Origin of the sequence: Streptomyces sp. G45, from assembly GCF_049542095.1 — a bacterium.
Lineage (GTDB): Bacteria > Actinomycetota > Actinomycetes > Streptomycetales > Streptomycetaceae > Streptomyces.
Genome location: NZ_JBMUZU010000001.1, coordinates 8,869,159 through 8,926,426, shown reverse-complemented (window position 1 = coordinate 8,926,426; position 57,268 = coordinate 8,869,159). Strand labels below are relative to the sequence as shown.

Sequence of the window (57,268 nt, the reverse complement as noted above, 5' to 3'; positions counted from 1 at the left end):
GGGCACGCGCCCCGGCGACGCGCGGCCCGGCGGCACGCCGAAGGCCGTGGGAGCCGTCTGGGCGCTGCTCGCCCTCAACACGCTGGGCTCGGCCGGGGCGAAGACCGTGGTGCCGCTGCCGCGCTCCCTCATCCAGATGGCCACGATGGGCGCGCTGGTCGCGGCGTTCGCGCTGGCCCTCGCGCTCAACCTCCAGCTGCGCATCCGGCCGAGCGCCTTCGTGTTCCTGCTCACCCTGCTGCTGGTGCCGAGCGTGATCGCCAGCGCGGACCTGGAGGGCGGGTTCGGCGCGCTGTTCCGCTGCGCCCGGTTCGGGCTCTTCGTGGGCACGCTGTGGCTGCTGAGCCGCTGGTGGAACGGCGGCCTGACGTTCGTCCGCTACCACATCCGGATGTACTTCGCGGTGCTCGCGCTCGTGGCCGCGGGCCTGGTCGTCGCGCCGGGCACGGCCAGGCCCGAGTACTACGGCGGGCGTCTCGTCGGCGCGCTGTGGCCGCTGACGCCGCCGCAGATCGGGCAGTACGCCGCGGTGATCATCGGCCTGACGGTGCTGCTCCTGCTGGGCCGCCGGACCACCGGGGGCGGCGCGGCGCTCGTCATCGTGCCGTCGGTGGTCCTGCTCGCGCTGACCCACACCCGCACGGCCACGCTCGGGCTGCTCATCGGGCTCGTCCTCGCGATCGGCTCGCTCTTCCTGACGAGCGCCGCCGCCCGCCGCTTCTTCGCCTGGACGGTGCTCACCGCCACGGTGGCCGCGGTGGTGTTCGCCTCCGCGGTGCGGGCGTGGTTCCTGCGCGGGCAGAGCCAGGAGAACTTCTCCAACCTCACCGGCCGGGCCAAGGTCTGGGACGCCCTGCTCGGGGCGCCCCGCTCGGCCGGGGAGAAGGTGTTCGGCACGGGCCTCGGCGACAAGTCCTTCGGCGGGCTGCCGATCGACAACAGCTGGCTGGCCGTCTACCACGAGCAGGGCCTGACCGGTATCGCCCTGGTGGCGGCGATGCTGCTCGCGCTCGGCGGCGTCGCGCTGCTGCGGCCGCCGTCGCTGCCGAGGGCCTGCGCGATCTTCCTGATCGGCTACTGCGCGATCTCGTCGTACACCGAGGCCGGGCTCGGCGACGCCTCGCCGTACCTGCTGCACCTGGCGCTGGCCGCCTCGCTGCTCGCGGCGCCCGCCGCGACCCCGCACGCGGCGGACACCGCGGCCACGCCCCCGTCGACGGCCGAGGCCCCTCGACGACGTATCCCGCGATGGGCCCGGAGGTGACCTGACAGATGCACGTCCTTGTGGTGCACAACCGCTACTCCTCGAAGCAGCCGAGCGGGGAGAACAGAGTCGTCGAGGAGGAGGTGGAGCTGTTGCGCTCGGCCGGGCACCGGGTCGAGCTGTTCGAGCGGCGCAGCGACACCATCGCCTCCCGGTCGCTGCTGGGCAAGGCCGCGGTGCCGCTCCTCGTGCCGTGGAACCCGAAGGTCCGCTCGGAGCTGGCGGCCCTGCTGCGCGCCGAGCGCCCCGACGTGGTGCATGTGCACAACGTGTTCCCGCTGCTTTCGCCCGCGGTGCTCGCCGCCTGCGCCGACGTCGGCGTGCCCGTCGTCGCCACGCTGCACAACTACACCCAGGTCTGCCCGCCGGGGACGCTGCACCGGGACGGCAGGGCGTGCACCGAGTGCGTCGGCTCGTCGGTGCCGCTGCCCGCCGTCCGGCACGGCTGCTACCGCGACTCGCGGCTCGCGACGGTGCCGCTCGCGGTGAGCATGGCGGTCAACCGGCGGCGGTGGTGGACGGGCGTGGAGCGGTTCTTCTGCATCTCCGCGGCGCAGCGCGACGTCCTGGTGCGCTCCGGGATGCCCGCCGAGCGGCTCGCGGTGAAGCACAACTTCGTGCCGGACCCGGGCCTTCGCCGGGACGGCCCGGGTGAGCACGTGCTGTTCCTCGGACGGCTCGCGGAGGCCAAGGGCGTGGCGCTGCTCATGGCCGCGTGGGACCGGCTCGCGGACGCCGGTGGCGTGGGCGTGCCGCTGGTGCTCGCCGGTGCGGGGCCGCTGGAGGCGGAGGTGCGCGCCTGGGCGGCGGGCCGCGACGATGTGCGCTACGTCGGCCTGCTGGACCTGGCGGAGTGCCGCAAGGCCGTGGCGCGGTCGGTCGCCATGGTGACCCCGTCAGTGGCCCTGGAGACGTTCGGCCTGGTGGTCGTGGAGGCGATGGCGACGGGGGTTCCGGCCGTCGCCGCCGCTCACGGCGCCTTCGTGGAGATCGTCGAGGACGGCGTGACCGGGCTGCTGCACCAGCCGGGGGATCCCGGCTCGCTCGCGTCGTGCCTGCGCCAGGTGACGGCCGAGCGGGACCGGAACGAGGAGATGGGCCGGGCGGCCCGGCGCCGTTACGAGCGGGACTTCAGTCCGGCCGTCGGCCTGCGCCGCCTGGAGGAGGGGTACCGCGCCGCGATCGCGGGGCGGACCGGCGGCGGGGCCCTCCCGTCGCCGACAGGGAACACGAGCACTGGCTCGCGGTGGGGACTCGCGCGAGCGGGATGGGGGCAGGACATGACACGATGCCGACTCTGCGGCTCACCGGCGCTGGAGAGCGTCGTCGACCTGGGGGCGACACCGCCGTGCGAGAGCTTTCTCGCCGCGGACCAGCTGGACGAGCCGGAACCCGCGTACCCGCTGCACCTGCGGGTGTGCACCGACTGCTGGCTGGCACAGATCCCCGCGCTGATCACCCCGGAGGAGACGTTCAAGGAGTACGCGTACTTCTCGTCGTTCTCGACGTCCTGGGTGGAGCACGCGCGCACGTTCGTCGCCGACGCCGTGCGGCGCGCGGAGCTCGGCCCGGACGCCTTCGTGGTGGAGGTCGCCAGCAACGACGGCTATCTGCTCAGGCACGTGGTGGACCGGGGGATCCGCTGCCTGGGCATCGAGCCGTCGGTGAACGTCGGCGCGGCGGCGCGGGAGGCGGGCGTGCCCACGCTCACCGAGTTCCTGAGCCCCGACACCGGCGCGTCCGTGCGCGCCGAGCACGGCCCCGCGGACCTGGTCGTGGCCAACAACGTGTACGCGCACATCCCCGACGTGGTCGGCTTCACCCGGGGCCTGCGCGCCCTGGTGGCCGACGACGGCTGGGTCTCCATCGAGGTGCAGCACCTGCTGACGCTGATCGAGGACAACCAGTACGACACGATCTACCACGAGCACTTCCAGTACTACACGGTCGCCTCCGCGATCCGGGCGCTCGCCAGCGGCGGACTGGCTCTGGTGGACGTCGAGCTGCTGCCCACGCACGGCGGCTCCATCCGGCTGTGGGCCCGCCCCGCCGAGGCGGCCGGTGAGCCGACGCGGCGCGTCGCCGAGGTCCTCGACCGCGAGAAGGCCGCCGGGCTCGGGGAGCTGTCCGGGTACGCCGAGTTCTCCGCCCGGGTGGCGAAGGTGCGCCGGGACCTGCTGAGGTTCCTCATCGAGGCGGCCGAGCGCGGTGAGACGGTGGTCGGCTACGGCGCCCCGGGCAAGGGCAACACCCTGCTCAACCACTGCGGTGTCCGCCCCGACCTGCTCGCGTACACCGTGGACCGCAACCCCTACAAGCACGGCCGGTTCACCCCGGGCACCCGCATCCCGATCCTGCCGCCCGAGCGGATCGCCGCCGACAAGCCGGACTACGTCCTGGTCCTGCCGTGGAACCTGCGCGCGGAGCTGGTCGAGCAGCTGTCGTACGTGCACGAGTGGGGCGGCCGCCTTGTCTTTCCCATTCCGGAACTGAGCATTGTCGAGGTCAACTCATGAAGGTCGTTCTGTTCTGCGGCGGTTACGGGATGCGGATGCGCAGCGGCGCCGCGGACGACGTGCCCAAGCCGATGGCGATGGTCGGCCCGCGACCGCTGATCTGGCACGTGATGCGCTACTACGCGCACTTCGGGCACACGGAGTTCATCCTGTGCCTGGGGTACGGGGCGCACCACATCAAGGACTTCTTCCTGAACTACGAGGAGACGGCGTCCAACGACTTCGTGCTGCGGGGCGGGCGGGCCGAACTCCTCTCCACGGACATCGCCGACTGGACGATCACGTTCGCGCAGACCGGCATCGAGTCGCCGATCGGGGAGCGCCTGCGCCGGGTGCGCCACCACCTGGACGGCGACGAGATGTTCCTCGCCAACTACGCCGACGTCCTCACCGACGCCCCGCTGCCGGAGATGATCGACTCCTTCGCCCAGCGCGACGCGGGGGCGTCGATGATGGTGGTGCCGCCGCAGTCCTCCTTCCACTGCGTGGAGCTGGGCGAGGACAATCTGGTGGGCGGGATCACCGCGGTGAGCGAGCTTCCGCTGTGGGAGAACGGCGGCTACTTCGTGCTCCGCCAGGAGGTCTTCGACCACATACCCGAAGGCGGCGACCTGGTCGCCGACGGCTGCGCCCAACTGGCCAAGCGGGGCCGCCTGGTGGCGCACCGCCACCGCGGCTTCTGGAAGCCGACCGACACGGTGAAGGAGCGGGCCGCGCTGGACGCCGCGTACGCGCGCGGCGACCGGCCGTGGGCCGTGTGGGAGCGGGACGGCGTGCGCGCCGACGCCGGGGTGAGGTCCGCGTGATCCGGCTCGGCCCCGGGCGCCTGACGCGGATCGCCGCGGTGGGCGCGCACTGCGACGACATCGCCATCGGCGCCGGCGGCACCCTGCTCACGCTGTGCCGGGCCTGGCCCGGCGTCCGCGTCGACGCGCTGGTGCTGTCCGGCGGCGGCAGCGAGCGCGAGCAGGAGGAGCGGGCCGCGCTCGCCGCCTTCTGCCCGGGCGCCGACCTGCGCCTGACGGTGCTGAAGCTGCCCGACGGCAGGCTGCCCGCGCACTGGGAGGAGGCCAAGTCCGCCGTCGAGGAGCTGCGCCAGCGCACCGACCCGGACCTGCTGCTCGCCCCCCGCACCGACGACGCGCACCAGGACCACCGCGGTCTGGCACGACTGATCCCCACCGCGTTCCGCGACCACCTGGTGCTCGGCTACGAGATCGTCAAGTGGGACGGCGACCTGGGGCGGCCGACCGCGTACCAGCCGCTCGCGCCCGAGACCGCCGAGGACAAGGTGCGGCTGCTCCAGGAGCACTACGCCTCGCAGCGGCACCGGCCCTGGTACGACCGGGAGGCCTTCCTGGGCCTGGCCCGGATCCGCGGCATCGAATGCCACGCCCGCTATGCCGAGGCGTTCGCCACCACCAAACTCACTCTGACTCTGGGGACTGAACCTTGCGCGTGCTGCTGACCGGACACCAGGGCTACCTGGGCACCGTGATGGCCCCGGTCCTCGCGGCCGCCGGGCACGAGGTCGTCGGCCTCGACTCGGGCCTGTTCGCCGACTGCGTCCTCGGCCCGGCGCCCGCCGACCCCGCAGGGCACCGGGTGGACCTGCGGGACGTGACCGCCGAGCACGTGGCCGGGGTGGACGCCGTGATCCACCTGGCCGCGCTGTCCAACGACCCCCTGGGCTCGCTGGCGCCGCAGCTCACCTACGACATCAACCACCACGCCTCCGTGCGCCTGGCGAAGCTGGCCCGCGACGCCGGGGTGCGGCGCTTCCTGTACGCGTCGACGTGCTCGGTGTACGGCGCCGCCGGTGGCGACGAGCTGGTGGGCGAGGACGCCCCGCTGCGGCCGGTGACGCCGTACGCGGAGTCCAAGGTGCGGGTCGAGGACGACCTGCGCGCGCTGGCCGACGACGACTTCAGCCCGGTGTACCTGCGCAACGCCACCGCGTTCGGCTACTCGCCCCGGCTGCGCGCCGACATCGTGCTGAACAACCTGGTGGGGCACGCGCTGCTGTCCGGCGAGGTGCTCGTGCTGTCCGACGGCACGCCGTGGCGCCCGCTGGTGCACGCCGCCGACATCGCCCGGGCCTTCACGGCCGCGCTGGCCGCGCCGCGCGAGGCGGTGCACGACCGGGCGTTCAACATCGGCAGCGAGACCAACAACGTCACGGTCGCCGAGATCGCCGAGCAGGTCGCCGAGGCGGTGTCCGGCGCGAAGGTGGTCATCACCGGGGAGTCCGGCGCCGATCCGCGGTCGTACCGGGTGGACTTCTCCCGGTTCCGCGCCGCGGTCCCCGGCTTCGACTGCGAGTGGACGGTGAAGCGGGGCGCGCTCGAACTCGCCGGCGCCTACCGCGCGCACGGGCTGACCCGGGAGGACTTCGAGCGGCGCTTCACCCGCCTCGCCGTGCTGCGCGCGGCGTCCGAGGCCGGGTCCGTCGACGACACCCTGCGGCGGCGCCGATGACCGCGACCGATCCCGGCGGGGAGATGTTCGCCCTGGTGGAGCGGATGTACCCGCTGTGCCGCAGCATCACCGGGGACGGCGTCCGCGCCACCCTGGAGATCGTCGGCGAGTACCTGCCGCTTGAAGTGCACGAGGTGCCGACCGGGACGCAGGTGCTCGACTGGACGGTGCCCAAGGAGTGGAACATCCGGGACGCCTACATCGCCGACTCCGACGGCAACCGGGTCGTCGACTTCGCCGCGTCCAACCTGCACGTGCTCGGCTACAGCGTGCCGGTGGCTGCGACGCTGCCGCTGGCGGAGCTGCGCGAGCACCTGTACACGCTGCCGGACCGGCCGAGTTGGGTGCCGTACCGCACCAGCTACTACCAGCCGCGGTGGGGGTTCTGCCTGGCGCAGGAGACCCTGGACGCGCTGCCGGACGGCGACTACGAGGTGCGGGTGGACTCCACGCTCGCCGACGGCCACCTCACCTACGCCGAGCACGTGGTCCCCGGGCAGGTCACCGACGAGGTGATCGTCTCCTGCCACGTCTGCCACCCGTCGCTCGCCAACGACAACCTGGCCGGGGTCGCGGTGGCGACGTTCCTGGCCCGGGCGCTGGCGGAGCGGACGCCGTACTACACCTACCGGTTCCTGTTCGCGCCCGGCACCATCGGGGCGATCACCTGGCTGGCGCGCAACGCCGAGCGCGTGGAGCGGGTGAAGCACGGCCTGGTGCTCGCCTGCGCGGGCGACTCCGGGCAGCTGACGTACAAGCAGAGCAGGCGCGGCGACGCGGAGATCGACCAGGTGCTGCGGCATGTCCTGACCGCCTCCGAACGCCCGCACCGGATCGTGGAGTTCACCCCGTACGGCTACGACGAGCGGCAGTTCTGCTCGCCGGGGTTCAACCTCGGCGTGGGCTCGCTCACCCGCACCCCGTACGCGGGGTACCCCGAGTACCACACGTCGGCGGACAACCTGGACTTCGTCTCGCCCGAGGCGATGGTGGACACGCTCGCCGTCTGCCGGGAGGCGTTCGCCGTCCTGGACCGCAACCGGCGCTACGTCAACCTCAGCCCGTACGGCGAACCGCAGTTGGGGCGGCGCGGCCTGTACGCGTCGCTCGGCGGGCGCAGCGACGCGCAGCAGGCGCAGATGGCCATGCTGTGGGTGCTCAGCCTGTCCGACGGGGAGCACAGCCTGCTCGACGTCGCCGAGCGGTCCGGGCTGCCGTTCGACACCGTCGCCGCCGCGGCCGGTGCGCTGGCCACGGCCGAGCTGATCAAGGCGTGACGCCGATGACCAGCGGGCGCGAGGACGCGACGGCCCCCGGCGCCGGGGCCGCGCCCGCCGGGTCCACCGCCAAGCGGGCCATCGTCGGCCGCCTGTCCTGGGGCCTGGTCGACCAGGCGGTGTGCAGCATGACCAACTTCGTGCTGGGCGTGTATGTGGCGCGCTCCCTGGGCCTGGCCGCGTTCGGCGTGTTCAGCCTGGCCTGGGTGACGTACGGCGTGGTCCTCGGCGTCTCCCGGGGCCTGGCCACCGACCCGCTGGTGGTGCGGTTCAGCGGTGTGCCGGTCGCGTCCTGGCGGGCGGCGGCGGCCCGCTCGACGGGCACCGCGCTCTGCGTGAGCGCCGCCATCGGGTCGGTGTGCCTGGTGGTCGGCCTCGCGGTGGGCGGCCGGGTGGGGCACGCGTTCGCCGCGCTCGGCGTCGCCCTGCCCGCGCTGCTGCTCCAGGACGCCTGGCGGTTCTCGTTCTTCGCCGCCGGTACCGGGCGCAAGGCCTGCGTCAACGACCTGCTGGGGGGCCTCGCGCTGGTGCCCGCCATGCTGGTGGCGGACCGCGTGGGCAGCGTGCCCGCCTTCCTCCTCGCCTGGGGGGCGGCCGCCGCGGTGGCCGCGGGGTACGGCTGCTTGCAGTCCGGCATCCGGCCCCGCGTGGCCGGGGCCCGCCAGTGGCTGCGCGACCACCGTGACCTCGGCTACCGGTATCTGGTGGAGAACGTCGGCGTCAGCGGCGCGGGCCAGTTGCGGGCGTACGGGCTCGGCGCGATCGTCGGGGTCGGCGCGGTGGGCGTGATCCGGGGCGCGGAGCTGCTGCTCGGCCCGTTCCTCGCCGTGCTGATGGGCCTGTCGCTGGTCACCGTCGCGGAGGCGGCCCGGGTGCTGCGGCAGGCCCCGCACCGGATGCGGCTGTTCTGCCTGCTGCTCGGCGGCGGCCAGGCCGTCGGCGCGCTGCTGTGGGGCGGGGCGCTGCTGCTGTTGCCGGACCGGGCCGGGGAGTTCGTGCTCGGCGACGTCTGGCACTCCGCGTCGGAGCTGATCGTTCCGGCCACTCTGGGCGTCGCGGGCGCCAGCCTCGGCGTGGGCGCGGCGTCCGGGCTGCGCGCGCTGGCCGCGGCCCGGCGCAGCCTGCGCTGCCAACTGATCGCCTCCACGCTCTATGTCGGCGGTGGGCTCGGCGGGGCGGCCGTGGCGGGCACGGTCGGCTCGGCCTGGGGCGTCGCCGCCGCGACGCTGAGCGGCTCGGCCGTGTGGTGGCTGCACCTGCGGTCCGCGCTGCGCGAGCACCATCCCAACCCCATCCGTGAAGTGAGGACGTCATGACCGCCCAACCCCGGCTGAGCATCGGCCTGCCCGTGTACAACGGCGAGGAGTACCTCGCCGAGGCGCTCGACGCCCTGCTCGGCCAGACGTACGAGGACTTCGAGCTGGTCATCTCGGACAACGCCTCGACCGACGGGACCCAGGACATCTGCCGCACGTACGCGGCGAAGGACTCCCGCATCCGCTACATCCGCCTGGCCCGGAACATCGGCGCCGCGCCGAACCACAACTACGTGTTCACCCAGTGCCGCGGCGAGCTGTTCAAGTGGGCCTCGCACGACGACCTGTACGCCCGTGACCTGCTGCGGCGCTGCGTGGAGGCGTTGGACGAGCGGCCCGAGGTGATCCTCGCGCACGCCGACCAGGCGGTCATCGACGGCGACGGCCAGGTGACGGTCCCCTACGAGTACACGCTGGAGACGGACTCGCCGCACGCGCCGACGCGGTTTCGCAGCATGCTGTTCGAGCCGGGCGGCGACGACTTCTACGGGGTGATGCGGGCCGATGTGCTGCGCCGGGTGAAGCCGCACGACAGCTACCACCACGCGGACCGCACGTTCGTCGCCGAGATCGGCCTGCACGGGCCGTTCCACCAGGTGCCGGAGCTGCTGTACTTCCGCCGCGACCACCCCACCCGCGCCGAGCGGGCGAACCCCTCCAAGCGGTCCCGGTGCGTCAACCTGGATCCGCGCAGGGCTGGCCCGCTGCACCCGACGCCCCGGCTGCTCGCCGAGTACGTGTGGGGGTTCGTCGCGGCGATCCGGCGGGCGCCGCTGTCCTCGGCGGACCGGCGCGCCTGCTACCGCCACCTGGCGGCGTGGATGGCGAGCCGGGCCCGGCCGGGCGCCGGTGAGCGGGTCGAGGACCGCGCCCCGGTGGACCCGGCGCTGCTCGCGGTGGACGTCGACGCGCTCGTCGCGGGCCGTGAGGGGCGGCGGGCGTGACGGGGGCGCCGCGCGTCGGGGTGTTCGGCCTGCTCGGCTCCGGCAACCTCGGCAACGACGGGTCGCTTGAGGCGGTGCTCGGCTATCTGCGCGCCGAGCATCCGCGGGCGGTCGTGGACGCGCTGTGCGGCGGCCCCGAGGTCGTCTCGGCCCGGTACGGGATTCCCGCGACGCGGCTGCACTGGTACCGCGGGGAGTACCGGACCGCGTCGCGTGCGGGCGCGGTCGCGGCGAAGGGGTTCGGCAAGCTCGTCGACGTCGTGCGCACCGCCGCCTGGGTGCGGCGGCACGACGTGGTGATCGTGCCGGGCATGGGGGTGCTGGAGGCCACGCTGCCGCTGCGGCCGTGGGGCTTTCCGTACTCGCTGTTCCTGCTGTGCGCGAGCGGCCGCCTGTTCGGCACCCGGGTGGCGCTCGTCAGCGTCGGCGCGGACCGGATCCGCGACCGGCCGACGCGGGCCCTGGTGCGCTGGGCGGCGCGCTGCGCCCGGTACCGCTCCTACCGGGACGTCCTGTCCCGTGACGCGATGCGGGCGATGGGCGTGGACACCTCGCGCGACGAGGTCTACCCGGACCTGGCGTTCGCCCTGCCGACGCCGCCCGCGAGCGCTCCCCCCGGCGCGCCGGGCCCGGTCTGCGTCGGCGTCATGGACTTCCACGGCGGCAACGACGACCGGGCGCGGGCCGCGGAGATCCACCGTCGCTACCTCGACGGGACGACCCGGTTCGTCCGGGCGCTCGTCGAGGACGGCAGGCCGGTGCGGCTGCTCACCGGCGACGCGTGCGACGCGCCGGTGGCCGCCGCGATCCGCGACGCGGTGGGCTCGCCGCTGGTGACCGCCGCGGACGCCACCTCGCTCGGCGATCTGATGAAGGAGCTGGCGGCCGCCGACGTGGCGGTGGCGACCCGCTACCACAACCTGATCTGCGCGCTGAAGGTCGGTACGCCGACGCTCGCGCTCAGCTACGCGGCCAAGAGCGAGGCGCTGATGGACCGGATGGGCCTCGGCGCGTACTGCCACCCGGCGCGGGAGGTCGACGCGGACCGGCTGCTCGCACAGTTCCGGGCGCTGGAGCAGCGCTCGGGGGACCTGCGGCGCACGCTCGCCGAGCGGAACCTGGCCGTCGCCCGGCAGCTGACCGACCAGTTCACCGCGTTGACCGCGTCCCTGTTCCCGACGTCTCCGACGTCCCACCACGCCCATGTGTATCGGGAGGCTCCATGAAAGCGACCGAAGTCCCGGAGATCTCCGGTGCGTACCTGTTCGAGCCGGTGCCGTACGCCGACGAGCGCGGGTTCTTCTGCCGCACCTTCGACGCCGATGTGGTCCGCTCGGTGGGCCTCGACCCGGCCGCCTTCGTCCAGGACAGCGTGTCCCGCTCGGTGCGGGGCGTGCTGCGCGGTCTGCACCTGCGCTCCGGCGCGGGCGAGGCGAAGCTGGTGCGGTGTTCGTACGGCAGGATCTTCGACGTCGTCGTGGACCTGCGGCCCGCCTCGCCGACGTATCTGCGCTGGGCGTTCTTCGAGCTGTCCGGTGACACGCAGGCGACGGTGTACGTCCCGGCGGGGTGCGCGCACGGCTTCCAGGCGCTGACCGAGACCGCCGACACCTCGTACCGGATCGACCGCCCGCACGATCCGTCCGAGGACGTGACGATCGCCTTCGACGACCCGCAGCTCGCCATTCCCTGGCCGCTGCCGGTCACGTCGATGTCCCCGAGGGACCGGGAGGCGCCGAGCCTCGCCGAGGTCCTCAAGCGCCGGGAGGGGTGAGGCCGCCCATGAACACCAGGGACAACAGGGACACCATGAACAACAGGGATACCAGCGACACCATGGACACCGAGGAGTTCGCGCTGCCCCGGTCGCGCGCGGCGAACGAGCGGCTGCACGCGCTCATTCCCGGCGGCGCGCACACCTACGCCAAGGGCGACGACCAGTACCCCGAGCACCTGGCCCCGGTCATCAGCCACGGCCGTGGCGCCCACGTGTGGGACGTCGACGGCAACCGCTACGTCGAGTACGGCTCGGGGCTGCGGTCGGTGAGCCTCGGGCACGCCCATCCGCGCGTCCTCGAGGCGGTGCGGCGTCAGCTGGACCGCGGCAGCAACTTCGTACGGCCGTCCCTGCTGGAGGCCGAGGCCGCGGAGCGCTTCCTGGCGACGGTGCCGACGGCCGAGATGGTGAAGTTCGCGAAGAACGGCTCCGACGCCACCACCGCCGCGGTGCGCCTGGCCCGCGCCGTCACGGGCCGCCCGCGGGTGGCGATCTGCGCGGACCACCCGTTCTTCTCCGTCGACGACTGGTTCATCGGCACGACGCCGATGTCCGCGGGCGTCCCGGAGGCGACCAACGAGCTGACCGTGGCGTTCCCGTACGGGGACCTGGCGGCCACGCGGGAGCTGCTGGACCGGTACGAGGGGGAGATCGCCTGTCTGATCCTGGAGCCCGCCACGCACAGCGAGCCGCCGCCCGGGTACCTCGAAGGGCTGCGCGAGCTGGCCCACCGGCACGGCTGCGTCCTGGTCTTCGACGAGATGATCACCGGTTTCCGCTGGTCCGAGGCGGGCGCGCAGGGCCTGTACGGCGTCGTCCCCGACCTGTCCACGTTCGGCAAGGCGCTGGGCAACGGGTTCGCGGTGTCCGCGCTCGCCGGGCGCCGCGAGCTGATGGAGCGGGGCGGCCTGCGCCACTCCGGTGACCGGGTGTTCCTGCTGTCGACGACGCACGGCGCGGAGACGCACGCGCTGGCCGCCGCGATGGCCGTGCAGACCACGTACGTCGAGGAGGGGGTGACCGCGCGGCTGCACGTCCTCGGCGAGAAGCTGGCCGCGGGGGTGCGCGAGGCCGCGGCCAGCATGGGCGTGGGCGAGCACGTGGTGGTCCGGGGCCGGGCCAGCAACCTGGTCTTCGCCACCCTCGACGAGCGGCGGCGGCCGTCGCAGCCCTACCGCACCCTGTTCCTGCGCCAGCTCCTCGCGGGCGGGGTGCTGGCCCCGTCGTTCGTGGTGAGCGCCGCGCTCAGCGACGCCGACATCGAGCACACCGTCGACGTGGTGGGTCAGGCCTGCGCGGTGTACCGCAAGGCGCTGGACTCCGGTGACCCCACCCCGTGGCTGGGCGGGCGGCCGGTGAAGCCGGTGTTCCGCCGCACGGTGTGAGGTGACGTGCCGTCAGCGGCGTGGCCGGGGACCGGCGTCGGCCGCCCGGTCGACCAGCCACGCCGTCGCCGGTACCACGGCCAGCGCGGTGCACCAGCCGCCGAGGACGTCGGTCGGGTAGTGGGCGCTCAGGGAGACCTGCGCCCAGCCCATGGCGGCACCGGCGGCCAGCGCCGCGCCGAGCGCCAGTGCCGTCCCGGCCGCCCTGCCGAGGCCGAGCCGCCCGGTCGCGAGCAGCGCCGTCACGAGGGCGAGCGTGGTGAGGAAGGCGGTGTGCCCGCTCGGATACGACAGGTTGCCCTCGCCGTGGATGGTGCGCCCCACCAGCGGCTTGACCAGCGTGGTCGTGCCGACGGCAGCGCCGCTCGCGGCCACGGCGAGCACCGCCGCGCGGGGGCCGCGCAGCAGCAGACAGGCCGTCGCGACGGCCACGACGAGCAGGGCCGCTCCGGCGGGCTCCCCCAGGAAGTCCACGGCCAGCGCGAGGCGCCGCCACGGCGGCCCGATGGCGTCCGCCGTGGGGTCGACGAACCATCGGTCCACCCTGCCGGGTGCGCTGTGGCCCGCGTACAGGATCCCGATGACGACGGTGGTCAGGGCGCCCAGGGCCGCGATCAGCGCGAGCGGTGGGCGTAACGCCGCGGGCAGCGCCGTGGGCGCCGTCCGTTCGACTTCCGTCGGCGCCGACTCCCCGCTCACGAGCCCCCCCTGGCATGTCTCGCTTGGCCCGTGTGGGGGCCGTCCGTGCGGCCCCGAACTCGCGTGCGTGTCCGTCGCCTTGGTCCCGGGCGCCGGACGCGGTCCCGGCCTGCCACCCTAGCCAACATCCGCTGACAGCACACCGCGTTCCCCCGCCGTGACGCGCGGCGGGGAACGCGGCACGCGGTTCGCACGGCGCCCGCTCCGTCACGTCCGCGCGGCGCCGGGCGCGGCGGCCTCCAGGTCCGCGAGGGAGCCCGACATGATCGTCCGTACGTGTGCGGTGATGTGCTCGGCGGGCCAGTCCCACCAGGCCAGCGCCAGCAGCCGGGCGACGTCGTCCTCGTCGTAGCGGGTGCGGATGAGGCGCGCCGGGTTGCCGCCGACGATCCCGTAGTCGGGTACGTCGCTGGTGACCACGGCGCCGGAGGCGACGATCGCGCCGTGGCCGATCCGCACGCCGGGCATGACGGTCGCGCCGTGGCCGAACCAGACGTCGTGGCCGACGACGGTGTCGCCCCGGTTGGGCAGGCCGGTGAGCAGGTCCATGTGCTCGGCCCAGGAGCCGCCCATGGTGGGGAAGGGGAAGGTGGAGGGGCCGTCCATCCGGTGGTTGGCGCCGTTCATGAGGAACCGCGTTCCCGTGCCCAGCGCGCAGAACTTGCCGATGACCAGCTTCTCCGGGCCGTAGTGGTAGAGGACGTTCCGCGTCTCGAACGCGGTCGCGTGGTCCGGGTCGTCGTAGTACGAGTACTCCCCCACCTCGATCAGCGGGGACGTGACCAGCGGCTTCAGCAGCACGACCCGGGGCTGCCCGGGCATGGGGTGGAGGATCGTCGGGTCTGCGGGTACGGGCATGGGACTGGTTCCTCGCGGTCGTGCGGATCGCTTCCAACGCAACGGCACGGCCCGTGCCGATCGTTCGGTCATCCTCCGCCCCCGCCCGCGCGCCTGTCAACGGCATGCCACGTGCCGTTAGAGTCGGGCCCATGGCGAACGAAACCCCGGCCCCCCGGCGCCGGGGCGCGGCACGCACCGAGGCCCTGCTACAGGCGACGCTCGACCTGGCCGCGGAGGTCGGGTACGCGGGCCTGAGCATCGAGGCCCTCGCACGCCGGGCCGGGGTCGGCAAGCACACGATCTACCGGCGGTGGCCGAACAAGGCGGCGCTGCTCCTCGACGCGCTCAACCGCGCCTGGCTGACGGACCTGGACTACCGCGACACCGGCGACCTCCGCTCCGACCTGCGCGAGCAGTTCCTGCGCTCCTTGGCGGCGCTGGCCGACCCGCCGATCGGTCAGGTCTACCGCGCCGTCATCGCCGAGGCCCAGTCCGACCCGGCGCTGCGGGCCACCCTGCACGAGCGGTTCCTGCGCACCGCCGAGCAGAGCACCCTCGAACGCGTCATCCGCGCCCAGCGCGCGGGCGAGCTGCGGGCGGACGCCGACCTGACGTTCGCGGCGGAGGTGCTGTGCGGGGCGCTGTACTACCGGCACCTGCTGACGCCGTTCCCGGTGGACGAACGCGCGGTCGACGGGCTGCTGGACATGTTCATGGACGCGTACGCCGCGCGCTGACCGGGGGCGGCCAGGGCCGACCGGCGCGCGGGCCGTTCGGTCACGCCTGAGGAAGCCCGGCGCGCGCCGCGGAGTTGGCGCGGCGCGCCCCGATGACCAGCAGGGCGCAGGCCACCGCGAAGACGGGCCAGGGCGTGAAGGGCAGCACCACGGCGTCCAGCAGGGTCCAGACCCCGAGCGTCCAGCCGATGAACGCCGGTGGGGTGATGCCGCGCCGCTCCAGCCACAGCACCGTCAGGCCCACCAGGATCAGCGGCACGCCAAAGCTGTCCAGACTCAGGAAGTACGCGCTGCCCGCGGGGCTCATATCGGCGAGGTCCTCGTTCCACAGGCCGCCGCTGAACCACGTGTCGGCGTGGCGCGCGGCCTTCTCCACGGTCAGGGCGCCGATCGAGTGGGCGATTCCGCCCAGCGTGATGATCCAGCCAGCCCACTTGATCATCCGAGGTCTCCGTTCGTGACGTGCGTGGTCGTGATGTACGCGGTTCCGGTACCCGTGTTTCGCTACCACGGTTTCGATACTGCGGTTTCGATACTCTCGTTCCGTATAATGCAGGCATGGCAGGCACGAAGCAACGGGGCGGGCGCCCCCGGGACAGTCGCGTGGATCACAAGATCCTCCAGACCACCCGCGAGCTGATCGACGAAGTCGGCTACCAGGACCTGACGGTCGACCAGGTCGCGGCCCGCGCCGGGGTGGGCAAGGCGGCGATCTACCGCCGTTACGCGTCCAAGGCGGAGATGGCGTTCGTCGCCACCGTGCACGAGCAGCGGATGCCGCCGTTCACCAGCACCGGCTCGCTGCACGGGGACCTGCTGGCGCTGGTGCGCGCGTTCCACGCCCGGATGGCCGCCCCGGCGGCCCGGCAGCTGGCCCCGGCGCTGATCAGCGAACTGGCCGTCAATCCCGAGCTGGAGGACCGCTTCCAGGACACGTTCCTGGCCACCGAGCAGGCCTGCCTCGCCGAGATCGTCGAACAGGCCGTGGCGCGCGGCGAGTTGGCCGGACCCGTGGATCCGGCCATGGCGCATCTGCTGCTGCTCGGCTCGCTGGCGTCCGCCCTGTACATCCTCAAGCTGCCCGTGGACGACGCGATGGTCACCGACCTCGCGACCGCCGCCGCGGCGGGGATCACCGCCCTCGCCGACCGGCGCCCCGGCGGGCCCGGCGACGCCGCCGGGCCGCGCTGACGGGGCCCGGACCGGTGTGCCGCCGCCTCAGCCGAACCGCAGGACGCGCGGGGCGAAGGCGCCGTTGGGGCCGCTGGCGCGGCCGACCGACCACACGGTCGCCGAGCCCGGCACCGGCGCCAGGCTGAACGACCAGGAGTCGTACTCCCCCGGGACCGCGGGTTCGTCGTACTCGGCGAACGACCGCCCGTCCCAGGCGAGGAAGTCCGGTCCCGGGACCAGCGGCGGGGAGCTGCCCGGCGGGCCCCACTTCAGCGAGCGGGCCACGGAGATCCAGCCCAGCTCGCCGGAGGCGGTGGGAGCCAGCGAGGTGACGGAGCCGAAGTCGGCGGGCACCTTCACCCGGCTCCACTGCTGCCCGTCGAAGCGGACCAGCAGGGGCGGGATGGGTCGTCCCGGCGGGCCGCCGATGAACCCGCCCGTGCCGCCCGCCCACACCTCGGTCGGCGAGACCGCGAGGACGCTGCCCACGGCCGCCCGCGGGAACCCGTCCACGATGGTCTGCTCCCACCGCTGGCCGTCCCAGTGCGACACGGCCGCGCCGTCGCTGGCCGCGCCCGCGGCCCAGACGTCGTCGGCCGCCCGGACGTGCAGGCCGTACACGGCTCCGGGCGGCACCGGCATGTCCCGCCAGCCGCGCCCGTCCCAGCGCAGCAGCGCCTGCGCGCCCTCCCGGGTGCCGATCAGCCAGGTCGCGCCGCCGCCGGAGACGACCTTCGTCAGGGCGACGCCGCGCGGCGGTCGGCTCTCGGACCAGGCGGTGCCGTTCAGGCGCAGCAGGCGGGCGCCGCCCGCCGTGTCGCGGCCGACCGCCCAGGCGGCGGTCGGCGAGGTCGCGGCGGCGGACAGCAGCTCCCCCTGCCAACCGGCACCGGGCAGCCGCTGGCGCTGCCAGGCGGTGCCGTTCCAGCGCAGCAGCAGCGGGAACCCCGGTGCCTCCCGGCCGACGGCGTCGGCGCCCACCGCCCACGCCCGGTCGGGCCCCGTCGCCACGGCCTCGTTCAGCCCGGCCTGGGGGCGCACCTGCTCGGGGACGGGAACGTGCTGCCAGGAGCGGGTGTCCGCGGCGGCCGACGACATCAGGGTCGCGAGGGCCAGGGCGGCGGCGAGGGCCGCGACGAGCAGTCTGCGCACCACGGTCAGCCTCCCCGCCGCTCGCTCATCAGGGTGGGTTTCGAGCCGTAGATCTCGACGGTCCCGAAGGACAGCAGCGAGGATCCGGCCCTCGTCAGGGCTCGCGGCCTGACGTCGATCGCGTCCTCGCGCTCGGGCCCGTAGGAGAAGGTGGTGCGGGAGCCGCGCAGGCGCGCGTACCTCGACTGGAAGGCGCGGTCGCTGCGCACCGGCAGCCACAGCGCGCCGTCCGGGCCACGCACCATGTCCGCGAGGTGGGCGTCGCCGAGCGGCGGGTAGGCGGTGCGCCAGGTCCTTCCGTCGAAGGTCATCAGGTAGGCGCGGGGCACGCCGTCGGTGTACTGGCTGCCGCCGATGGTGGCCCGCCCCGACGGCTCCAGCAGGATCGTGTGCACGTTGCTGCCCGGCGGCAGCGGCACCCGCGCGTCGCGCCACGCCGTGCCGTCCCAGCGCAGGACGGCCATCCCTCCGGTGCTCCGGTCCGCCCAGGCCCAGACGTCGTCGGCGGTGCGCGCGGTGAGGCCCATCACGTACAGCACACCGTCCGGGGTGGACTGGGTGGTCCAGCGGGCGCCGTCGTAGTGCAGCACCTTCAGGCCGGTGTCGTCCTCGCCGACCACCCACGCGCCGCCGGGTACGGCGGCGAAGTCCTGGTACGTCCGCAGGGTCCGCGGCAGGGCGACGGTGCTCCAGCCCTCCGCCGACCGGCGCAGGATCCGCCCCTCCCCCCGGTGGTTCTGGAGGATCCACACCTCGTCGCCGACGAACTGCACCCTGCCGAGCGAGCCGGGCTCACCGGTGCCGGGGAAGCCGGTGTCCCGGGTCCACGCCCTGCCGTTCCACCGGTACAGCATCGGCCGCACCCCGTCGACGGCGTGCTCCTCGTGCCCCGTCGCCCAGGCCTCGCCGGGGCCGCGCGCGGCGAGGTCCCGCACGGTCGCGGGCGCGGACGCCGTCGGCACCGGCAGCGCCGACCAGCCCCGCGCCCCCACCACCGCCGGTGACGCCGCGGCGGTCGGCGACACCACCGTCGTACACGCCATCACGAAGCACACCAGCACCGCACGGAGACCGTTCACGAGACCCCCCAGAGCGCGAAGGTCGCACAAAGTACCGGCGTTCACGCGCCCGCGAACAGACGGCATCCGGCCGAACCCGCGCCCGGCCGTCACCCACGCGGGCACCGGCACCCCGACGGCACCGGAGCCCCGGTAGCGTCGGGCGCCATGGAGGATCTGAAGATCGTCGTCGAGCGCCGGTGCGCCGCGAACCCGATCGACTACGAGCGCCTCGCCTCGCTCGTCGAGTCCACCGGCGAGCGCGTGGTGCTCACCGACGCGGACGTGCCGGTGAGCGTGCTCTACCCGGCGGCCAGGGCGGCCGAGTTGGAGCACTGGGCCCGCGCCGACCACCCCGCGGACCCGCCCCCGCCGCGGGCCGAGGAGGAGGGCGACCCCGACCAGCCGACGTGGGACGTCGGCCGCCTGCACGCCGAGCCGCTGGCCCACCCCCGGGAGTACGGGCCCTACACCCGCTACGCGCGCGCCGACGGCAGACGCGTGAGCTTCGCCCGCGGCGGAGCCGTGGTGGCGGTGCAGATGAGCGCCGACGAGGCGGCGTGGCTTGAGGACAAGGCCCTGCACACCCGCCAGGGACACATGGACCCCAAGCAGCTGGCCGCGTTCAGGGAGTTCCTGGCCCGGCAGCCGCCGGTCGGCGAGCGGTGACCCGGCGAGCGGTGACCAGGTGCCCGCGCCTGGCCAGGCGCGGGCACTGGACTGGGCGTACACGCCGCGTCGGGCGTTCGCGCCGCGCCTGGCACCCGCGCTGAACCGGGCGTTCGCCCCACTGGACCGGGCGTTCGCCCCGAGCGGAGGGCCGGTGCGTTCCCTCTGGATCCCCCTAAGATGTCATCCGCCCGATGACAAGCTCCATGTCGTCCAGAGAGTGACAGCGATGACCGAGAAGCCCACCGCTCCCGACGGCGGGCCGCCGCCCGGCGGGCCAGCTTCCTTCGTTGCCGCAGCCACCGCGCTGGCCGCCATCGACGACGCCGTCCGCACCGCGCAGAAGCCCGCGCCGGACGCCGCTCCCGAGGCGCGGGTCGGCCCCGAGCAGGCGCTCGCCGGCCTGCTGCTGCTGCGCGAGGTGCGCACCCGTCTCGCCGGGTGGGAGGCGGGACTCGTCGAGACCGCCCGCGCCGCCGGTGCCACCTGGGCCGACCTCGCCCACCCCATGGGCGTCGCCAGCCGCCAGGCCGCCGAGAACCGCTATCTGCGGCTGCGGACCGCCACCGGCGCCCGCGGCCCGGCCGACACCGGCGCCGAGCGCGTCAAGGCGGTGCGCGACCGCCGCGCCGCCGAGCGCAGCGTGACCTCCTGGGCCCGTGCGAACGCCGCCGACCTGCGGGTCCTCGCCGCCCAGCTCACCGCGCTCACCGACCTCGCACCCACGGCGCGCGCCGCCCAGGCCGCCCTGCGCACCGCCCTCGGCGCCACCGACGCCGCCGGGCTCATCGCGCCCCTGGCCGAGATGCGCCCCCACCTCGGCGCCCGCCACCCCGACCTCGCCGACCGCCTCGACTCCCTCACCCGCCACACCGACCGGCTCCGTCACGACAGCAACCGCCGCCGCGCCTGAGAGCCCGGACACCCACGAGCCCCTAGATGCCCAGATGCCTATGGAGCCCCAGATCCCTGCCCCCGAGGCCCCCAGGCCCCATCCCCCGCCGTTCCCCATGCCTTAGATCCGTTAAATCCACAGCCATAGATCCCGTACCTCCAGAAAGGGAGACCCCAGAGTGGGCAGCAGTGTCGAGACGCTGGAATTCCAGGCCGAGACCCGCCAGTTGCTCCGGCTGGTGATTCACTCGATCTACTCGAACAAGGACATCTTCCTGCGCGAGTTGATCTCGAACGCCTCCGACGCACTGGACAAGCTGCGGCTGGAGTCGCTGACCGACTCCGACCTCAAGGTCGACACCTCCGACCTGCACATCGCGCTGGAGATCGACAAGGACGCCCGTACGCTGACCGTCCGTGACAACGGCATCGGCATGACCCGGGACGAACTCGTCGAGCTGATCGGCACGATCGCCAAGTCCGGTACCGCCGGACTGCTGGAGAAGATCAAGGAGTCCAAGGACGCCGCCACGGCACAGAGCCTGATCGGCCAGTTCGGCGTCGGCTTCTACTCGGCGTTCATGGTCGCCGACAAGGTCACCCTGCGCACCCGGCGCGCGGGCACCGACGCCGGTACCCAGTGGGAGTCCGACGGCGAGGGCACATACGAGATCCAGGGCGTCGACGACCTGCCGACGGGCACCTCGGTCACCCTGCACCTCAAGCCCGCCGACAGCGAGGACGGGCTCGCCGACTACCTGTCCGAGTCGAAGATCCGTCAGATCGTCAAGCGCTACTCGGACTTCATCCGCTGGCCGATCCGGATGGCCACCGAGCGCACCGACTCCGAGGGGAACACCACGCGGAGCGTCGACACGCTCAACTCGATGAAGGCGCTGTGGGCCCGGCCGCGCTCGGAGGTCACCGAGGCCGAGTACAAGGAGTTCTACCAGCAGATCAGCCACGACTGGCTCGAACCTGCCGAGACGATCCACATGCGCGCCGAAGGCACCTTCGAGTACGAGGCGCTGCTGTTCATCCCCTCGCAGGCACCGTTCGACCTGTTCTCCCGCGAGACCAAGCGCGGCGTGCAGCTGTACGTCAAGCGGGTGTTCATCATGGACGACTGCGAAGCGCTGATGCCCAACTACCTGCGCTTCGTCAAGGGCGTCGTGGACGCCCACGACCTGTCCCTGAACGTGTCCCGCGAGATCCTCCAGCACGACCGGCAGATCCGCAGCGTACGCCGCCGCCTGGTCAAGAAGGTGCTCGGCGCCATCAAGGACATGCAGGCCAAGGACACCGAGCGCTACACGAAGCTGTGGGACCAGTTCGGCCGGGCGCTCAAGGAGGGCCTGATCGAGGACACCGACAACACCCAGGCGCTGCTCGAGCTGGTGTCGGCCGCCTCCACGCACGACCCGGAGAAGACCACCACCCTGCGCGAGTACGTCGAGCGCATGAAGGACGGCCAGGACGCGATCTACTACCTGACCGGCGAGACCCGCGCGATGGTGGAGAACTCCCCGCACATGGAGGCCTTCGCCGCCAAGGGGTACGAGGTGCTGATCCTCACCGACCCCATCGACGAGGTCTGGGTCGAGCAGGTCCCGGAGTTCGACGGCCACCGCCTCCAGTCCATCGCCAAGGGCCAGGTCGACCTCGACGAGTCCGGCGACGGCGACGAGGGCGCCGACAGCGACAAGGCCCAGCGCGAGCAGGACTTCGCCGCGCTGCTGCCGTGGCTGACCACCACCCTGTCCGAGCAGGTCAAGGAGGTCCGCCTGTCGTCGCGTCTGACGACGTCGGCGGCGTGCATCGTCGGCGACGCGCACGACATGACGCCGACCCTGGAGAAGATGTACCGGGCGATGGGCCAGCAGATGCCCCCGGTCAAGCGGATCCTGGAGCTCAACCCGACGCACCCGCTGATCACCGCGCTGCGCTCGGCGCACGAGGCCAACGCCGACGACCCGGCGCTGCCGGAGATCGCCGAGCTGGTGTACGGCAGCGCCCTGCTCGCCGAGGGCGGTGACCTGCCCGACCCGGCCCGCTTCACGCGGCTGCTCACCGAGCGCCTGACCCGCGCCCTCTGATGAGCCGCGGGGTGCGGTCCCCTCACCTGGGGGACCGCACCCCACGTCCGCCGACCGCCGCCCGACCACCCCACCTGTCCTTCTCAGGGGGCGAGTTGGCCGCCCCCGAACGGCTGCGCGGGCGGCGGGCCGGAGCGTGCCGCGGGGTCGAGGGCGTAGGCGATGCCGGTGTCCTCGTCGACGGCGCCTCCGGCGTCGAAGGCGTCCCGGTAGGCGTCCGCTCCGAGGGCCTCGCGGGTCCGGCGCTCGCAGGCCTCGTGGGCGGCCACCATCGCCGGAATGCCCGCCTGGGGCTGACCGAGCGAGTCCCACAGCCGCGCGGCCAGACCGAGCAGCCACGCGGCCTCCCGGTGTCGGCCTGCGCCGGTGGCGGAGCGGGCCAGCGATTCCAGGGCGTGGGCGGTGCCCACGCCGTCGCGCAGCCGGTGCTTGATCCGCAGTGCTGCCCTGGCGTGCTCATGTGCTTCCTGGAGTCGGCCCAGGGCCAGTTCGGCCTGGGCGCGGACGAAGTCGCCCCAGGCGCACATACTGCGCTCGCCGCTGCGCTCGCCCGCGGCGCTCAGCTCATCCAGCCAGACGACGGCTTCCTCCAAGCGGCCCGCGGCCACGAGGGAGTGGGTGAGGAGGACCAGGGCCGACAGGTGCACCGAGGTGGGTGGTTGCTCGCGCCAGCCCGCGGGGAGCAGGGCCTCGGCCTGGGCCACCGTCCGCTCCAGGTCGCCGCGCAGCGCCGATGTCCGCAGGGCGGTGGAGGCCGCGTAGGTCCGCTCCCTGTCGCCGAAGCGTGCGGCCAGGGCGGCGCATTCGGCGGCCCGTTCCTCAAGGGCGGGCAGGTCGCCCAGGTAGAGCAGCAGCAGACCGCAGGCGTACAGGGCCGTCACCCGGGCCGGGGAGGGGGCGATGTCGGCGGCCAGGGCCTGGTCCAGATAGTGCCGTCCCTCCTTGGCGAACCCGCACTCCTGCCAGAAGAACCACAGCGTTCCGGTCAGCTCCAGCGCGACGTGGCCCCCGCGTTCGGTCAGGCTGTACTCCAGCGCGGCGCGCAGGTTGTCGTGCTCGGCGGTCATCCGGTCGTACCAGGCGAACTGGTGCGGCCCGATCCAGGCGGCCTCGCCCCGGCGGGCCAGGGCCAGGTAGTGGTCCCGGTGGCGTCGGCGCAGCGTGGCCTCCTCCCCGAGGCCGCGCAGCCAGTGGGCGCCGTACTCACGGATGGTGTCCAGCATCCGGTAGCGCTCGGCGTCACCGGTCGGTTCCCAGATCAGGATGGACTTGTCCACCAGTGCCTGGAGGAGGCCGGGGACCTGCTCGCCGGAGACCAGCGCGTCGGCGCACACCCGGCGGGCCGCCTCGGTGTCGAAGGTGCCTGCGAAGACCGAGAGGCGGGCCCAGATCAGGCGTTCGGCGGGCGTGCACAGCTGGTGGCTCCAGCCGATGGCGGTGCGCAGTGCCCGGTGCCAGGGCGGATCGGCGTCCAGGTCTTCGCCTTCGGTGCTGCCGAGGATGGTGTACCGGTCGTCCAGGCGCTGGTTCAGCTCGGCCACGGGAAGGTCGCGCAGGCGGGCGGCGGCGAGCTCCAGGGCCAGCGGCAGGCCCTCCAGTCGGCGGCACAGGGCGGCGAGTTCGGCGCGGTTGGCGTCGGTGACGGCGAATCCGGGCACGGCCCGCGCGGCCCGGTCGGCGAGCAGCACCACCGCGTCGGCCGCCGCGGCCATGCCGTCGGCCGTGGGGACCGGGAGCGGATCCAGGGCGAGTATGTCCTCGATGTGCAGGCCGAGCGGGCGGCGGCTGGTGGCCAGGATCCGCAGACCCGGCGCGACGCTCAGCAGCGTCGCCGCCACCTCGCGGCACTCCTCGACGAGGTGCTCGCAGGTGTCCCACACCAGCAGCGTCTGCCGCTCGGCCAGGTACTCGGCGATCACCTCCAGCATCGGCCGGGTGGTCTGGTCCGCCAGCGGCAGAGCCTCGGCGATCGCGTACGGGAGCGCTTCCCAGCCGTCGGTGAGCGGGGACAGCCCCACCCACCACACGCCGTCCGCAAAGCGCGGCTGCAGTTCGCCCGCCGCCCGTCGGGCCAGCCGGGTCTTGCCCACGCCCCCGACGCCGGTCACGGTCACCAGCCGCGACCGCCCGCACAGCCGGGCCACGTCCTGAAGCTCCGTCCGCCGCCCGACCAGACGACTTGTCTCTCCGGGCAGATTCCCCGCGCGCCGCTCCGCCGCCATGACCGCCCCTTCTCCGGCACTCTGTCGCCGCCCTAGGGAGACGGTGCGAGGCAGAGACCCCACCCAAACCACTCGACCGCAAGCGTCGACAAATGATCACTCCTGACCGGTATCGCCGCCCACAGCCCTCAGAAGCGTTCACACTGCCCCGAGCGGCGCGGAAGCGCGCGAGGCCCCGTGCCGCTCTGCGAGGCGCCAACGGCAAGGAGGCCCCACCCTGCGGGTGGGGCCTCCGGTTCGGCTCGGTCCGGCTCGGTCCGGGCCTACCCGTTCGAGCAGGGCTTCCAGGCGAGCCTGTACACGCTGCTGACCTTGGCGTCGGTCGAGTCCATGGTCATGAAGCTGGTCTTGTCGGAGTCCGTCGCACCGAGGACCCGCAACTCGGTGTTGACGTTCAGGTTCCGCTTCGCGCCGCAGGGGGCCCAGTCCAGGTCCTCCCAGGGCTTCGTGTCGGTCGCCTGCCAGTTGTCGGCGTAGGGGCCGCGCCAGCGGTGGCTCTCGGACTCGGTCTCGGGCGAGCCCTGGAAGTAGTACGACGCCTTCTCCACGCCGCTGACACCGTGGTGCAGCGAGGCGTAGCCGCGGTAGTCGACGCTGGCGATGGCGTAGGTGTGGCTCTCCGGGGCGTGCACGATCAGGCTGAGCTGGCAGTTCTTGCGGAAGTCGACGGGGGCGGACTGCGCTCCCGCGCTGGCGAGGTAGTCGCTGTAGGTGACGGTGAACGCCGAGCTGTCCGGGGCGGGAGCCACGGCGACCGTGCCCGCGCGGCAGCCCGATCCGTTGACCGTGGCGACCTCGACGCGGATCTTCTCGACGGGGGGCTGGGGAGTGGTGGGGACGTCTGGGGACGTGCTGGGTGGAGCCAGAGACATGGCGAACAGCGCCGTGAGCGCGCCGCTCGCGAGAAGTCCAGCGGCCATGGTTTTCCTATCGCGTTGTCGGAGCCTGAATCCTGAAAGTGACGTGAGCGGTTCAGGAGGGATGCATGTACCCACGAGAAACCAGTGGGGCATGCCAAGCGGGCGGATCATTGGGGAACGAGCGGCCACCCGCTGGCTGAGGGCCTCAGGCGAGAGGAATGGTACGAACCAAGGGTGGGACTGCCTAGTGCAACTTCGGCCAAGCACGGACGCCCCGGTGGGGCGTGGCCCGCTCGGCGCCGGGCCGTGACCCGTCCGCCCGGAACATGTACTCCGCACCAACGGAAGGGCGTTGCGGAGCCATCGGATCCGCCTACTTGGACTCGATCCGGCCGACGGGGGACGGGGCGGTCGTGAGGGCTTCGCGGGCCGTTCGCCAGGTGGGGTCGTCGGGGTGGAGTTCGCTGCGGAGGTAGGCCGCGGTGAGGCGGGCGAGCGCGGTGACGCGTTCGGGGTTTTCGTCGGTGGTCTCGGCGACGTCGTATCCGGAGATCCCGCCGAGGCTGTGCTCCGCGTCGAACAGGGTGAGCAGGGACTTGGGGCCCGGGGCGAGGTGGTACGGGTCGGCGTGCCAGTCGGGGCCCTGGACCGTCAGGAAGGCGGAGTCGTCCTTGTCACCGGCGACGACGAGCGCGGGCGTCGTCATCGTGGAGAAGTCCGCGGTCAGGAGGAAGGGGTAGTTCTCGGCGGTGAACTCGGTGAGGGCGGCGCCGCCGCGGCCGGTCGCGGCGAGCAGGACGCCCGCCTTGATCCGGGAGTCGGCCAGGTCCACCTCCGTACCGTCGTCGGGATCGGTGAGCCGGGCGCCGAGCAGCAGGCTCGCGGTGTGCCCGCCCATCGAGTGCCCGGCGACGGCGACCCGGCTGGGGTCGAGGCGGCCGCTCAGCTGCGGGACGGCGGCCTCGACCGCGTCGAGCCGGTCCAGGATGCGCGTCATGTCCTCGGCCCGGGTGCGCCAGTGCGCGGCGGCGCCGGGTGCGTGGGGGTCCGGGGTGAGCGTCCGGGAGTCCAGGTGGGTCGGCTGGATCACGGCGAAGCCCTCGGCCGCCCAGGAGTTCGCGAGCGGGGCGTAGCCGTGCAGCGAGGAGAGGTGGCGGGAGAAGCCCAGGCCGTGCGAGAGGAGGATCACCGGCAGCTCCCCGCCGGTGACGGGCGCGGAGACCCGCACCTGGAGGTCCACCGCGCGGCCGGGAGCCGACAGCACCACCGGGCTGACGGAGAGGACGGGAACGGGAGCGGCGGGGGTGGTGACGGTGCCAGCAGGTTCACTCATGACGCACATGCCCTTCGATGGCCCCCGCCGTCGGCCGCGTACGGCCGACGGCGGGGATGGCGGAGCGCCCGCGTTCAGCTACGCTAAATCGGATCGTTGTTCCACTTACGATACGGATCAGCGTTCCGTTTAGTCAACGGCCGATCGGGAGGAGAGCGTGGTGCCCACAGCAGGCCAGCCCAAGGGGGCATCCGCCCGCAACAAGCGGGCGGACGCCGTGCGCAACCAGCAGACGCTGCTGGACGCCGCCGCGGAGGTGTTCGTGACCTCGGGGATCGACGCGCCGATCCGGGAGATCGCGGCCCGGGCGGGCGTCGGCCTGGGGACGCTCTACCGCCACTTCCCGACCCGCGCGGACCTCGTCACCGCCGTCTACCGCCGCCAGATCGAGGCGTGCGCCGAGGCCGGGCCGAGGCTGCTGGCCGACGCCGCGTCCCCGTTCGACGCGCTGCGCCAGTGGATCGACCTCTTCGTCGACTTCCTGGTCACCAAGCACGGCCTCGCCGACGCCCTGCGGTCCGACAGCGAGCGCTTCGCCGCGCTGCACACCCAGTTCCTCGACCGTCTGCTGCCCGTCTGCGCCGAGCTGCTCGACGCCGCGGTCGCCGCCGGTGACATCAGGCCCGGCGTCCAGCCGTACGAGCTGATGCGCGGCGTCGGCAACCTCTGCGCCGGACGGGACGACGACCCCCGCTACGACCCCCGCCGGTTGATCGGGCTGCTCCTCCAGGGGCTGCGGCAGCCGCACCCCGGATCGGGCCTCAGGCCTGGGCCGTCGGCGCGGCGAGCTGCGCCAGGTGGTTGAGCGAGTTGGCCAGGTGCTCGGTGTCGAACGGGGGAACTGGATGATCTCCCGGACGGGCGGGGGCACCTGCGACCAGTCGTAGGTGAGCGTGATCTCGGTCTCGAACGGGCTGAGGGGCACGAGGTCGTAGCGCCAGAACCAGCCGCCGAACTCCAGGCGCCCGTCCTCCTTCTCCTGCCCCGGCCGCCAGCCGATGGCGTGCGGCGCGTCCAGGACGTTGACCTGGTTGGCCACCTGGTAGTCGCCGTCCGGATGGTTGGCGTGGTACATGCTCATGCGGAAGACCTGTCCCGTCTCGGTGAGCGGCGCCCGGTCGACCGGCTCCCGCACCCAGCCGGTGCCGTCTATCGCGGCGTGGGTCGTCGGGTCCGCCAGCACCGCGAACACGCTCGCGGCTGGCACGTCGACCTTCAGGGTGGCGCTCAGGGTCTCCTGATTCACGGTGTGCACGCTCCTCGTCGTCCTCTTGTTGGCCGTTGGCCTTGGTGGCTCGGGTCCTCGCCCCGGGCTCATCTGTGTAGACGGCGCACCGAGGCCGGACTCATCGGCCCTTCCGGGCCCGGCCGCGTCCGGAAGGGCCGACCGGTCAGCCTCGGACGTACGGGCGGAATCTCGTCGCCGTCTCCCCTAACGGGCGGAACCCGGCCCCGGCCAGGAGCCGATCGGCGTCGGCCTCGGGGAACACGCGGTAAGTGGAACGCTGGTGGGCCAGCACGGTGTCGTCGCGCAGGACGTAGTAGTCCTTGGTGATCCGGCCGTCTTCGCGCTCGCCGACTTCCTGGGCGTACACCAGGCCGCCGGGCAGCGGGCGCCGGTAGGGGCGGTGCGCCTCCTGGACGGAGAGCAGCAGCAGGCCGCCGGGGCGCAGGGCCGCGGCCACGTTGGCGAGGCCCTTGGCGTTGTCGCCGTCGTCCAGGAGGTGGCTGCCGAGGTCGGCGCGGTCGGCGTCGCCCAGCCAGAGCCAGACGCCGCCCACCGAGTAGGCGACGTCGAACGCCGGGCCCGGCGCCATGGTCAGGACGTCCTGGTGTACGAGTCGCACCCGGTCGCCCAGCCGTGCCCGGGCCCGCGTCAGCATGCTCGCGGTGTGGTCGACGCCGGTGAACCGCACGTGGTCCGGGACCAGTGGGAGCAGGCGTTCGCAGGCCAGCCCCGTGCCGACGCCCAGTTCCAGGACGTCGTGGCGGTCTTCGATGAGGGGTGCCAGTTCGTGTGCGTACGCGTCGTGGTCGTAGTACCCCGACGTCATGATCAGGTCGTAGTAACGAGCTAGCTCTGCGTAGGAGTTGGCCACCCGCGTGACGGTAACGGCCCCGGCGAGGCGTCGGTAGGACGCCCTCACCGGGGCCGTGCGGGGGCGCGTGGGGGCGTGCGGCCCGTCGGCAGGGCCGCCGCCGAGGCCCACTGCGGCCTCGGCGCGGGTGTCAGTCGCGGTCCTGCGAGTCGGGCGTGTCCCACGAGTCGGAGCGCGGCTGGGGCTTCTGCGGAGGGTTCGGCCGCTGCTCCACGCGCCGCTTGCCGCGCCAGAAGAGGTAGAGCAGCGCCACCACGAGCGCCACCCCGATGATCACGATCAGGGCGGTCGCGCCGCTGCCGGATGCGAGTGTCGAATAGTTCATCCTCTGCCTGTACCTCACCGGCGTCGGCCGATGCCCTGTCGGCGCGATCACCCACCCGATCGGCCCACCGATCGGCCCGCCGGGCGGTCAGTCCCGGGCGGAGGCTTCGCGGGCGGCCGCGTCCTGGGCGGCCATGACCTCGTCCCCGTACGCGAAGGCCCACGCGCCGACGGCGTCGATGGGGGCCAGCAGGGTGCGGCCCAGGTCGGTGAGCCCGTACTCGACCCCCGTGGGCGCCTCGGGGTGTGCCCGCCGGTCGACCAGGCCGTTGAACTGGAGCCGCCGCAGCGTCTCGGTGAGGACCTTGGAGCTGATGCCCCCGATCCGCTCCCGGAGTTCCGCCGGGCGCCGGGGGCCGTCGCGCAGCGCCCAGAGCACCACGGCGTTCCAGGTGTTGGAGAGCAGGTCGAAGGCCAGGCGGGCGCGGCAGTCGGCGAGGAAGGCGTCGGTGGTCACGTACCAAATGGTGCCCGACGGGCCTTCTAGCGTCGATGTGACCGCTCGCACTCGCGGCGGCGACGGAATGGACGGAGAGGCAACGCGTGACGAGGATCGGCGTCCTGGGCACGGGCAACATGGCTGACGCGCTCGCCACCCACTGGGTGCGGGCCGGACACGAGGTGACCATCGGGGGACGGGACGCGCACAAGGCGCAGCGGCTCGCGGCGCGCGTCGGGTGCGGGGCGCGGCCGGGCAGCCTGCGGGCGGCGGCCGAGTCCGGCGAGGTGGTGCTGGCCGCGCTGCCGTTCGCGGCGGGCGCGGACGTGGTGCGGGAGCTGCGGGCGGCCCTGGCGGGCAAGGTGCTGATCGACTGCTCGAATCCGGTGGGACCGGGCTTTCGGCTGCTGACGGAGGGCGGGCCCTCGGCGGCGCGGCGGCTGGCCGCGGCGGCGCCGGAAGCCCACGTGGTGAAGGCCTTCAACCTGTGCCACGAGGACGTGTGGCGCATGCGCCCGCCCGTGTTCGAGGGGCGGCCCCTGGCCGTGCCGGTCTGCGGGGACGACGAGGCGGCCCTGGCCCGCGTGCGCGAGCTGGTCGGGGACGTGGGCTGTGCGCCCGTGGCGGGCGGCGGGCTCGACCGGGCCGGTCTCCTGGAGGCGACCGCCGCGCTGTTCATCGCGCTGTGGGTGGCCGAGGGCGCGGACGCGCAGGCCATCGCGCCGCCGCTGGCCTACGCGACCGGGCCGGGCCGACCGGAGGCGGAGAGCGTGGCGGGGGCCGGGCGTTAGCGGCTGTCGCGCCTGCCGGGACCGGATGCGCACGCTCCCCCGTGAGGGCGGCGGGCTGATCGGAGGGTCGTAGGGTCGTCGCGGGCGCCATCTGGCCCGCCCCGACCTTCGTGGAGGACTGCTCGTGTCAAGGATCGCCTACGGCGACGTGGAAGCCGCCGCCGACCGCATCGCCGGTCATGTCCGCCCGGTCGCGATGGCCCCGGTCGAGCCGGGGGTGTTCGGCGCGGCCAGGGGGCACCTCGCGCTGGAGTACCTCCAGCACACCGGGAGCTTCAAGGCCCGCGGCAGCGAGGCGTTCTTCACCGCGCACCTCGCTGAGGGGAGCATGCCGGGCGCCGGGGTCGTCATCGCCTCCGGGGGCAACGCCGGTCTCGCCACGGCCTGGTCGGGGCGTCGCCACGAGGTCCCGGTCACGGTGTTCGTCCCCGAGAACGCGCCCGCGGTGAAGACCGCGCGGCTGCGGGCGCTGGGCGCCGACGTCCGCCAGGTCGGGCGGGAGTACGCCGAAGCCCTCGCCGCCGCCGAGCGGTTCGCCGCCGAGTCGGGGGCGCTGCGCGGGCACGCGTACGACCACCTCCAGGTGGCCGCCGGTGCCGGGACCCTGCTGCCGGAGATGGTGGCGGCGCTCCCCGAGGGCCTTGACACCGTCGTCGTGGCGGTGGGCGGCGGCGGGCTCTTCGCCGGGGTCGCGGCCGCCGCCGAGCACTTCGGGGTCCGGGTGGTGGCCGTCGAGCCGCGCCACTGCCGGGCCCTCAACGCCGCCATCGAGGCGGACGCGGTCGTCGACGTCACCGTGGAGTCCGTCGCCGCGGACTCGCTCGGGGCCCGGCGCACCTCGCGGATGGCCCTGGAGCGGGCCCGGCGTCCGGAGGTGCGGTCGGTCCTCGTCGAGGACGCCCATATCGTCCAAGCCCGGCAGGCCCTGTGGGACGACCGCCGGATCGTGGTGGAGCACGGCGCGGCCACGGCGCTCGCGGCACTGCTGAGCGGCGCCTACCAGCCGGTCGCCGGGGAGCGGGTCGCCGTGGTGCTGTGCGGGGCGAACACCGATCCGGCCGATCTGCTTCCGACGCCCTGACGCGAGCGGGAGGGCGGGCCCGCTACCGCTGGGGCGTGACGTCCTGGTTGCGGTCGGGCGGTGCGAGCGTGCCGTGGTTCTCCAGTGGCACGACGGTGCCGTGGTGCTCCAGGGGCGCGAGCGTGCCGTGGTTCTCGCCAGGGCTCGGCGGATGGTTCTCGGCGACGGCCGCGGGGGCCGCGATCCCGCCCAGGACGACCGCGACCAGCGCGCTGGCAGCGAGGATCTTCTGCGGGTGGCGCATCACTTCGACTCCTTCGTACAGGAAGCGCTTCGGCTCGGAACCTCAGGACTTCAGGACCTCAAGGCCTCGGGGCTTCCGGGCCTCCGGGCCTCGGGCCTCGGGGGTTCCAGGCCTCGGGGCGCGCGAGGCGGGGCACAGGACGCGGGGCGTGGACGCCGAGACGTGCGAGCCGCTCAGCTCGCCGTACGCACTCCCCCCGTGGTGCGTACGGCGCCGGTGCCCAGCACGTCGTGTGCCGCGCCTCGCGGTGGCCCGCGCTGGCTGGTCGCGGGCCGCCCAGCTCATTCTCCGAGCCCGACGGCAGTTGTCCGAAAGCCCCGACGGTCAACGACAGACAAGTCGAACAACCAGGTCACGGGCGCAGGTTGGCCGGAACAGTCGTTGAGCACGCGTACGCACGCACAGCGATCCGCACAGTGGTCCGCACAGCGCCCCGTGCGACGATCCGTACAGCAATCCGTACGACGATCCGTACATCAGGGGAAGGTCGGGGTGGTCATGGGCACGCCTGCCGGGCGCAGCCGGACGTCTCGGGGAGGCCGCTCGGGGAGGCCGGAGTCTCCGGTCGATCCGGAGGCCGGTCCGGTGGAGCGGTTCGCCTGGGAGCTGCGCCAGTTACGGGAGCGGGCGGGCGGCCCGAGCTACCGGGCGCTGGCGCGGCGGGCCCACTACGCCGCCAGCACGCTGGCCGACGCGGCGAAGGGCCGACGGCTGCCCAGCCTGGAGGTCGCCCTGGCCTACGCGCGGGCCTGCGGCGCGGAGCCGCAGGAGTGGGAGACGCGCTGGCGGGCCGCGGAGGCCGCCGCCCTGGCCGCTGAGCGGGAGCGGGAGGAGGCGCGGAGCCAGGGGCCGTACCCGGGGCTCGCCGCGTACGGGGCCGAGGACGCGCCCTATTTCTTCGGCCGCTCCGATCTGCTCAAGGAGCTGGTCGACCTGGTCGCGCGGGAGGCGCTGACCGCCGTGTCGGGCGTGTCCGGCAGCGGCAAGTCGTCGCTGCTGCGGGCGGGGCTGCTGCCCGCCCTGGAGCCGCACTGCCACCCGGTGGTGTTCACTCCGGGCGCGCGTCCGCTGCGCGCCCTGGCCGGGGCCGCCGTCGACCTGGCGGCCGGAGCGGGCGGCACGGACGGCACGGACGGCACGGACGACGCCCGTGAGGACCGCCGCGGTGCGGCCGCGCGCCTCGCGGGCCAGCTCGCCGAGGACGCCTCCGCGCTGGCGCTCGCGCTCACCACCGCCCTGGCGGGCCGCGCGGACGACACGCGGTTCGTGATGGTGGTCGACCAGCTCGAAGAGGTCTTCACCCTGTGCGAGGACGCGGCGGAACGCGCGGCGTTCCTGGCGGCGGTCGCCCACCTCGTGCGGGCGTGCCCCCAGCAGGTGCGGGTGGTCCTCGGCGTCCGCGCCGACTTCTACGCGCACTGCTTCGCGCACCCCGGCCTGGTCGCCGCGCTGCGCTCGGGCGGACAGCTGCCCGTCGGGCCGCCCACCCGGGCCGAGCTGCGGGACATCCTCGTCGAACCGGCCGCCCGGTGCGGCGTGGCCGTGGCCGCCGACCTCCAGGAGGCGGTGCTCGCCGACGCCGCCGACCAGCCGGGCGCGCTGCCGCTGGTCGCCCACGTCATGCGGGAGGTGTGGCGCGCCCGCGGCGGCCCGCTGCTGCGGCTCGCGGACTACCGCGCGTGCGGCGGGGTGCGCGGCGCCGTCGCGCGGAGCGCCGAGCAGGCGTACACGCGGGCCACCGCCGCGCAACAGGAGTCGATCCGCGCCCTGTTCCTGCGCCTGACGGTGCCCGGCGACGGCACCGAGGCCACCCGGCGGCGGGTGCCGCTGGAGGAGTTGGACGGGCTCGGGCTCGGCGCGATGGTGGGCGACCTCGTGGCGGCCCGGCTCCTGGTGACGTCCGGCCGGACCGTGGAGGTGGCCCACGAGGCCGTCGTCCGCGCGTGGCCCCGGCTGCGGCGCTGGCTGGACGAGGACCAGGACGCGCTCCGGGCGCACCGCGCGCTGACCACCGCGGCCCGCACCTGGGACGAACTGGGGCGCGACGACGGCGCGTTGTACCGGGGAGCGCAGCTCGCCGTGGCCCGGGAGTGGGCCGCGGGGCACCCCCACGCGCTCAACACACGGGAAGCGGCGTTCCTGCGCGCCAGCACGGCCGCCTCGCGGCGGCGGACCCGGCGCGGCCGTCAGCTCATGGCGGCCCTGGGCGTGCTGGTCGTCCTCGCGCTGACCGCCACGGGTGTCGCCGTGCACAAGTCCTCGACGGCGGAGGCCCAGCGGCGGCTCGCCACCTCCCGCGAACTGGCCGCCCGCGCCGCCCAGTTGAGCGAGCGGCGCCCCGAGGCGGCCATGGTGCTCGCCCTGCGGGGCTACCGGCAGGCCCGCACCGCGGAGGCCCGCGGCAGCCTGCTCAGCGCCTACGCCCGGTACCACGCCAACCAGCTCACCGGGCACACCCGTGCCGTACAGAGCGCGGCGTTCGCACCCGACGGCCGCACCCTGGCCACCGCGAGCTTCGACCACACCGTGAAGCTGTGGGACGCCCGCACGCGTCGGCTCCGCGCCACGCTGACCGGCCACACCGACGCCGTCAACGCGGTGGCGTTCGCGCCCGACGGCCGCACCCTGGCCACGGCGGGCAACGACCGCGGCGTCAAGCTGTGGGACGCCCGCTCCCACCGCCTTCTGGCCACGCTCACCGGGCACACCAACATGGTCGAGGCCGTGGCGTTCTCCCCCGACGGCCGCACCCTCGCCAGCACGGGCAGCGACCGCACGGTGCGCCTGTGGAGCGTGCGCGGCCACCGGGAGCGGGCCGTCCTGACCGGGCACACCGAAGCGGTGCTGCGCCTGGCGTTCTCCCCCGACGGCCGTACCCTCGCGAGCGCGGGCAGCGACCACAGCACACGCCTGTGGGACGTGGCCTCGCGCACCAGCCGCGCGGTCCTGTCCGGCCGCACCGGCGCCATCGGCTCGGTGGCGTTCTCGCCGGACGGCCGCACCCTGGCCACGTCCAGCACCGACCACGGCGTCGCACTCTGGGACACCCGCAGCCGTCGGCTCCGCGCCACCCTGAGCGGCCACACCAAGACCGTGCAGGAGGTGGCCTTCTCCCCCGACGGCCGCACCCTGGCCAGCACGGGTCTCGACGGCACCGTCCGCCTGTGGCGCCCCTCCGCCCGCACTCCGCTGACGGCCACCCTGCGTGTGGGAGGCCCCGGCTACGCCCTGTCGTTCTCCCCGGACGGGCGCACGCTCGCCACCACCGGCAAGGGCTCCGCCGTCCAGCTGTGGAACGTGGCCTCGCACCGCCCGCTGGCGGCCCTGACCGGCCGCTCCGGCGTCGTCACCACGCGCGTGCCGTACGCGACCTCCGGTGCCGCCCTGACCGTCGACCACCCCGGCCACACCGCCCGCTGGGCGCCGACGCCACCATCGGCGCACGCGGTGCCGTCCAGCGCCGGACGGCACGTCACGGCCAGCGCCGCGAGCGACGACGGCCGGGCCGTGGCCCTGGCCGGTGCCGACCGGACCGTGCGCGTCTTCGACGCCGCCACGGGCCGACGGACCGCCACGCTCAGGGGCGCGTCGAGCGGTGTGCGCCAGCTGGTCCTCAGCGCTGACGGGCGCCACCTCGCCGCGCACAGCGGCGACGGCACCATCCGGCTGTGGCAGGTGGCCACCGGCCGGGTCACGGTCGTACGCGGCGACCGCGCGACGCTGAACCTGGCGCTCGCCGCCGACGGCCGCACCCTGGCCGCGGTCGCCACCGACGGCACCACACGCGTCTGGCGCGTCCGCCCCGGGCGCGCCGCTCGGCCGCTGCCGGGGCCCCGGAACGCCACGATGGCCCTGGACTTCAGCCCCGACGGCCGCACCCTCGCGTTCGGCTCGGCCGACAACAGCCTGCGCCTGTGGGACGTGGGCGCCCACCGTGCCACGGCCACCCTCACCGGCCACACCGGCTATGTCATCGGGGCGTCCTACAACCCTGACGGCTCCCTGCTCGCCACGACCGGCTCCGACGGCGGCGTACGGCTGTGGAGCACCGGCCGCGCGCCGCGGCTGCTCGCGGCGCTCGACGGTCCCGTCTCCCCTCAGCCCACCCCGCGCTTCTCCCCCGACGGCCGGGCCTTCGTGGCGTTCGACACGCGCGCCGACGCCCGCGTCTGGAACACCGACGCCGACGACGTCGCCGCCCGGGTCTGCCGCATCGCCACGAGCCAGAACTGGGAGCGGCTGTTCCCCGACCAGACGGTCACGGATGTGTGCTGACGACTCACGGGGGTGAGAGGCACTAACCGGCGCTTGAGGGTGTGACCGCCTCGCCCGGCGGTTCCCTGGCGGGGCCGCTGGCGGGGGACGGTGCGTTAGACGACGGGCGGGCGGGGGACCCGGGGTGGGGTACCGCGGCCGCGGACCCGCAGGCGCCCGTCCCGAACCGGGAGACGACCTCCCGCAACGGGGCACGGACAGGGGAACTCCCGCCCCCTGGGCGCCAGCTGAGGGAGTGCGCCTCGTGGGGAAGGGAGCTCCCCACGGGGCGCACGTAGCCGTCGCCCACCAGCTCGGAGGCGCCTACCGCCCTGCGCGGCTCCAGGTCCGCCCGGGACGTCCCCCTCGGCTTCGCCGCGCGCGGCCGCACTCCCGCGACAGCCATGCGGCGCCGCCTGGCCGAGGGCTGGCGCGTCAGCATCCGGTCTACTCCCCGCCGGTGCCCGCCGACAGGGGCCGAACGGCCCGTAGGGTTCCCCGGCCGGGCCCCGCCCGCGCCACGGGTTCAGTCCGCCCAGATCCGCACCAGGCACCGGTGCTTGTCAGGCTCGGCCGGGTCGGTGAAGGCGGTTCTGCCGTGCAGGACCGCCTTGTTGCACACCAGCAGGAAGTCGCCGCGCCGCAGCGGGACGCGCAGCACCATCCGCGGGTCGGCCAGGACCGCGTCGAAGGCGTCCAGGGCGGCCAGATACGCGGCCGACAGCGGTATCCCGGCCTCGCGCTGGCCTCGTTCGATGTGGTGGCGGTTGTAGCGGACCTCCAGCGCGCCGGGCTCGTCGGTGGGGCGCCGGAACACGGGGAAGTACCGGTCGAAGTCCGCGCCCCGCCCGAAGTGCACCGGCCGGTACAGCTGGCGCAGAAGCGCCGTCGGCCGTTCGGCCAGCAGCCGGTCGTGCACGGCCGCTCCACTGACCAGCGTCGACTCGCCTCCGCTCGCGGCGGGGTGGACGCACAGCAGCCCCAGCACGCGGGGCGGCTCCCGCTGCGGCGACCTGTCCATGTGCGGGGGCAGCGCGCGGTCGTCCCGCTCCCGGCCCGGGGACGCGGCGGTCCGCCCGGCGCGGGCACCGGCGGTGACCAGCCCGTCCGCCGGGCCGTCGTACGGCCGCAGGGTGCCCAGCAGCCCGCCGAACCAGCGGGCCAGCTCGACGCAGTCGTCGTCGTCGCGCCCCTCCAGGCCGATCCCGCGTACGACGGCGAAGCCGGGCCCCTCCCGCAGCCGCCGGTCCACGCCCGCGGCGGCCTCCGCCAGCGCCTGGCGGTCAGCGTCCCTTCCGCACGCGCCGGAAGGGCCGTACGCCCGGGACCTGCCGCCCGCGTCGGACCGGCCGCCCGCGTCGGACCTGTCGTACGCGTCTGACCTGTCGTACGCACGGGACCCGTCGTACGCACGGGGCGGCCCGTCCGCGTCGGGCCGTACCGGTGGAAGCCGCACCAGCCAGTCGTCCTCGCGCAGGGACTCCCGGTCCCATGCCGCGCGTCCACCCACTGGGAGAAGTTCCGTCACGCAGTGCCCCCTTGACCGTGCCTCGGCTGTGCCTCAGGGCGTCGTCTGACGCAGGACACAGGGAGTCTTGCCCGGGGGTGTCGGAGCGATGCCGGGGACGGTCGGCCACCGAGAGGTTCCGCTGCTCAGGAAGTCGCGTCAGGGTACGGGCGCGGGGCCGAAGCGCGGCTCGGGAAGCCCGCCGGTGGCGAACACGCGGGAACGGCCCCGCCCCGGGCCGGAGCCGCGCCGGGGCTATTTCGGTTGCGGGCCGGGCACCAGGCGCCGCATCGTTCGTCCACACCCGCCCGCCCCGGCGGGCCCGTTCCTCAAGGAGGCGATAGCGCGTGGCCGCCAGTCCCCCGCGTCGTGTGGCTCTGCTCGGCGGAGGCTTCTCCACCGACGAGGACGGGCTGCTCGACGACTGGGTGCTCGCCCACGCGCGCGCCTCCCGGCCGAAGGTCTGCTTCGTGCCCACGGCGAGCGGTGACGCCCCGGCCTACGTGGAGCGGTTCCTCGCGGCGTTCCGGTCGCGCCCCGGCTGTACGGCCGCCGTCCTGCCGCTGTTCCGGCGGGAACTGGGCGACGACGCCCTGCGCGCGTTCCTGCTGTCGCAGGACGTCGTGTACGTGGGCGGGGGCAACACCGCCAACCTCCTGGCGGTCTGGCGCGCGCACGGCGTGGACCGGCTGCTGCGCGAGGCCCACGACCGGGGGACGCTGCTGTGCGGCATCAGCGCCGGGGCCAACTGCTGGGCCGAGGGCTCGCACACCGACTCCTTCGGCCCCCTCTCCACCCTGCCGGACGGCCTCGGCCTGCTGTCCGGCTCGGTGTGCCCGCACTACGACAGCGAGCCCGGCCGCCGCTCCTCCTACCGGGCGGCCGTGGCGAGCGGGGCGCTGCCCCCGGGGTGGGCGGTCGAGGACGGTGTCGGAGCGCTCTTCGCCGACGGGCGGCTCGTCGAGGCGGTGACCCGCGCCCCGGACGCGCGTCTGCGCCGGGTGGAGCCGGACGGGCGGGGCGGGGCCGCCGAGCGGGCGCTGCCGTGCCGTCCGCTGCCGTGCCGCTCCGCCGCGCCGTGAGCGGTGCCTGCGCGGGCCGCTCGCGGGACCGTGACCGGGCGGCCAGCGGGGCGTCGACGCGGGCGTGTCCGGCAGACCGCCGCCCCTTCCCGCCCGGGAGCGCCGCCCGCGCCCCGGCAGGTGGCCGCGCGCTCAGGGGTTGACGCCGGTGAAGGACCAGGGCGGGCCGCCGTTGTCGGCGACGAACTGCACGATCGTCGCCATGGCCGCGGCCTGGGCGAGGACCCAGGCGAACTGGATGGACAGATAGCGGGTCTGGTACACCGCCGGAAGCAGGCTCAGGAGGCCGCGGCCGGGGGCGAGTTCACCGCGGAAGGTCTCCAGGTCCATCCTGAAGCCGGTCAGCGTCATGATGAGCAGCATGGACACCGCGCCGAGGGCGAGGCTGGTCTGCTCCTCGCCCAGGCTCCAGTTCCCGAGCGCGAACAGCCCGATCGGCAGGGCGTAGGCGGCGGCGAGCGCGATGGCTTTGGCCGGTCCGCGCCGCCCGGGCAGTTCCTGCCACAGCGCGCCGAGGAGGAACCCGGCCGCCGCGTACCCGACCTGCCACAGGGCGAACTGGGTCACCACGTCGGGCAGTCCGAGCCGGTCGTGCAGGGTGCCCGTCAGGGCTTCGCCGCGCAGGTGGCTGCCCCAGACCAGGCCCGCGCTGAACGGCAGGGCGAGCGGCTGGGTGAAGCGGGCCGCCCGGGCCCCGTTCTCCCACCACGTGTCGCAGGGCCCCAGGGCGAGGGCGGCGTCCACCACGGAGACGTCGCGGGGCAGCCGGTCGGCACGGCCCGTGGAGGCGCGCCAGCGGTGCAGTCGGCGCAGCCGGGTCTCCGCGCCGCGCCGGGCCGCGACGTCCTCGTCGCTCTGCGCCTGGGCCGTGCCCCGCAGTGCGGCGTGGAGTTCGCGGTGGCGGCGGGACCGGGCGAGCAGCCTGGCGCGGTGGGAGGCGGACAGGGTCGCGGCGAGCGGCTCCCCCGACACGCTCAGCGGCCTGGCGGGGACCGCGCGGTGGCCGGTCAGGCGCAGGGTGCCCCAGAGCGCGAAGAGGGAGAGGAAGAACCACCACCAGGCGACGGCGCCGCTGGCCGCGTACACGCCGATGTCCATCGCGGCCATGACCGGGAACAGCAGGAGGACCAGCACCCGGTCGACCCCCTTGGGGCCGCGGCGCGCGAGGACGGCCCGCGCGGTCCGCGTTCCCCGGGCGCGCAGCACCGCCAGGACGGCCAGCCCGCTGAGCACCCACAGCATCCCGAACCACCACCACTGCGCGGTGTCGGTGAACCACAGCAGACCGCTGCGCAGCTCGGCCCGGTGCCACGCGCCGTACCCCCACTCCCAGGTGCAGGCGCCGGAGCTGTCCGTCCGCCATCCCGTGGGGTCGATGTGCGGGGAGAGCCAGCTCGCGCGGTTCCAGTCCCGCTCGGCGGCCATCGCGTAGCAGCCGCCCAGCACGGCGACGACGGCACCGACCCCGGCGAGCAGCGCCCGGAGCCGGGGGCGCGGGCGCCGGGGCCGCCACAGGCCGCCGTCCACCAGCACCCTGCGCACGGCGAGCGCGCCGCCGAGCAGCGGCAGGGCGAGGGAGCAGACGGCGGCCCCCCACACGGCGCCCACGGTCACCGGCCCGGGTCCGGGCGGCCGCACGAACCGCTCCGCGTCGAGCCCCACCAGGCCGGGCGCCAGGGCGGGCACCGCGCCGCCCACGGCGAGGGCGGCGCCGAGCACGGCCGCGGCGCGCGGCGGCCGGGCGAAGAGCAGCAGCAGCGCCCCGGCCACCACGGAGGCCAGCCAGGCGTACGGGGCGTGGGCGGCGCGCTGCGCCCAGTCCGGTGTGTCCTCGTAGGCGCCGACCGCGCCGAGGTACACATCGCGGCCCTGGACGGTCAGCGCGACGGCGAGCAGGGTGACGCTCCAGTTCCGCAGGTTGGTGACGGCCCGCTGCTCGACGCGGTCGGGCACGCCGTGCCGGGGCAGCACGATCAGCGCGTACCACAGGGCCAGGACCACGGCGATCGTCCAGAGGAGGCCGCCGACCGCGTCGTACACCGCGTACGGCGGTGAGTCGTCCAGGGCCGACAGGGCGCGGGGCCACGCGGGCTCGACGCCGACCTCGACCGGCGGGGCGCCGTGGGCGCGGGCGGGCCGCCAGGCCAGCGCGCCGCCGTCCGTCGTGGTGGTGGGCCTGGGCGTGGCCGAGCGGGCGCCGGGGCGGCCCGGGTCCACGGTGATCTCGCGCCACCGCGCCTGCGCCAAGGGGCCCGGCGGGGTCAGGCGGACGTCCCAGCGGCCCTCGCCGACCCACACGGTCCAGGGGCCGACGGGGACGGCGCCGCGCTGGTCCACCCAGGTGTGGGCGGTCAGGCGGACCTTCAGCCACCGCGCGCGGTCGCGGGAGGAGGCCTTCGTGCCCTTCCCGGAGGGGTCCTTCCCGCCCTTCCCGGAGGGGTCCTTCCCGCCATTCCCTGAGGGGTCCTCCGCGGTCTTCCCGGAGGGGTCCTTCGCGGGCGTCACCGCGGGTTCCGCGGACCGCCACTCCTCCCAGCGGGTCTCCACCCCGTCGTGGTCTCCCCTGGCCAGGCACCGCATGGCCCGCCGGTAGCCGTCGGAGCCGGTGCCGAGCAGCAGCCGGGCGGCTGGTCTCCAGGACAGCGGGACCGTGACCGTCAGGGTGCTGGAGACCTTGGCGTAGGTCCGGTCGTCGTGGTCGACGCGCACCGCCGCCTCGACGCGCGCGGTGCGCAGGCCGTGCGCGTGGCAGCGGTCACGGGGCACGGCCGCCGCCCCGGCCGCGTACGCGTCCCACGCCCCGCAACCGGTGAGGACCCCGGTCAGGAACACGGCGAACAGCCCTCGCCACCACCACGGCATGCGTCCCCCATCCCCCGGACCGGCACGCATCCCCCATCCCCCGGGACAGCCCCGTCCATGCCCCCTGGGGACCGTCACCCGGGGCCTTCTGCGATGATGATCACACCCGGGTGGTCAGCAACCCACCCCGCCCGTTAGGTTAGGCTCCCCTAAGTCTATGGTGATCGGCGTGTCCGCCGTCATCGGCGCAGCCAGTCGTCACCGCTCGAAGGGAACCTGATCATGCACCGCCCCCTGCGGGTAGCCATCGTCGGAGCCGGACCCGCTGGGATCTACGCCGCCGACGCGCTGCTGAAGTCCGACGCGGCCGCCGACCCGGGTGTGTCCATCGACCTCTTCGAGCGGATGCCCGCCCCGTTCGGCCTGATCCGGTACGGCGTGGCCCCCGACCACCCGCGGATCAAGGGCATCGTCACGGCCCTGCACCAGGTGCTCGACAAGCCGCAGATCCGGCTGTTCGGCAACGTCGACTACCCGCGCGACATCAGCCTGGACGACCTGCGGACCTTCTACGACGCGGTGATCTTCTCCACCGGGGCCGCGGCCGACCGCGCCCTCGACATCCCGGGCATCGACCTCGACGGCTCCTACGGCGCGGCCGACTTCGTCTCCTGGTACGACGGCCACCCCGACGTCCCGCGGACCTGGCCCCTGGACGCGGAGAAGGTCGCCGTGCTCGGCGTCGGCAACGTCGCCCTGGACGTGGCACGCGTCCTCGCCAAGACGGCCGACGAACTGCTCCCGACGGAGATCCCGCCGAACGTGTACGACGGCCTGAAGGCCAACCGGGCGCGGGAGATCCACGTGTTCGGCCGCCGCGGCCCGGCGCAGGCCAAGTTCAGCCCGATGGAGCTGCGCGAGCTGGACCACTCCCCCACCATCGAGGTCATCGTCGACCCCGAGGACATCGACTACGACGACGGCTCGATCGCCACCCGGCGCGGCAACAAGCAGGCCGACATGGTCGCCAAGACGCTGGAGAACTGGGCGATCCGCGACGTCGGCGACCGCCCGCACAGACTGTTCCTGCACTTCTTCGAGTCGCCCACCGAGATCCTGGGCGAGGACGGCCGCGTCGTCGGCCTGCGCACCGAGCGCACCGCCCTCGACGGCACCGGCAACGTCAAGGGCACCGGCGCCTTCACGGACTGGGACGTCACCGCCGTCTACCGCGCCGTGGGCTACCTCTCCGACAAGCTGCCCAAGCTGCCCTGGGACGTCGCGTCGGGCACCGTGCCGGACTCCGGCGGCCGGGTGATCGAGGAGACCGGGGCGCACCTGACGTCGACGTACGTCACGGGCTGGATCCGGCGCGGCCCGGTGGGCCTCATCGGGCACACCAAGGGCGACGCCAACGAGACGGTCGCCAACCTGCTCGACGACCACGCGCAGGGCCGCCTCCCCGAGCCCGCCGCGCCCGCGCCGGAGGCCGTGGACGCCTTCCTCGCCGAGCGGAACGTCCGCTTCACGACCTGGGACGGCTGGTACCGCCTCGACGCCGCGGAGAAGGCGCTCGGCGAGCCGCAGGGCAGGGAGCGCGTGAAGATCGTCGAGCGCGAGGACATGCTCAGGGAAAGCGGCGCCTGACCCCGCCCCGCACCCCGGCCTCAACCACCCCACCCGACCGGCCGTCGCCACCCGCGACGGCCGGTCGGGTTTTGGCGCCCGGAAAAAGCCGGGCACCGCGACGAGACAGCCCATGGTGAATTTCCCTCGGGCCACGGACGGGGGTTTTCAGCGGCGTCAAGGATGCCGTTATTGGATCCTCTTATGGAAAGCGGTCACCTTTCCTTATCCGGGGCCCCTCAGCAGTCATGACGCATGCTCACAGCACGGCGGCACGAGGGGGTTTCCATTCCTTGGCCACTAGCCAAATTTCCACACCGCGGCAATTCCCGTCCCGTGGACGGGACGATTGCGGGGAGGATTCCTTGACCGCGGTGCCGCGGCTCGGTCACTGTGGGGGAAATCGAGGTGATCTTCCTGGCGAGGGAGTTCACCGCACCGCTCTTTGTCTCCGGCCCGGGCGGTCGGCGTCGCCGAGGGTCACCGGGCGCCGAGCCGCGCCGGGCGCGCCGTCCTGAGCCGTTCCACGTCAGGCGCACCGCCCTGGGCCGTACCCCACCACGGCGGGCGCACCGCCGTGAACCGCTTCCCGCGAGGGGCCGCCGCGCGGCTGGACGCCACCGCGCCCGCCACGCGGCCGGAGGGATCGGCTTCCCCGCCACCCGGCCCGCGCACGACGCTCGTAGAGGAGTAAGCATCCATGATTCCCCTGTCCTTCGCCCAGCGCCGCATGTGGCTCCTGCACCAGTTGGAGGGCGGGTCGGAGAACTGGAACACGCCGATGGCCTTCAGGCTGCGGGGATCACTGGACCCGGCCGCGCTCACCGCGGCGATCCGCGATGTGGTCGACCGGCACGAGATCCTCCGCACCCTCTACGTGACGGACGACGACGGCGAGCCCCGTCAGCGGATCCTCCGCGAGGCGGAGGCGCGACCGGAGGTGCCGCTCGTCGAGGTGGCGCCCGATGACCTGTCCGCCGCGCTCGACGAGGCCTACGCCCACCGCTTCGACCTGGCGGCCGAACTCCCGCTCCAGGTGCGCCTGTTCCGCTGCGGGCCCGAGGAGCACGTCCTGGTCCTCGTGATCCACCACATCGCCACGGACGGCAGTTCGAGCGCCCCGCTGATCCGGGACCTGACCACCGCCTACACCGCGCGCCTCGACGGCCGGGCGCCCGTGTGGGAGCCGCTGCCCGTGCAGTACAAGGACTACACGATGTGGCAGCGCGAGTTACTCGGCGACCCGAGCGACCCGAAGAGCCTCGCCGCACGGCAGATCGCGTACTGGCGCGAGGAGTTGGCGGGGGTGCCGCAGCCCCTGAACCTGCCGCTCGACCGCCCCCGGCCCCCGCAGCGCGGCACCCGCGGCGCCACCGTCGAGCTGCTGGTGGAGCCGGAGGTGGCCAGCCGCCTCCAGAAGCTGGCCGACGACCGCAAGGCCACCCTGTCGATGGTGCTGCACGCCGCGCTCGCGGTGCTGCTGCGCAAGCTCGGCGGCGGGGACGACATCACGATCGGCAGCCCGATCGCCGGACGCACCGACGAGGCCCTCGCCGACCTGATCGGGTTCTTCGTCAACACCCAGGTCCTGCGCGTCGACCTGTCCGCTGACCCGTCGTTCGCCGACCTGCTCTCCCAGGTGCGCGAGAAGTCGCTGACGGCCTACGAGCACCAGGACGTGCCGTTCGACACGCTCGTCGAGGCCGTCAACCCCGAGCGGTCCACCGCGTACCAGCCGCTGTTCCAGGTGATGTTCGCCTGGCACAACTGGGCGCGGCGGGACCTCGAACTCCCCGGGCTCCAGGTGGAGGTCGAGCAGCACCTCATGTCGACCAATATGTTCGACCTGTTCTTCAACATGGCGGTGGACGACTCGGGCGCGCTGCGCGGCGACCTCCAGCACGCGACCGACCTGTTCGACCGGGCGACGGCCGAGGCCATCGCCGCCCGGTTCGCCCGGGTCGTCGAGCAGTTGGCCACCGAACCGGCGGCGCCGGTGAGCGCCGTCGAGGTCCTGTCGGCGCAGGAGCGCGACTGGCTGGTGCGCCAGGTCAACGACACGGCGCACCCGGTGCCCCCGAGCACCCTGCCGGACGCGTTCGAGGCCCAGGTGGCGCGGGACCCGGATCGCGTCGCGCTGATCGGCGAGCACGAGTGGGTGTCGTACGGGGAGCTGAACCGGCGCGCGAACCGACTGGCGCACTGGCTGATCGAGCGGGGCGCGGGCCCCGAGCGGCTCGTCGCGGTGCGCATGCCGCGTTCCGTGGAGCTGATGGTGGCGCTGTACGCCGTGGTCAAGACCGGCGCGGCGTACCTGCCGATGGACCCCGACGTGCCCGAGCACCGCGTCCGGCATGTGCTGGAGAGCGCCCGGCCAGTGATCGACCTGGCCGACGGGACGCTTCCGGACGTGTCCGCGTACCCGACCGCCGACCCGCGGCGGACACTGTCCCCGGACAACGCGGCGTACACCATCTTCACCTCGGGTTCGACGGGCGGCCCCAAGGGCGTGCAGGTGTCCCACCGGGCGGTCATGAACCGGCTGGCATGGGGCCTGGCGTACTTCGGCGTGGGCGCCGACGACCGGGTGCTGCTGAGCACGCCGACGAGCTTCGACGTGTCGGTGCCGGAGCTGTTCGCGCCGCTCCAGGTGGGCGCGGCCGTGGTGATCGCGCGTCCGGACGGGCGCAAGGACCCCGCCTACCTGCCGGAGCTGATCCGGCGGGAGCAGGTCACGGGCGCGGCGTTCGTGCCGTCCGTCCTGGAGGTCTTCGCCGCCGAACCGGGGGCGGGAGAGTGCCGGAGCCTGCGGTGGATGGAGGTGGTCGGCGAGGCGTTCCCGGCCCCGCTGGCCAACAGGGTCGTGGATCTGCTGCCGGACTGCGGGGTGCACAACTGCTACGGGCCCACCGAGGCCGCGGTGGAGATCACGGCCTGGCGGCACGTGCCGGGCGCGGACCGGCTGCCGATCGGCACGCCGGTGTGGAACAGCCAGGTGTACGTCCTCGACGCCGCCCTGCGCCCGGTTCCGCCCGGGGTCGCAGGCGAGCTGTACCTCGCCGGTGCCCAGCTCGCCCGCGGCTACCTGGGCCAGACCGGTCTGACCGCCGACCGCTTCGTGGCGTGCCCGTTCGGCGAGCCCGGCACGCGCATGTACCGCACCGGCGACGTCGTGCGCTGGAACGGGGACGGCCAGGTCGAGTACGTCGGCCGCACCGACTTCCAGGTGAAGGTCCGGGGCGTGCGGGTCGAGCTGGGCGACATCGAGGACGTCCTGTCCGCGCACCCCGGCGTGGCGCAGGCCACCGTCGTGGTGCGGGAGAACCAGGACGGCGACAAGCGCCTGATCGGCTATGTGGTGCCCGCCGCCGACGCCGTGGCGGCGGACGCCGCCGACCCGGTGGACGAGTGGCGGCGCGTCTACGACGACACCTACACCGCCTCCAGCGAGGTGGCGCTTGGCGAGGACTTCCACCTGTGGACGTCGTCGTACGACGGCGAGTCGATCCCGCTGGAGCAGATGCGGGAGTGGCGGGACGCGGCGGTGGCCCAGGTGCTGCGGTACGCGCCCCGGCGGATCCTGGAACTCGGCGTGGGCTCCGGCCTGCTCCTGGCGAAGATCGTCGACCGGGTCGAGGAGTACTGGGGCACCGACATCTCCGCCACCGTCGTGGACCGCGTCCGCGCCCAGGCCGAACAGGCCGGGTACGGCGACCGGGTCCGCCTCAGCGCCCAGGCCGCCGACGACCTGACCGGGCTGCCCCAGGGCCGCTTCGACACCGTCGTCCTCAACTCGGTCGTGCAGTACTTCCCCAGCGCCGCCTACCTGGACCAGGTCCTGCGCCAGGCGATGGACCTGCTCGTGCCCGGCGGCCGGATCGTCGTCGGCGACGTCCGCAACGCCGTGACGCTCCGGCTGCTCCTGACGGCCGTGCAGCGCACGGGCTGGCCCGACGCCTCCCCGAACGAGGTGCGGGCCCTGGTGGAGCAGGCGCTGCTCGCCGAGCGCGAGCTGGTCGTCGCGCCCGAGTGGTTCACCCAGTGGGCGGCGGAGCACTCCGCGGGCGTCGACATCCGGCTCAAGCCCGGCCGGGAGCACAACGAGCTGACTCGGCACCGCTACGAGGTCGTCCTGCACAAGCGGCCGTCCGACGCCCTCGACCTGGCCGGTGTGCCGTCGGTGGCATGGGGCAGGGAGGTGTCGGACCTGACGGAACTGGACGCCCGCGTACGGCAGGCGGGCGGTCCGGTGCGGGTGACGGGGATACCGAACGCGCGGCTGACCGAAGAGGCCGCCGCGGTGTCGGCCGGTGCGGCGGCCGCCCCCTGCGGCGCGGTGCTCGATCCGGAGGACCTCGCCGCGTGGGCGCGGCGGCAGGGCCGGGACGCGGTGCTCACCTGGTCCGGTGAGGCCGCCGACTGCTTCGAGGCGGTCCTGCTGCCGCACCCGACGGCCGTCCGCGGCGGCTTCGTGCCGAGCGCCACGCCCAGGCGGGCCCTGACGAACACGCCCGCGCTCGCCGCGGCGATCGGTCCGCTCCTGTCCGAGCTGCCCGAGTACCTGCGCGAACGCCTGCCCGACTACATGGTCCCGGCCGCGGTCGTGCCGCTCTCGGAGATTCCGCTGACGCCCAGCGGCAAGCTCGACCGGCGGGCGCTGCCGCCGGAGCACACCACCCTCGTGGGCAGCCGGGGGCCGCGCAACGCCCACGAGGAGAAGCTGTGCTCCTTCTTCCGTGAACTGCTCGGCCTGGAGCGCGTCGGCATCCACGACGGCTTCTTCGCCCTGGGCGGCCACTCCCTCCTCGCCACCCGGCTCATCGCCCGCATCCGCAAGGAGTTCGCCATCGACCTGCCGCTGAGGACGGTCGTCCAGTACTCCACGGTGGCCGAGCTGGCCTCGCTGCTGCTCCTCGGCGGCATCCCCGACGACCAGGCCGACTCGTTCGCGGTGGTGCTGCCGCTCAACCGGGACCCCGGCACGGGCAAGCCGCCGGTGTGGTTCGTGCACGGCGGGGGCGGGCTCGGCTGGTCGTACTTCGCCTTCGCGCCGCACCTCCAGGACCGGGCGGCCTACGCCCTGCAGTCGCGCGGCTCGGACGGCGTGGGCCCCGTCGCGGAGTCGGTGCCGGACATGGTCGACGACTACGTCGCCCAGATCCTCGGGACCCAGCCGGACGGCCCCTACCACCTGATCGGCTGGTCGTACGGCGGCCCACTGGCGCACGCCATCGCGGCGGCCCTGGACCGGCGCGGGCACGAGGTCGGCCTCCTGGCCATCCTCGACGCCCAGCCCGCGAGCGGCTTCGAGAAGGCGGCCGACTGGACGCCCGCGCTCTACCGGGAGGACGTCGAGGAAGCCTTCGGCGAGTTCATGAACACCGAGAACATGGGCCGGTTCCTGGAGAACATGGCGCGGGTGGGGGCCAACAACATGGCCCGGATGGCGGAGTTCACCTCGCCCGTCCACCGCGGTGACGTGCTGTTCTTCAACGCCCTGCTCGACGAGGAGCACCCGGGCTCCTACGCGGACGACTGGCGCCCGTACGTCCTGGGCGCCGTCGAAGCCCACGACGTCCACGCCCGGCACCACGACATGAGCATGCCCACCCCGGTGGCCGAGGTCATGGAGGTCGTCCGCCGCAAGCTGGACGGCTGACCGCACTGAGCGCCTGACCGGACCGGGCGGCAGACCGGACCGGGCGGCACACCGGACCGGGCGGCCGGGCCCCGCACGTCGCGGGACCCGGCCGCCCGGCTGTGCCCTCAGCGGCCGAGGGCCTGCTTGAGCTCCTTCTTGTTCATCGACGAGCGGCCCTCGATGTTCTTCTTCTTGGCCTCCTCGTACAGCTGGTCGCGGGTGGGGCCCTTGGCTCCGCTGTGCGAGCGCTCGCCGCCGCGCTGGGACGCGGACTTCGTGTCGCGCGTGGAGGTCTTGCTGGCGGTCTTGGACTCGCCCGCCCGCGCGCGCTCCTTGTTCACCGTCCGGGCCGCGATCTCCTTCGCGCGCTCGGGGGACTCTCCGCGGCTCCGCGCGCTCTCCCTGATGTGCTCGTACTGACGTTCCCGCTTCTTGCTGGATCCCGCAGGCATGGGACAGCCCTCTCATCGATTCCAGTGACTTGTGCTGCTATGTCATGAATTTAGGGGCTCATAGGGACGCTGTCGCGCCGCCGGGACCCACGAGGGCGTTCGTCCGCCGACCAGGACGGCGGCCCCCGCTCAGGCACCCACCAGGGAGTCGTCCTCGGGGCGCGCCCCGGGCAGCCGGTGGCGGGCGGCGATGAGCGCGGCGTCGATGTCACGGGTCCCGGTGGACACGCACAGCGTGTACGCGACGTCGTCCATGCGCTGCCGGTCCCGCGGACGACCGTGCTGGGCCCCCAGGGCCCGCAGGGTCTCGTACTCCTCGACGAGGTCACGCAGAACCGCCGGGTGCGCCATGAGCATGAGAAGCCTCCCTTGTGCCAGTTTTCGGTGACCAGTGCGGCCCGGCGGTTCCGCCGGGCCGCACTGCGGCTCGTGTGCCCCAGAGCGCGCCTCCTAATCCCCCCGGCATCCCCCGGCATCCCCCTGACCTTCCACCGACCTTCCCCCGACGCGACGACAGCGCGACGGCGGCACCCGGACCCTTGAGGAGCGACGGCCCCCCGCTCTACCGTTTGAGGCCAAACAATAAACCCCTCACGCCCCAGGGAGCCCGGATGCCCACGCCCCGCCCCCGCATGACACTCGTCCTGACCGAGAACTGGACCATGACCGGCGGCCGCTGCGACGTCGGCGCCCTGGTGCGCTGGGCCCGCGAGGCGGAGGACGCGGGGTTCGACTCGGTCATGCTCAGCGAACACGTCGTGCTCGGCCCGGACTCCGGCGCGGGCGGCCCGATGCCCAACCCGCGCGAGTACGCCCTGCCGGGCAACCAGCCCCCGGACACGCCCTGGCCCAGCTCCGTCGTGCTGCTCTCCGCGATGGCCGCCGTCACCGAGCGCGTGCGCCTCGCCGCCGCGGCCGTCATCGCACCGCTGCGCCACCCCCTGCTGCTGGCCAAGGAACTGGCTACGCTCGACCTGCTGAGCGGGGGGCGGCTGGTGGTCCTGCCGACGGTGAGCTGGAGCGAGGACGAGTACGCGGCCCTCCAGGTCCCCTTCGCGCGGCGCGGCCGCCTCCTGGACGAGCACCTCGCCGCCTGGGAGGCCCTCTGGCGCCCGGGGCCCGCGACCTTCGAGGGCACCCACTACCGCTTCCGCGACGTCTGGCTCGAACCCAAGCCGCACCGGGAGGGCGGCCCCGCGCTCTGGTTCGGCGGCTCCACGCTGCACGACGCGGTGCTGCGGCGCCTGGTGCGGTACGGGCACGGCTTCAACCCGCTGGGGCGGCCCGCGCCGGGCGAGCTGGAGAAGCTGCGCGCGGCGATGGCGGAGGCGGGGCGCGACATGTCCGACCTGGAGATGGTCGGCGGCACCCGCGCCGTCTTCCCCGACGCGACATCGGTGGCCAGCCTCGAACGGGCCCTGGAGGCCGTGCCGGAGCAGATGGAGCAGGGCTTCACGACGTTCTGCGTCAAGCCGTCGCAGTTCACGGACGACCCGGACGGGGTCGGGGACTTCTGCCGTGAGGTGATGCGGCGGGTGGAGCGGCTCACCGGGTGACACGGCGGTACGCGAGCGGGGCGCGGGCACTTCCCGGGCACCTCCCGGGCACTCCCACGCTCCGCCCGCCACCAGAGCCCCCGCCGCACACCCCTCGCGATTCGCGCAGAACTCCCGCGCCCGAACCCTTGCGCCGGACGCGGACCCGGGGCATATGTTTGGGCCCAAACGATACAGCAGGGAGGTCACCCCCATGCCCAGGCCCGCAGACCTCGTGCTCGTCAACGGCACCGTACTGACCGTCGACGCGGCGTTCCGCACCACACAGGCCGTCGCCGTGCGCGACCGCCGCATCGCGGCGACCGGAAGCACCCGCGAGCTGCGCGAACTCATCGGGCCCGGCACGGAGGTCATCGACCTCCAGGGGCGCACCGCGCTCCCCGGCGTCAACGACTCGCACCTGCACGCCGCCGCGTTCGGCGCGACCCGTCCGCCGCTCGCCCTCGACGTCGCCTCCCCCGCCGTGTCGTCGCTCGCCGACATCCGCGAGGCCGTGCGCCGCAAGGCCGCCGAACTCCCGCCCGGGGACTGGATCTTCGGCAACGGCTGGGACGTCGGCTACCTCAAGGAGTGCCTGGCCGTGCGGGGTCGCACCCCCTGCCGCCAGGACCTGGACGAGGTCTCGCCCCGGCACCCGGTGCTGCTGTACGAGTTCTCCGGGCACACCTCCTGGCTCAACTCCCGGGCCCTGGAACTCGCGGGCATCACCGCCGCCACACCGGTCCCGCCCGGCGGCGTCATCGAGACCGACGCCCACGGCGCCCCCACCGGCATCCTCCGCGAGGGCGCGCAGGACCTGGTGAACTCCGTGGTGCCGCTGATGGACGACGCGGCGCGCGAGGCCGCCATCCGCTCCGCCGTCGCGGTCTGCCACGCCGAGGGCATCACCAGCTTCACCGAACCGGGCCTCGGCCCCGGCGGCACCTCCCTGTTCCTCGGCGTCGCCGACACCGGGACCTTGGAGACGTACGCGCGTCTGGAGGCGGCCGGTGAGCTGCGGGCGCGGGTGAGCGTGCTGCTGCTCCCCCTGGAGATGGGCGGCGCGGCACGGCACCTGCCCGAGCGTCTCGCCCAGCTCAACGGGGTGTGCGCCGACGCCGACCCGCGGCTGCTGCGGGTGCTCGGCGTCAAGCTGTTCGCCGACGGCATTCCGCCGAGCCGCACGGCCTGGATGCACGAGGAGTACGTGGGCGGCGGGTACGGCAGCCTCTGCCTGCACGGACACAGCGACGCCCAGCGCGTCGAGGAGCTGGACGCGATCGTGCGCCACGTCCACGCCGCGGGCCACCAGCTCGGCGTCCACATCACCGGCGACCACGGCATCGACGCGGTCGTCGAGGCCTTCGAGGCGGCGCAGACCGACGCGCCGCGCCCCGACGCCCGCCACTACGTCATCCACGGCGACTTCGCCTCCGCCCGCTCCCTGGCCACGCTCGCCAGGCACGGCTGGGGCATCAACATGAACCCCGGCGTCAAGGACGCCATCGCGGACCTGATGGACGGCATCGTGGGCCCCGAGCGCTCCGCCTACCAGTGGCCCGTGCGCAGCGCGGCGGAGGCGGGCATCCCGGTGACCGCCAGCTCGGACGCGCCCATCACCTACCCCGACTGGCGGCGGGGCGTGGCCTCGATGATGCTGCGCGAGTCGAAGGCGAGCGGACGGCAGAGCGGCCCCGAGCAGTGCGTCGGCCTGGAGACCGCGATCCGCGCGTACACCTCGAACGCCGCCTGGCAGGACTTCGCGGAGAGCTGGAAGGGGTCCCTCGAAGTGGGCAAGGCGGCCGACATCTGCGTCGTCGACGGCGATCTGCCGCACGCCGACCCGCACGAGATCGCGGAGCTGCCGGTGGCGCTGACGGTCTTCGACGGGGAGGTCGTCCATGACGCCCGGTGAGGCACCGCCATCCGCCCCGCCCAGGGGCGCGGGACGGCCGTCGGGGCGGTTCGCGCGCTGGGCGGTGGCGCTCTCGCCGCGGCGCAAGTGGGCGTTCTTCGGCTCCTGGTTCGCGCTCGACGCCGTGCTCGCCCTGGTCCCGCCCGTGTACTGGACCGCGGGAGCGCCCCGGTTCCAGTCCGGATTCCCGCTCTCCGTCTGCTACTTCCTCGCTCTGGGCGCGCACATCTCGGCCGGTGTCGTCGTGCTGTACGGCGTCGAGGCCGCCCGCGGCGAACTCGACTGACACGCCCTCGGAACTGAGAGGGGTTCGTCCCCAGTGAATGTGGTCCTCGGCTACGGCATGGTGGCGCTCTTCTTCGCGGGAGTGCTCCTCACCCTGCGTCTGCACCGCCAGCACGACGCGGACTTCACCGACTACGCGGTGGGCGGGCGCAGCTTCGGCAGCGGCTACCAGACCATGTCGGTCCTCAACACCTGGTTCCCCGGCTCGGTGTTCATCGCCGACGCGGGCCTCGCGGCGGGCAGCGGGGTGATCGGCTTCCACCTGCTGATCTACGGCCTGTTCGCCTACCTGCTGATGTATCTGATGTCCCGGCGGGTGTGGATGTGGGGCGCGCGGCACGGCCTGCGCACCCAGTCCGACCTGTTCGGCCTGCGCTACGGCGGCACCTCGTCGCGGACGGTCCCGGCGCTGATCCAGGTCCTGGTGAACTTCCCGATGACGGTGATCGGGATGCAGGCCATGGGGCTGATCTTCTTCTATATCTCCTTCGGGCACCTCAGCTACTCGCAGTCGGTGCTCGCGGGCGTGCTCGTGCTGGTGGCGCGGCAGTTCTGGACGGTGCGCATGGGCATGCGCGGCGTGGTCGTCACGGACTTCTACCAGGGGATGATCGCCTACGTCTTCGGCTCGGTGCTGCTGGTGGGGCTCATCGTCTATCTCGTCGCGCAGGGCCACGGGTTCGCGCACCTGCCCGTGGAAGCGCTCTCGCTGCCCGTGGACGGCGGCGGCAGCGGCGGCCTGTACCTGTTCGCGCTGACGTTCACCGGCTCGGTGGGCGGCTGGTGCCTGTCGGGGATGTTCGTGCGGCTGTTCACCGCGGACGGGGTGCGCAGCGTCAAGCGGTCCGCGGTGCTCGCGATGCCCTGTTCGCTGGTGTTCGCCGGGCTGCTGCTGACCGCCGCGCTGCTGTCCGGGACGCTTCCGGGCGTGTCCGACAACCCCGACCACGCCCTGTTCACCCTCGGCGAGCGGATCGGCGGCCCGTGGGTCATCATCGCCATCGCCCTGTGCGTGCTGGCCGCGCAGATCGGCATGGCCGACGGGGTGCTCCAGTCCGTGGGCACGCTCATCTCCAACGACCTGGTCGCGGTGTACCGGCCGATGAACGACAAGGGGCGGCTGGTGACGGCGAAGATCTCCATCGCCGTCTACACGGTGGCCGCCGCGCTGGTCGCCAACATCGGCCTGAGCAACCTCATCACGCTGTCGATCATGGCGTACCAGGGGGTGGTGCAGCTCGCCGTGCCGCAGTTCCTCGGCCTGTTCTGGAAGCGCGGCAACCGGATCGGCACGGTCGCGGGAACCGTGGTGGGCTTCTGTGTCGCCGCCGGTCTCTCGGCGGCGTACCCCACGTCCATTCCCTGGCTGGACGGCCTGACGTCGGGTGTCGTGGGGATGGCCCTGAACCTCGTGGTGTACGTCGGGTGCGCGTACGCCTTCCCGCAGGACGCGGCGGAGCGCGGGCGCGTGGACGGGCTGTTCGCCGCCACGGCCGTGGCGGCGCCGTCGGCCGTGCCCGGCGAGGCGGTGTCGGCGCCGCCGGAGCCGACGCAGGCGTGAGGCGCCGACCGGGTCAGGGGCTGTGCCCTCGGTGCCCGCGGGCGGCGTTCACGGCGCCCGCTGGTCCGGCCCGCACGCGGTCCAGCCGTCTGCGGGGCGGTCGAACCACAGGTGGATCTGGCCGGTGCCGATGGAGTTCTCGTACGCGCTGTAGGCGCGCGCGGGTGCGGTCAGGCGCTCCTCGCCGAGGGCGCCCGCCATCATCAGATAGTGGCCGAAGCCCGCTTCGGGCCGGTGGGCGGCGAACTGAGGCATGGTGCGCAGCACCCGCGCGTGGTCGCCGCGCAGCAGCCAGGCGATGCGCTCCTCGTCGGCGGCACGGGCCTCGGGCGTGCGGATGTGCGCGGGGTCGCTGGCCTCGTGGGCGCGCAGTTCGCGCAGGGGCCAGAAGGTGTGCGAGAGCGCGCCGGACGCGATGAGTACGACCTTGCGGTCCGGCAGCGCGGCGACGCCGTCGGCGAGCGCGCGGCCGAGCCGCAGGTGGTCCTCGGCGTCCCCGGTCTGGCACACCCCGACGGACAGCCACCGTTTGTCGGGCAGCCCCTTGCCGAGGTACGTCCACAGGTTGACGGTGGCGTAGTGGATCGGCAGGTAGGGGTCGGCGATCGGAGTGATCCAGGTGCCGTGCCGGTCGGCGAACGAGGCGACGGCGTGGGCGAGTTCGGGGTCGCCGAGGAAGTCGTAGGGCATGCGGCACATGCCGCGCGGCAGTTCGTCGGAGGTGTAGAGCCCGGTGCGCGCCTCCTGGGCGGCGATGACGAACTCCACGGTGGTCGCCCAGTGCGAGTCCAGGACGACGACCGTGTCGTAGTCGAGGGTCTCGAAGACCTCCTGGCGCAGGGCGCGAAGTCCCGGTACGAGGCTGACCTCGCGGCCCTCGTTCAGCTCCAGGCGGCTGGACTCGGGCAGCACGATGGTGGGGACGTGGGCGAGCAGTCCGGCCCCGACGACCTCACCCATGGCCCTGCCGTTCCTCGGGCGCCGGGGCGGCCGGGCGCGCCGCGGGTCCCGGTGCGGGCACGGGGTCCGGCGCGGGCGCGGAGGGTGGAGCCATCGCGACCTCCTTGTCATTTGAGCCCAAACAAGATAGGTGGCCCGATCCGGACGGTCAACCCCCTTCCACGGCGGGGCCCCAGGGCTATCCTTTGACCCCAAACGTCACACGGGAGGGGTGCCCAAGGGGTGTCCGTGACAGAGGCGAGAGGCGCGGCCGACATGCCGGGCGGACCTGTGCGGGTCGGCGGCGGGCGGCTCCGCTGACCGGCGTCGGCGCGCAGGAGTCGGGCCCCGGGCGCGGCTCGGCGGCGCGGGTCCCGGGGCCGACGTCCGGCGGCTCAGTCGCGGGACGGGCGGCGTCCGCTGCGCCGGGGTCGGGGTTCGGCGCCGTCGAGGAGGGCGAGGCGCCGCTCCTCGCCGTTCTCCTCCGTCTGCGTCACGATCTTCCGCAACAGGTCGGCGAGCGTGCGGCACTCGTCGTCGGTGAGCCGGTCGGCGACGAAGACCTCCTCGGCGTTGAAGGCGGGGAACACCTCGGCCATCAGCCGCTCGCCGTCCTCGGTCAGCCGCAGCAGCGCCAGGCGCCCGTCGGTGGGGTGGCTGTTGCGTTCGAGCAGGCCGCGGCGCTGGAGCGTGCGGGCCACGCCCGTCAGGGTGCCCTTGGAGATGCCCGCCTCCTCGGCCACGTGGCGGGTCTCCGTCTCGCCCCAGATCCAGACCACCCACAGCACGACGAACGAGGTCCAGGTCAGCTCGGCGCCGCGCAGCACGGAGTTCTCGAAGTGCTGCCGCACCGCTGCGGCGGCCCGGTAGATGTTCGCCACCGCGACCATCTGCACGTGCTGGATCGGCGTGTCACCCAGCTTGGCCTGGACGGCCTTCTCGGTCTCCCGGATGGAACGGTGCCCCGTCACGTCGTGTTCTCCCGCGTCTCTCTCGCCGTCCCCCGCGCCCCCGGGCGGGTTCCGTCCGCTGCCGTACGACCGCTGCCGTGCGTGACCCTTACGGGCTCAAACGATAACCCGGCCTCCGCCGACCCGCCGCTCCTCCCCTCGCGGGGACCGCCCGGCGGCGCCCGCGCACCCGCTTCGCGCCACCCTCTTCGCCGCACCTGTCCCGCGCCCGTCCCGCGCCCGTCCCGCGCCACCGAACCGCCGTCACTCGACAGGGAGTTCCCCATGACCCAGACCGACCAGTCAGACTCGCGCGTCCTGCTCGTGGCCGGGGCCAGCAGCGGGATCGGCGCGGCCGTCGCCGTGCGCGGCGCGCAGGAAGGGGCGCGCGTCGCCGCGTGCGCCCGGCGCGCTGAGGCGCTGCGCGCGGTCGCGGACCGGTGCGGCGCCACGCCGTACGTCGCCGACGTCACCGTACGCGACGAGGTCGAGGAGCTGGTCGCGGCCGTGGTGCGTGACCACGGGCGGCTTGACGGCGTGGTCGCCAACGCCGGGATCCTGCGCCCCGGCGGGCTGCTCGAAGTCAGCGACGAGGACTGGGACGCCACCCTGCGCACCAACCTCACCTCCGTCTTCCTGCTGGCGCGCGCGGCCCTGCCCCATCTCATCGCCACGCGGGGCGCGTTCGTCACGGTGGGCTCCATCGCCGCGCTGCGCGCCCCGGGTGGTGCGAGCGCGTACGCCGCGTCCAAGGCGGGTGCGGGGATGCTGACGAACGCCATAGCGACGGAGTTCGGACCGCGCGGGGTGCGCGCCAACACGGTCTGCCCGGGCTGGACGCGCACGGAGATGGCGGACGAGGAGATGCGCGAGTTCACCGACGGCGCTTCCCTTGACGAGGCGTACGCGCAGGTCACGGCCCTGGTGCCACAGCGCCGCGCGGCCCGCGCGGAGGAGGTGGCGGACGCCGTCCTGTGGCTGCTCGGCCCGCGGTCGTCGTACGTCAACGGCGCGACGCTGACGGTGGACGGCGGCACGAACGTGGTGGACG

The 57,268-nt window shown here is 73.9% G+C and carries 46 protein-coding genes and 1 pseudogene (2 of these 47 running past the window's edge); 29 read left to right on the top strand and 18 right to left on the bottom strand.

Features of this window, described 5'->3' with window-relative positions; genetic code table 11:
* From ACOBQU_RS37950 to ACOBQU_RS37895, 12 genes and pseudogenes are all read left to right on the top strand, one after another.
* Positions 1-1,264: the 3' portion of an O-antigen ligase domain-containing protein gene (locus ACOBQU_RS37950; protein ID WP_423633867.1), read on the top strand. It extends 50 nt beyond the left edge of the window; only the last 1,264 of its 1,314 coding nucleotides appear in the window; its start codon lies off the left edge, out of view; its stop codon occupies positions 1,262-1,264.
* Positions 1,265-1,272: 8 nt separating this feature from the next.
* Positions 1,273-2,460, top strand: a pseudogene (locus ACOBQU_RS37945) (glycosyltransferase family 4 protein); the annotation flags it as partial.
* Between the two features lie 84 nt (positions 2,461-2,544).
* Positions 2,545-3,780, top strand: coding sequence for a class I SAM-dependent methyltransferase (locus ACOBQU_RS37940; RefSeq protein WP_423634985.1), 1,236 nt, complete (start codon positions 2,545-2,547; stop codon positions 3,778-3,780).
* Positions 3,777-4,586 carry a glucose-1-phosphate cytidylyltransferase gene (locus ACOBQU_RS37935; protein WP_423633865.1) on the top strand — a complete coding sequence of 270 codons (810 nt, stop codon included), beginning with the start codon at positions 3,777-3,779 and terminating at the stop codon, positions 4,584-4,586. Before ACOBQU_RS37940 ends, ACOBQU_RS37935 begins: the two co-directional genes overlap by 4 nt.
* On the top strand, positions 4,583-5,248 hold the full coding sequence (locus ACOBQU_RS37930; RefSeq protein ID WP_423633863.1) for a PIG-L deacetylase family protein: 666 nt from the start codon (positions 4,583-4,585) through the stop codon (positions 5,246-5,248). The genes ACOBQU_RS37935 and ACOBQU_RS37930 overlap by 4 nt, the downstream gene beginning before the upstream one ends.
* Entirely contained in the window at positions 5,233-6,258 is a 1,026-nt protein-coding gene (locus ACOBQU_RS37925; RefSeq protein ID WP_423633861.1) for an NAD-dependent epimerase/dehydratase family protein, read from the top strand. The genes ACOBQU_RS37930 and ACOBQU_RS37925 overlap by 16 nt, the downstream gene beginning before the upstream one ends.
* Complete coding sequence (locus ACOBQU_RS37920) at positions 6,255-7,535, top strand: DUF4910 domain-containing protein (protein WP_423633859.1); 1,281 nt, start codon at positions 6,255-6,257, stop codon at positions 7,533-7,535. The genes ACOBQU_RS37925 and ACOBQU_RS37920 overlap by 4 nt, the downstream gene beginning before the upstream one ends.
* Before the next feature lie 5 nt (positions 7,536-7,540).
* The gene (locus tag ACOBQU_RS37915) at positions 7,541-8,851 is read left to right on the top strand and encodes a hypothetical protein (RefSeq protein ID WP_423633857.1); all 1,311 of its coding nucleotides are present in this window, start codon (positions 7,541-7,543) and stop codon (positions 8,849-8,851) included.
* Positions 8,848-9,795 carry a glycosyltransferase family 2 protein gene (locus ACOBQU_RS37910; RefSeq protein ID WP_423633855.1) on the top strand — a complete coding sequence of 316 codons (948 nt, stop codon included), beginning with the start codon at positions 8,848-8,850 and terminating at the stop codon, positions 9,793-9,795. Before ACOBQU_RS37915 ends, ACOBQU_RS37910 begins: the two co-directional genes overlap by 4 nt.
* Positions 9,792-11,021: a polysaccharide pyruvyl transferase family protein gene (locus ACOBQU_RS37905; RefSeq protein ID WP_423633853.1), complete on the top strand. Its 1,230-nt coding sequence runs from the start codon at positions 9,792-9,794 to the stop codon at positions 11,019-11,021. The genes ACOBQU_RS37910 and ACOBQU_RS37905 overlap by 4 nt, the downstream gene beginning before the upstream one ends.
* Positions 11,018-11,569 (top strand): dTDP-4-dehydrorhamnose 3,5-epimerase, encoded by a 552-nt coding sequence (gene rfbC / locus ACOBQU_RS37900; protein WP_423633851.1) that lies wholly within the window; start codon positions 11,018-11,020, stop codon positions 11,567-11,569. The genes ACOBQU_RS37905 and rfbC overlap by 4 nt, the downstream gene beginning before the upstream one ends.
* 62 nt (positions 11,570-11,631) lie before the next feature.
* Positions 11,632-12,957 carry a glutamate-1-semialdehyde 2,1-aminomutase gene (locus tag ACOBQU_RS37895; RefSeq protein WP_423634983.1) on the top strand — a complete coding sequence of 442 codons (1,326 nt, stop codon included), beginning with the start codon at positions 11,632-11,634 and terminating at the stop codon, positions 12,955-12,957.
* A gap of 12 nt (positions 12,958-12,969) precedes the next feature.
* Here the strand turns inward: ACOBQU_RS37895 and ACOBQU_RS37890 are convergent, their stop codons facing one another.
* On the bottom strand, positions 12,970-13,656 hold the full coding sequence (locus ACOBQU_RS37890) for a phosphatase PAP2 family protein (protein WP_423633849.1): 687 nt from the start codon (positions 13,654-13,656) through the stop codon (positions 12,970-12,972).
* A gap of 207 nt (positions 13,657-13,863) precedes the next feature.
* The gene (locus ACOBQU_RS37885) at positions 13,864-14,514 is read right to left on the bottom strand and encodes a CatB-related O-acetyltransferase (RefSeq protein ID WP_423633847.1); all 651 of its coding nucleotides are present in this window, start codon (positions 14,512-14,514) and stop codon (positions 13,864-13,866) included.
* 131 nt (positions 14,515-14,645) lie between these two features.
* Between ACOBQU_RS37885 and ACOBQU_RS37880 the strand changes: the two genes are divergently transcribed.
* The gene (locus ACOBQU_RS37880) at positions 14,646-15,233 is read left to right on the top strand and encodes a TetR/AcrR family transcriptional regulator (protein ID WP_423633845.1); all 588 of its coding nucleotides are present in this window, start codon (positions 14,646-14,648) and stop codon (positions 15,231-15,233) included.
* 40 nt (positions 15,234-15,273) lie between these two features.
* Here the strand turns inward: ACOBQU_RS37880 and ACOBQU_RS37875 are convergent, their stop codons facing one another.
* Complete coding sequence (locus ACOBQU_RS37875; RefSeq protein WP_423633843.1) at positions 15,274-15,675, bottom strand: DUF6463 family protein; 402 nt, start codon at positions 15,673-15,675, stop codon at positions 15,274-15,276.
* A gap of 161 nt (positions 15,676-15,836) precedes the next feature.
* Here ACOBQU_RS37875 and ACOBQU_RS37870 point away from each other — a divergent pair, with 161 nt between their 5' ends.
* On the top strand, positions 15,837-16,424 hold the full coding sequence (locus ACOBQU_RS37870) for a TetR/AcrR family transcriptional regulator (RefSeq protein WP_423633841.1): 588 nt from the start codon (positions 15,837-15,839) through the stop codon (positions 16,422-16,424).
* A gap of 27 nt (positions 16,425-16,451) precedes the next feature.
* On the opposite strand, the gene ACOBQU_RS37865 is transcribed toward ACOBQU_RS37870, so the two are convergent.
* Entirely contained in the window at positions 16,452-17,561 is a 1,110-nt protein-coding gene (locus ACOBQU_RS37865; protein ID WP_423633839.1) for a hypothetical protein, read from the bottom strand.
* A 2-nt stretch (positions 17,562-17,563) separates the two neighbouring features.
* Positions 17,564-18,637 carry a hypothetical protein gene (locus ACOBQU_RS37860; protein ID WP_423633837.1) on the bottom strand — a complete coding sequence of 358 codons (1,074 nt, stop codon included), beginning with the start codon at positions 18,635-18,637 and terminating at the stop codon, positions 17,564-17,566.
* 147 nt (positions 18,638-18,784) lie between these two features.
* Here ACOBQU_RS37860 and ACOBQU_RS37855 point away from each other — a divergent pair, with 147 nt between their 5' ends.
* The 3 genes from ACOBQU_RS37855 to htpG all read left to right on the top strand — a co-directional run bounded on the left by ACOBQU_RS37855 (position 18,785) and on the right by htpG (position 22,275).
* Positions 18,785-19,285, top strand: coding sequence for a type II toxin-antitoxin system Phd/YefM family antitoxin (locus ACOBQU_RS37855; protein WP_423633836.1), 501 nt, complete (start codon positions 18,785-18,787; stop codon positions 19,283-19,285).
* Positions 19,286-19,514: 229 nt separating this feature from the next.
* Positions 19,515-20,198: a type III effector protein gene (locus ACOBQU_RS37850; RefSeq protein ID WP_423633834.1), complete on the top strand. Its 684-nt coding sequence runs from the start codon at positions 19,515-19,517 to the stop codon at positions 20,196-20,198.
* A 160-nt stretch (positions 20,199-20,358) separates the two neighbouring features.
* Positions 20,359-22,275: a molecular chaperone HtpG gene (gene htpG / locus ACOBQU_RS37845; RefSeq protein WP_423633832.1), complete on the top strand. Its 1,917-nt coding sequence runs from the start codon at positions 20,359-20,361 to the stop codon at positions 22,273-22,275.
* Positions 22,276-22,358: 83 nt separating this feature from the next.
* Here the strand turns inward: htpG and ACOBQU_RS37840 are convergent, their stop codons facing one another.
* From ACOBQU_RS37840 to ACOBQU_RS37830, 3 genes are all read right to left on the bottom strand, one after another.
* Positions 22,359-24,497 carry an ATP-binding protein gene (locus ACOBQU_RS37840; protein WP_423633830.1) on the bottom strand — a complete coding sequence of 713 codons (2,139 nt, stop codon included), beginning with the start codon at positions 24,495-24,497 and terminating at the stop codon, positions 22,359-22,361.
* Positions 24,498-24,760: 263 nt separating this feature from the next.
* Complete coding sequence (locus ACOBQU_RS37835) at positions 24,761-25,417, bottom strand: DUF4360 domain-containing protein (protein WP_423633829.1); 657 nt, start codon at positions 25,415-25,417, stop codon at positions 24,761-24,763.
* Positions 25,418-25,730: 313 nt separating this feature from the next.
* Positions 25,731-26,690: an alpha/beta hydrolase family protein gene (locus tag ACOBQU_RS37830; RefSeq protein WP_423633828.1), complete on the bottom strand. Its 960-nt coding sequence runs from the start codon at positions 26,688-26,690 to the stop codon at positions 25,731-25,733.
* Between the two features lie 160 nt (positions 26,691-26,850).
* Here ACOBQU_RS37830 and ACOBQU_RS37825 point away from each other — a divergent pair, with 160 nt between their 5' ends.
* On the top strand, positions 26,851-27,495 hold the full coding sequence (locus ACOBQU_RS37825) for a TetR/AcrR family transcriptional regulator (RefSeq protein WP_423633826.1): 645 nt from the start codon (positions 26,851-26,853) through the stop codon (positions 27,493-27,495).
* Positions 27,496-28,081: 586 nt separating this feature from the next.
* On the opposite strand, the gene ACOBQU_RS37820 is transcribed toward ACOBQU_RS37825, so the two are convergent.
* From ACOBQU_RS37820 to ACOBQU_RS37810, 3 genes are all read right to left on the bottom strand, one after another.
* Positions 28,082-28,789: a class I SAM-dependent methyltransferase gene (locus ACOBQU_RS37820; RefSeq protein WP_423633824.1), complete on the bottom strand. Its 708-nt coding sequence runs from the start codon at positions 28,787-28,789 to the stop codon at positions 28,082-28,084.
* Positions 28,790-28,919: 130 nt separating this feature from the next.
* Positions 28,920-29,114, bottom strand: a complete 195-nt coding sequence (locus tag ACOBQU_RS37815) for a phage holin family protein (RefSeq protein WP_423633822.1) — start codon at positions 29,112-29,114, stop codon at positions 28,920-28,922.
* Between the two features lie 87 nt (positions 29,115-29,201).
* A complete protein-coding gene (locus tag ACOBQU_RS37810; protein ID WP_423633820.1) occupies positions 29,202-29,570 on the bottom strand; it encodes a winged helix-turn-helix transcriptional regulator in 369 nt (122 codons plus the stop codon).
* A 119-nt stretch (positions 29,571-29,689) separates the two neighbouring features.
* Between ACOBQU_RS37810 and ACOBQU_RS37805 the strand changes: the two genes are divergently transcribed.
* Both ACOBQU_RS37805 and ACOBQU_RS37800 read left to right on the top strand, forming a co-directional pair.
* The gene (locus tag ACOBQU_RS37805; protein ID WP_423634982.1) at positions 29,690-30,343 is read left to right on the top strand and encodes an NADPH-dependent F420 reductase; all 654 of its coding nucleotides are present in this window, start codon (positions 29,690-29,692) and stop codon (positions 30,341-30,343) included.
* Positions 30,344-30,467: 124 nt separating this feature from the next.
* Entirely contained in the window at positions 30,468-31,424 is a 957-nt protein-coding gene (locus tag ACOBQU_RS37800; protein ID WP_423633818.1) for a serine/threonine dehydratase, read from the top strand.
* A 22-nt stretch (positions 31,425-31,446) separates the two neighbouring features.
* Here ACOBQU_RS37800 and ACOBQU_RS37795 read toward each other — a convergent pair whose 3' ends face one another.
* Positions 31,447-31,668 (bottom strand): hypothetical protein, encoded by a 222-nt coding sequence (locus ACOBQU_RS37795; protein WP_423633816.1) that lies wholly within the window; start codon positions 31,666-31,668, stop codon positions 31,447-31,449.
* Between the two features lie 585 nt (positions 31,669-32,253).
* Here ACOBQU_RS37795 and ACOBQU_RS37790 point away from each other — a divergent pair.
* Positions 32,254-35,943: a helix-turn-helix domain-containing protein gene (locus tag ACOBQU_RS37790; RefSeq protein WP_423633814.1), complete on the top strand. Its 3,690-nt coding sequence runs from the start codon at positions 32,254-32,256 to the stop codon at positions 35,941-35,943.
* A 505-nt stretch (positions 35,944-36,448) separates the two neighbouring features.
* Here the strand turns inward: ACOBQU_RS37790 and ACOBQU_RS37785 are convergent.
* Positions 36,449-37,450 carry a TauD/TfdA family dioxygenase gene (locus ACOBQU_RS37785; RefSeq protein WP_423633812.1) on the bottom strand — a complete coding sequence of 334 codons (1,002 nt, stop codon included), beginning with the start codon at positions 37,448-37,450 and terminating at the stop codon, positions 36,449-36,451.
* 326 nt (positions 37,451-37,776) lie between these two features.
* Between ACOBQU_RS37785 and ACOBQU_RS37780 the strand changes: the two genes are divergently transcribed.
* Positions 37,777-38,511 (top strand): Type 1 glutamine amidotransferase-like domain-containing protein, encoded by a 735-nt coding sequence (locus ACOBQU_RS37780; RefSeq protein ID WP_423633810.1) that lies wholly within the window; start codon positions 37,777-37,779, stop codon positions 38,509-38,511.
* A gap of 132 nt (positions 38,512-38,643) precedes the next feature.
* On the opposite strand, the gene ACOBQU_RS37775 is transcribed toward ACOBQU_RS37780, so the two are convergent.
* Positions 38,644-41,373, bottom strand: coding sequence for a DUF6185 family protein (locus ACOBQU_RS37775; protein WP_423633808.1), 2,730 nt, complete (start codon positions 41,371-41,373; stop codon positions 38,644-38,646).
* A 222-nt stretch (positions 41,374-41,595) separates the two neighbouring features.
* Here ACOBQU_RS37775 and ACOBQU_RS37770 point away from each other — a divergent pair, with 222 nt between their 5' ends.
* Complete coding sequence (locus ACOBQU_RS37770; protein ID WP_423633806.1) at positions 41,596-42,960, top strand: FAD-dependent oxidoreductase; 1,365 nt, start codon at positions 41,596-41,598, stop codon at positions 42,958-42,960.
* A 679-nt stretch (positions 42,961-43,639) separates the two neighbouring features.
* The gene (locus tag ACOBQU_RS37765; protein ID WP_423633804.1) at positions 43,640-48,598 is read left to right on the top strand and encodes an amino acid adenylation domain-containing protein; all 4,959 of its coding nucleotides are present in this window, start codon (positions 43,640-43,642) and stop codon (positions 48,596-48,598) included.
* 107 nt (positions 48,599-48,705) lie between these two features.
* Here ACOBQU_RS37765 and ACOBQU_RS37760 read toward each other — a convergent pair whose 3' ends face one another.
* On the bottom strand, positions 48,706-49,032 hold the full coding sequence (locus tag ACOBQU_RS37760) for a plasmid stabilization protein (protein ID WP_423633802.1): 327 nt from the start codon (positions 49,030-49,032) through the stop codon (positions 48,706-48,708).
* A gap of 129 nt (positions 49,033-49,161) precedes the next feature.
* Positions 49,162-49,389, bottom strand: coding sequence for a DUF5133 domain-containing protein (locus ACOBQU_RS37755; protein WP_423633800.1), 228 nt, complete (start codon positions 49,387-49,389; stop codon positions 49,162-49,164).
* 254 nt (positions 49,390-49,643) lie between these two features.
* On the opposite strand from ACOBQU_RS37755, the gene ACOBQU_RS37750 reads away from it, so the two are divergent.
* The 4 genes from ACOBQU_RS37750 to ACOBQU_RS37735 all read left to right on the top strand — a co-directional run bounded on the left by ACOBQU_RS37750 (position 49,644) and on the right by ACOBQU_RS37735 (position 54,328).
* The gene (locus tag ACOBQU_RS37750; RefSeq protein WP_423633799.1) at positions 49,644-50,588 is read left to right on the top strand and encodes a TIGR03619 family F420-dependent LLM class oxidoreductase; all 945 of its coding nucleotides are present in this window, start codon (positions 49,644-49,646) and stop codon (positions 50,586-50,588) included.
* Between the two features lie 193 nt (positions 50,589-50,781).
* Complete coding sequence (locus ACOBQU_RS37745; protein WP_423633797.1) at positions 50,782-52,482, top strand: amidohydrolase; 1,701 nt, start codon at positions 50,782-50,784, stop codon at positions 52,480-52,482.
* Positions 52,469-52,768, top strand: coding sequence for a hypothetical protein (locus tag ACOBQU_RS37740; protein WP_423633795.1), 300 nt, complete (start codon positions 52,469-52,471; stop codon positions 52,766-52,768). The genes ACOBQU_RS37745 and ACOBQU_RS37740 overlap by 14 nt, the downstream gene beginning before the upstream one ends.
* A gap of 33 nt (positions 52,769-52,801) precedes the next feature.
* Positions 52,802-54,328 (top strand): sodium:solute symporter family protein, encoded by a 1,527-nt coding sequence (locus tag ACOBQU_RS37735; protein WP_423633794.1) that lies wholly within the window; start codon positions 52,802-52,804, stop codon positions 54,326-54,328.
* A 48-nt stretch (positions 54,329-54,376) separates the two neighbouring features.
* Here the strand turns inward: ACOBQU_RS37735 and ACOBQU_RS37730 are convergent, their stop codons facing one another.
* On the bottom strand, positions 54,377-55,288 hold the full coding sequence (locus ACOBQU_RS37730) for a catechol 1,2-dioxygenase (RefSeq protein WP_423633792.1): 912 nt from the start codon (positions 55,286-55,288) through the stop codon (positions 54,377-54,379).
* A gap of 374 nt (positions 55,289-55,662) precedes the next feature.
* Positions 55,663-56,238, bottom strand: coding sequence for a MarR family winged helix-turn-helix transcriptional regulator (locus tag ACOBQU_RS37725; protein WP_423633791.1), 576 nt, complete (start codon positions 56,236-56,238; stop codon positions 55,663-55,665).
* A gap of 264 nt (positions 56,239-56,502) precedes the next feature.
* Between ACOBQU_RS37725 and ACOBQU_RS37720 the strand changes: the two genes are divergently transcribed.
* Positions 56,503-57,268, top strand: the 5' portion of a protein-coding gene (locus ACOBQU_RS37720; protein ID WP_423633789.1) for an SDR family NAD(P)-dependent oxidoreductase. The gene runs 44 nt beyond the window's last position; the window shows 766 of its 810 coding nt (coding positions 1-766); the start codon lies at positions 56,503-56,505; its stop codon lies beyond the right edge, outside the window.

Excerpts from the sequence above, each read along its gene's own strand:
- ACOBQU_RS37940 (WP_423634985.1), top strand. The coding sequence starts at position 2,545 with ATGACACGATGCCGACTCTGCGGCTCACCGGCGCTGGAGAGCGTCGTC.
- ACOBQU_RS37935 (WP_423633865.1), top strand. The coding sequence starts at position 3,777 with ATGAAGGTCGTTCTGTTCTGCGGCGGTTACGGGATGCGGATGCGCAGC.
- ACOBQU_RS37920 (WP_423633859.1), top strand. The coding sequence starts at position 6,255 with ATGACCGCGACCGATCCCGGCGGGGAGATGTTCGCCCTGGTGGAGCGG.
- ACOBQU_RS37915 (WP_423633857.1), top strand. The coding sequence starts at position 7,541 with ATGACCAGCGGGCGCGAGGACGCGACGGCCCCCGGCGCCGGGGCCGCG.
- ACOBQU_RS37910 (WP_423633855.1), top strand. The coding sequence starts at position 8,848 with ATGACCGCCCAACCCCGGCTGAGCATCGGCCTGCCCGTGTACAACGGC.
- rfbC (WP_423633851.1), top strand. The coding sequence starts at position 11,018 with ATGAAAGCGACCGAAGTCCCGGAGATCTCCGGTGCGTACCTGTTCGAG.
- ACOBQU_RS37895 (WP_423634983.1), top strand. The coding sequence starts at position 11,632 with ATGGACACCGAGGAGTTCGCGCTGCCCCGGTCGCGCGCGGCGAACGAG.
- ACOBQU_RS37885 (WP_423633847.1), bottom strand. The coding sequence starts at position 14,514 with ATGCCCGTACCCGCAGACCCGACGATCCTCCACCCCATGCCCGGGCAG.
- ACOBQU_RS37880 (WP_423633845.1), top strand. The coding sequence starts at position 14,646 with ATGGCGAACGAAACCCCGGCCCCCCGGCGCCGGGGCGCGGCACGCACC.
- ACOBQU_RS37875 (WP_423633843.1), bottom strand. The coding sequence starts at position 15,675 with ATGATCAAGTGGGCTGGCTGGATCATCACGCTGGGCGGAATCGCCCAC.
- ACOBQU_RS37855 (WP_423633836.1), top strand. The coding sequence starts at position 18,785 with ATGGAGGATCTGAAGATCGTCGTCGAGCGCCGGTGCGCCGCGAACCCG.
- ACOBQU_RS37850 (WP_423633834.1), top strand. The coding sequence starts at position 19,515 with ATGACCGAGAAGCCCACCGCTCCCGACGGCGGGCCGCCGCCCGGCGGG.
- ACOBQU_RS37840 (WP_423633830.1), bottom strand. The coding sequence starts at position 24,497 with ATGGCGGCGGAGCGGCGCGCGGGGAATCTGCCCGGAGAGACAAGTCGT.
- ACOBQU_RS37835 (WP_423633829.1), bottom strand. The coding sequence starts at position 25,417 with ATGGCCGCTGGACTTCTCGCGAGCGGCGCGCTCACGGCGCTGTTCGCC.
- ACOBQU_RS37830 (WP_423633828.1), bottom strand. The coding sequence starts at position 26,690 with ATGAGTGAACCTGCTGGCACCGTCACCACCCCCGCCGCTCCCGTTCCC.
- ACOBQU_RS37815 (WP_423633822.1), bottom strand. The coding sequence starts at position 29,114 with ATGAACTATTCGACACTCGCATCCGGCAGCGGCGCGACCGCCCTGATC.
- ACOBQU_RS37805 (WP_423634982.1), top strand. The coding sequence starts at position 29,690 with ATGGCTGACGCGCTCGCCACCCACTGGGTGCGGGCCGGACACGAGGTG.
- ACOBQU_RS37795 (WP_423633816.1), bottom strand. The coding sequence starts at position 31,668 with ATGCGCCACCCGCAGAAGATCCTCGCTGCCAGCGCGCTGGTCGCGGTC.
- ACOBQU_RS37775 (WP_423633808.1), bottom strand. The coding sequence starts at position 41,373 with ATGCCGTGGTGGTGGCGAGGGCTGTTCGCCGTGTTCCTGACCGGGGTC.
- ACOBQU_RS37770 (WP_423633806.1), top strand. The coding sequence starts at position 41,596 with ATGCACCGCCCCCTGCGGGTAGCCATCGTCGGAGCCGGACCCGCTGGG.
- ACOBQU_RS37765 (WP_423633804.1), top strand. The coding sequence starts at position 43,640 with ATGATTCCCCTGTCCTTCGCCCAGCGCCGCATGTGGCTCCTGCACCAG.
- ACOBQU_RS37760 (WP_423633802.1), bottom strand. The coding sequence starts at position 49,032 with ATGCCTGCGGGATCCAGCAAGAAGCGGGAACGTCAGTACGAGCACATC.
- ACOBQU_RS37755 (WP_423633800.1), bottom strand. The coding sequence starts at position 49,389 with ATGCTCATGGCGCACCCGGCGGTTCTGCGTGACCTCGTCGAGGAGTAC.
- ACOBQU_RS37750 (WP_423633799.1), top strand. The coding sequence starts at position 49,644 with ATGCCCACGCCCCGCCCCCGCATGACACTCGTCCTGACCGAGAACTGG.
- ACOBQU_RS37745 (WP_423633797.1), top strand. The coding sequence starts at position 50,782 with ATGCCCAGGCCCGCAGACCTCGTGCTCGTCAACGGCACCGTACTGACC.
- ACOBQU_RS37740 (WP_423633795.1), top strand. The coding sequence starts at position 52,469 with ATGACGCCCGGTGAGGCACCGCCATCCGCCCCGCCCAGGGGCGCGGGA.
- ACOBQU_RS37730 (WP_423633792.1), bottom strand. The coding sequence starts at position 55,288 with ATGGGTGAGGTCGTCGGGGCCGGACTGCTCGCCCACGTCCCCACCATC.